Origin of the sequence: Francisella adeliensis, assembly GCF_003290445.1 — a bacterium.
In the GTDB taxonomy this organism is placed as follows: Bacteria; Pseudomonadota; Gammaproteobacteria; order Francisellales; family Francisellaceae; genus Francisella; species Francisella adeliensis.
On record NZ_CP021781.1, the window covers coordinates 576,715 to 634,385 of the forward strand.

A 57,671-nucleotide genomic window follows, 5' to 3' on the forward strand; every position below is an offset into this window, starting at 1 on the left:
GACAGATGATTAAAGAAGTTGTTTCTAGTATAGATGAGCAGAAATACCAGGAGCTTTTAGATGGAGTCTCACAGTTTTCTATAGATACTAAAGATAGTGAGCAGGTAAAGGCATACCTATGAAAATTCTTATAATACATAATAGATATCAGTCGAATAATGTTGGTGGTGAAGACATCGTCTACCAAAACGAATTAGAATCATTACAAAAAGCTCTTGGTAAAGATAGCGTACTATCTTATGAAGTTTCTAATGATGATATAAGTAAAGTAAAATTGCTATATGGAATATGGTTTTCATTAAAGCATTATAAAAATGTAAAGAAAATCGTTAGAGAAAATAATATTGATATTGTTCATGTGCATAATTTCTTTCCACTATTAACACCAAGTATTTTTAGAGCAGCAAAGAAAGCGGGTGCAAAGGTTGTGCATACTTTACATAACTACCGCCTATGGTGTATATCAGGGATACTTTATCGAGATGGCCATGGTGTGTGTGAGTTATGTGTTAAGAAAACACTCCCTTTAGCGGGTATTTCAAATAAATGTTATAGAAAGTCATTTATTCAGAGTTTATTAGCACAATTTGCGTTTTCTTTTTATAAGGTTGCAGGTTGCTTTAAAAATATTGACTACTTTTTTGTATTGACTAATTTTCAGAAACAAAAAATTAAATCTTTAGGGGTTGCTAATAATAAGATTAAGCTTAAACCTAATGGCATGAAAATTTCTCAAGATGTTATCGATAAGCAAAAGCATGGTTATATTTATGTAGGTAGGCTTGAGGAATCAAAAGGGATATATGCTTTATTAGATGCTTGGAGTAAGCTTGGCAAAGAGTATGTCTTAACTATAATTGGAGATGGCGATATTACATCTGATTTGAAAGCTAAGTATAATGCTGAAAATATAATCTTCAAAGGTAAGTGCTCAAGAGAAGATACTTTATCTTATATCTCAAAATCAAAATATCTTATTCAACCATCATTGCTGTATGAAGCATTTGGTTTGACTATTATAGAAGCAATGAGTTATGGGGTTCCAGTTATAGGGTTTGATGTGGGAACTAGAAAAGATTTCATTAAAGATCAAGAGAATGGTTTTTTAGCTACAGATAATAATCTTCAAGATACTATAAAAAAGTCGTATAATTACAGTGATTATGACAAACTATCAGTAAACGCTATGAAGACAGCCAAGCTTTATGAAAATGATTATATTACAGGTAAGCAAATTGAAATTTATAGAGATATTTTGGGGAGCGTAGGTTGAAAGTATCCATAATTACAGTTTGCTATAATTCACAAGCAACAATTGAAAATACTATTAGGTCTGTTGTTTCACAAACGCATAGTGATATTGAGTATATAATAGTTGATGGCAAAAGTAGTGATAACACTCTAGAGATAGTTAGTAAATACCAAGATAAAATTGCTAAGGTTATTAGCGAGACAGATCAGGGTATTTATGATGCTATGAATAAAGGTATAAAAGCTGCTACTGGTGACATAATCGGGATATTAAATAGTGATGATTATTATGTTGGTAGTGATGTTGTTAGTCAGATCGTTAAGGCATTTGATGAAAAATCCCCAGATATGGTTTTTGCTGATTTGGCTTATGTGGCAGGGGATAGCCAAGATAAGATATTACGATATTATGGTGCTAAAGATTTTATACCAAAAAAATTAAAAAATGGAATTATGCCACCTCATCCAACACTATATGTTAAAAAAGAAGTTTATCAAAAATATGGCAATTATAGATTAGATTTTAAGATTGCTGCAGATTATGAAATGTTTGTGAGGCTTTTGCTTGTTAAGCAACTGACATATTTTTATATAAACAAGTGCATAATTAAAATGACGGTTGGTGGTGTTAGCACAAGTAATTTTGATAGTAAAAAAATAATAAATACAGAAACTATAAAAGCACTTAGTGTAAATGGTATAAATGTAAGTTATATAAGTATATTTAGAAAATATCCAACAAAAATATTTGAAATAATGAAAGGACGATTTATGAGTCTTTTTCGTATAAAGCTTAAGTAATAAGTTTTATCTATTTAAGAAATTTAAGGTTAAAATCAGGAGAGTTACATGAGAAAAGCAACTGTTAATGATGTTATTATAGCTAGTGGCGTTAAGTTTGGTACTAGTGGTGTAAGAGGGTTAGTCGTGAAAATGACTGATGAAATATGTTGGTTATACACTAAGGCGTTTATTCAGTTTTTAGAGCAAAAGCATTCTATAAAAAAAGGTTCAAAAGTAGCTATAGCGAATGATTTGCGTAGCAGTAGTCCAAGAATCACAAAAGCTGTTATAAAAGCTGTATCAGATAGTGGTTATGAAGCAGTTTATTGTGGTGAAATATCTTCACCAGCAGTTATGCTTTATGGTATATCTAATGAGATTCCTTCTGTTATGGTTACAGGTAGCCATATCCCAGAAGATAGGAATGGAATCAAATTTAATACGCCGTTTGGTGAAGTTCTCAAAGAAGATGAAAAACTAATCGTTAGTCAAGAGGTAGCGATTGATGAGAGCGTTTTTGATGAAAACGGAATGTTTCTAGAAACTCAGAAATTACCAGAAATTGAAACAGCTGGTCACACTCAATATGTTGAAAGATTTATAAACTTTTTCGGAGCTAAATGCTTGAATGGAAAGACAATAGGTTTATACGAACACTCATCTGTTGCTAGAGGGTTGCTAAAAGAGATTTTAGAAGGGCTTGGTGCAAAGGTGATTTTGCTAGGTTTTTCACCTGAATTTGTTTCGGTGGATACAGAAGCTATACGAGCTGAAGATATCAAATTAGCAAAAGAATGGGCAGAAGAGTATAAAAATATTGATAGTATAGTTTCTACGGATGGTGATGGCGATAGGCCATTAGTCAGTGATGAGTTTGGTAATTGGCTTAAAGGTGATATAGTCGGCGTTTTAGTTGCTAAATATATGGGTATAGATTCTATTGTAACTCCAGTGAGTAGTAATACTGTGGCTGAGAAAATCAACCATTTTAAAAATATTGAAAGAACAAAAATTGGTTCTCCCTTTGTAATTGAGGCAATGAATTCACTGCTAAATGATAAAACTAATAAAGTTGCAGGTTATGAGGCTAATGGGGGCTTTTTAACTGCAAATGATATTGTTTCTGTAGATGGTAACAAAATAACAGCTTTGCCAACTAGAGATGCGGTTTTACCAATTTTAGCGGTTATTTTAATGTCGATTGAAAAGCAATGTACTATTTCTGAGCTTTTAGCTGACTTACCTGCAAGGTACACAGCTAGTAGTAAGATTGACGATTTTGCAACTGAAAAAAGTCAAGAAATATTGAAGTTGATATTAGTAGGTGAATCGGATTTACTAGATAAAATCATATCTGAATATTTTGACGGTCAAAATGCTCTAGAAAATATAGATACAACAGACGGTGTAAGAGTAACTTTAGCAAATGAAGATATTGTGCACTTAAGGCCTTCAGGTAATGCACCTGAGTTAAGATGCTATACAGAATCATCTTCAGAAGAGCATGCTCAAAAACTTAATCAATACTGTATTTCTTTAATTCAAGAGAAATAGACTTTTAAAAATCCTTTAGTATAGGTTGTCAAGCTATCAAATACTGTGTTTACTATGATATAATAATGCGATAATTTATAAACTTTTTTAATGAGCCATAATTTATAAGTTTTATGAGTAAATTGTAGTTCATTAGCTTAAATAATTTAAGAATAATGCTATATAAGGAAGTAAAATGGCGAGCTTAAAATACGAAGATGCTGGGGTAAATATCGAAGCTGGAAATGAAGCGGTTGATAGAATGAAAAATCATGTCAAAAAGACATTTACAAAAGATGTGCTTACAGGCTTAGGAAGTTTTGGTTCTCTTTACTCTTTAAAAGATATTATCAATAATTATGAAGAGCCAGTTCTAGTCCAATCTATAGATGGTGTAGGGACTAAAACAAAAGTCGCTGTGATGTGTGGTAAGTTTGAAAATCTTGGTTATGACCTTTTTTCTGCTGCTACGAATGACATTGTGGTTATGGGTGCTAAGCCGATTACATTTTTAGACTATGTTGCTCATGATAAGCTTGATGCTGATATTATGGAAGAGCTTGTAAAAGGTATGAGTAAGGCTTGTGCTGAATCGGGAGTATCACTTGTTGGCGGTGAAACTGCTGAAATGCCAGGTGTGTACCAAGCTGGCGAGATAGATATGGTTGGTGTAATCACTGGTGTAGTTGATAAAAATAAAGTTATCAATGGTGAGAATATTCAAGAAGGTGATGTGGTATTTGGACTTAGTTCATCTGGTCTGCATACAAATGGTTATTCATTTGCACGTAAGCTTTTCTTTGATGTGGCTGGTAAAAGTCACACTGACACTTATCCTGAGTTTAATGGTAAAACTATCGGTGATGTTTTGCTTGAGCCACATATTAACTATACTAATATTATCCATGACTTTTTAGATAATGGTGTTGATATTAAAGGTATTGCACATATCACAGGTGGTGGATTTATTGAAAATATTCCTAGAGTACTGCCAAAAGGATTAGGAGCTAAAATAGAAAAAAATAGCTTTGAGACTCCTGCGGTATTTAAAGTGATGCAACAGATAGGGGATATTAGCGAGTTTGAGATGTATCGCTCGTTTAATATGGGTATTGGTATGACAGTTATTGCAAGCCAAGAGCAGTACGCTAAGATGCAAGAGTTAGCTAAAAAACATACAAATACTAAGCTTTCTAAGATTGGAACTATTACAACTTCAGGTAAGGTGGAAATGCTCTAATGATTGACAAACAAATCATTCAAAATAACATCGAAAATGTATTAAAAACTACAAATCTTGACATCAAAGATAAATATATCGGCAAAGTTCGTGATATGTATTTTATTGGTGATAAAAGTATCTTGATCTCTACAGATAGACAGTCAGCTTTTGATAGATCGCTTGGTTTTATACCTTTCAAAGGCGAGGTTTTAGCTCAGTCTTCAGTATGGTGGTTTAAAAATACGACCCATATTGTTAAGAATCATTTTATAGCTTCACCTGATAAAAATGTTGTGATAGCTAGAAAAGCAAAAGTTCTACCGATAGAGTTTGTTGTGCGTGGATATATTACAGGATCAACAAGTACTTCACTTTGGACGCATTATGAAAAAGGTAGTCGCGATTATTGTGGTAACTTACTTGCAGAAGGATTAAAGAAGAATCAAAAATTGCCTGAAAACATTCTTACGCCAACAACAAAAGAGCTTGATCATGATAGACCTATATCTGTGGAAAATATTGTCAAAGAAGGTTGGTTAACTCAAGAGCAATGGGATTTTGCATCACAAAAAGCGCTAGAGCTTTTTGAGTTTGGTCAAGAAAAAGCCGCTGAAAATGGTTTGATACTAGCTGATACTAAGTATGAGTTTGGTATTGATGAACAAACTGGTGAGATTATTTTAATAGATGAGATACATACTCCAGATAGTTCAAGATTTTGGTTGGCAGATAGTTATGAAGAAAGATTTGCAAATGGTGAAGAGCCTGAAAATATCGACAAAGAATTTTTTAGACTATGGTTTGCGAAAAATTGTGACCCATATAATGATGAGGTACTTCCACAAGCTCCAGAAAAGTTAGTGATTGAGCTATCACAGAAATACATCACTCTTTATGAGATGATAACTGGTGAAAAATTTAACCCACCAGCTGAGGACAAAGATATAAATCAGCGTATAGTAAAAAATATTAGTCAGTATTTAAAAATGGAGCAAAATATGAATATTCTTTTAATTGGTTCGGGTAGTAGAGAACACGCTATTGCTAAAGCTGTTAAAAGGAGCTCGCTTGATAATAAACTTTATTGTCTGAGTGGGGCAACTAATCCTGGTATCGATAAGATTGCAGATGACTATCATATTGCCAATGTTTGTGATGCTAAAGCAATATGTGAATATGCTAAAGATAAAAATGTAACGCTTGCAATAGTCGGCCCTGAAGCACCTCTTGAAGTAGGTGTGGCTGATGCACTTAAAAAAATGGATATAGCTGTTGTAGGACCTACAAAAGACCATGCACAGCTTGAGACATCAAAAGGCTTTACAAGACAGTTAATCCATGATTATGATATTGATGCGAATCCATTTTTTAAAACTTTTACAACTATGGATGGTGTAGAAGAGACTCTTAAAAAATATGAAAAGCAATTTGTAATAAAAGCTGATGGACTTTGCGGTGGTAAAGGCGTGCTTGTATGGGGTGATCATTTACATTCTATGAGTGAAGCTATTAAGCATTGTCAATCTTTAGTTGATGCAGGTAAAGAGTTTGTTATCGAAGAAAAGCTAGTAGGGCAAGAGTTTTCGCTAATTTCATTAACAGATGGTGAAAATTTTATACACATGCCAGCAGTACAAGATCATAAGCGTGCACATGAGCAAGATATGGGACCGAATACTGGTGGAATGGGAACTTATTCTGATGCTAACCATAGTTTACCATTTTTGTCTGACAGCGATGTCGAAAGAGCAAAAGAAATAAATGAAAAAGTTGCTCATGCTTTGAAAGATAAGTTTGGAACACCTTATCAGGGTGTGCTTTATGGTGGCTTTATGGCTACAAAACTTGATACTAAAGTTATTGAGTACAATGCTAGGTTTGGTGATCCAGAAGCAATGAATTTGTTAAGCTTATTAGAAACTGATTTTATTGAGATTGCAAAAGCAGTAACGAATGGTTCACTTGATAAAATCAAAGCTAGATTTAAAAAACAAGCTACTGTTTGTAAGTACTTAGTACCACTTGGTTATCCAAATAATTCAGTTAAAAATTTTAAAATAGATATTTCGCAATGCCCTGAAAATATTGAGTTATTCTTAGGTGCAGTTGATTTTAAAGATGGCAGTTTGATAGGTACAGGATCAAGAGCAATTGCAGTACTTGGAATGGGTGATACTATTTTACAAGCAGAACAAAAGGCTGAAAATGGTGTAAAAAATATTTACGGAAAAATGTTTCATCGTAGAGATATTGGCACAAAAGAGCTAATAAATGAACGAGTTAAATACATGAACTTTTTACGTGGCAGTAAGTATCAGGAAATAAGTTAGTAATGTCAAAATTAAAACTTGTGGTATTAGGCTCAACTCGTGGTACTAATATGCAGGCTATTATTGATGCTATTGCAGATTCTCAGCTAGATGCTAGCATAGAGCTAGTTATGTCTAACCGAAAGAATGCTTATATTCTTGAGAGAGCAAATGAGCATAAGATCTTAAATAAATTCATCAGTGCTAAAGATAAAACTCGTGAGGAGTATGACTTAGAGCTTATTCAAGAAATAACGAGGCATAATCCAGATATTATATTGCTAATAGGATTTATGAGAATTTTAAGTAGTGAGTTTATAGATGCTTTTGATGGTAAAATTTTAAATATTCATCCGTCACTTTTACCAAAACATGCTGGGCTTATGGATTTAGCAGTACATCAATCTGTTATTGATGCTAAAGATAAAAAGTCTGGATGTACTATTCACCAAGTCAGTGAAAAGGTAGATGGTGGAGATATTGTTTTACAGCTTGAATGTGATGTTGTAAATAATGATACTGCTGGGAGCTTAAAGGAAAGAGTGCAGGTTTTAGAAAGTAAGGCCTGGGTTGAGGTTATAAGAGACTGGAGTAAAGTATGAGTATACAAGTTGGTGTAATAATGGGCTCTAAATCTGATTGGAGTACTATGAAAGAGTGCTGTGATATTTTAGAACAGTTAGGTATAAGTTATGAATGTGAAGTTGTATCTGCTCACCGTACCCCTGATAAAATGTTTGAGTATGCAGAAACGGCAAAAGCTCGAGGCATAAAAGTTATAATCGCTGGAGCAGGTGGTGCTGCTCATTTACCTGGTATGGTTGCTGCAAAGACTGATTTACCAGTACTAGGCGTACCAGTAAAATCGAGTGTTCTTAGTGGTAATGACAGCTTACTGTCTATAGTACAAATGCCGGCGGGTATACCAGTAGCTACATTTGCAATAGGTATTGCAGGAGCTAAAAACTCAGCACTTTTTGCCGGTAGTATACTTCAGCATACAGATAGTGAAGTGGCTAAAGCATTAGCTAAATTTAGAGTAAATCAAACTCAAACAGTATTAGATAATCCAAATCCCAGGGAGCAATAATAATATGAGAATAGGAATTGTTGGAGCTGGACAACTTGCTAGAATGTTAAGTATAGCTGGTACTCCATTAGGTTTAGAATTCCATTGTCTGGGTAAGCTTGATGAATGTGCTACAGAGGTTGTAAGAAGCGTAACAGATATATCTCTTGAAGATGTAAATGCAGTTGTAAATTGGGCTAAGCAATTTGATGTGATTACATTTGAGAATGAAAATATATCTCATGAGCTTATCAAAGCGATAAATCATGAGGTAAGTGTATATCCGTCAGCTAAAGCTATAGCTGTCTCTCAAGATCGTTTATTAGAAAAATCATTTATGCAAGACCACGATATTGCTACGGCGAAGTTTGTAAATGTTGTTAGTCTTGGAGCCTTGGAAAAAGCTGTTGAGCAACATGGTCTACCGGCTATTATCAAAACGCGTAGATTCGGCTATGATGGTAAAGGCCAGTTTGTAATTAAATCAAAAGAAGATGTTACTAAGGCATGGGATGCTCTTAAAGGTGCTCCAGATGGATTAATCTATGAGGCTTTTGTTGATTTTGATTATGAAGTTTCTCTAGTTTGTAGTGCAGATGTTAAGGGTAATGTGGTGTTTTATCCATTAGCAAGAAACATCCACAAGCAAGGAATATTAGTTGAATCAGTAGCTCCTTTTGAAAATAAAGCTCTTGAAGAGAGAGCTCAAAAAGTTGCAAAAACTTTAGTTGAAGAACTTGGTTATATTGGTACGCTTGCAATAGAATTTTTCGTAAAGGATGATGAGTTAGTTGTTAATGAGATAGCTCCTCGAGTACACAATAGTGGACATTGGAGTATTGATGGTGCAACAACTTCACAATTTGAAAACCATGTGCGAGCAATAGCTGGACTGATATTAGGTGCAACAGATAGTAGGAAAACTATTATGCTAAATTGCATTGGTAATATGCCACGTACAAAAGATCTAGCTGCTTTAGATTGCGTTAAAATACACAGTTACAATAAAGAAGGAAGAAAGGGGCGTAAAGTGGGGCACTTAAATCTAAACTTAAAAGATGAAACGGATGAGTACCAGCTACTTCAGGCTAAAAAGCTCATAGCATTATCGCAAGATATCTAAGACCAATCTCATTATATTTATTCGATCAATCTGGAATTGTTTCTTGACATTCATATAAACAAGAGTATTATATACACCACTGACGATAATAGCAGTTTGGCACCACCTGATCCCATTCCGAACTCAGAAGTGAAACGGACTTACGCCGATGATAGTTTAGCATTCGCTAGGTGAAAGTAGGTAATCGTCAGACCTTTTTCAATTTTTTCATTTATACTTTTCACTTATGATTTTCTGAAAATTGTATATATTGATCAATAAATTCCTTGTATTTATTTATATAATCACCATATTAAAATCTAGTTAGATAATGTTTAAGATAAATAATACCAACTATAATAAACCTTGGTATGAGATCAAATTGTTGTAAAGCTAGTATATTTTATAGCTCTAGGATGCTTTGATTATATTGATTAGGAGAAATTAATGGCAGATTATTATTCACTACTTGGAGTAAGTAGAGATGCTTCAGATGCAGATTTAAAAAAAGCATATAGGCGTTTAGCTAAAAAATATCACCCAGATGTAAATAAAGATGCTGGTGCAGAAGATAAGTTTAAAGAAATCCAAACAGCTTATGATGTATTAGGTGATAAAGAAAAAAGACCTTTATACGATAGCTATGGTGAGAATTGGGATAAAGTCCAACAAGGTGGCTTTGGCGGAGGTCAAGGAGGTGGTTTTGGTGGCTTCTCTCAAGGTGGAGGAGGTTCACAAAACTTCAATTTTGAGGACATCGGAGATATATTTGGAGATCTTTTTGGTGGTGGTGGAGCTTCTGCTGGCGGTAGAGGCTTCGGTCAGGGCCAGTCTAGAGCTCGTAAGGGTGAAGATATAACTATTTCACTAAAGTTGAATGTTGAAGAAGCTATTGCTGGAGGTAAAAGGTCAGTATCTTACAGTTTCCAAGAAGCAGGAGTAAATGGTATACCGAGCATGCAACATAAGAATGTTGATGTAAATATTCCACAAGCTATAGGTAATGGTAAAAAGTTACGATTGAAGGGTAAAGGTAGTGCCGGAGTTGGTCAAAATGCTCCAGCTGGTGATCTATATATAAAAATAGAAGTTGTAGGTCATAAAAACTATAAAGTTGATAATAATGATGTATATGAGCATATAGCTATAGCACCTTGGGAGGCAGCATTAGGAACTACTCTTGAAATTGAGACTCCATTTGGTAAAAAGAAAATGAAAGTGCCAGAAGGTAGTCAGTCTGGTCGTAAAATGCGTATAAAAGGTAAAGGCCTTGGTGGTGCTGATTTTTATGTTGTGTATGATGTAAAACTACCATTAGCAGATACTGATGAGAAAAAAGAGTTTTATCAAAAAATGAAAGAAATTATGGCTTTTGATCCTAGAGCCTAGAAAACTATTGCTATCAGCGACTTGGTACTTATCTTATAATCTATCTTTAAATATACTGAAGTATCATTGTAAACTTCAGTAAGTTCAGTAAGTTCAGTAAGTTCAGTAACACCTATCAAAATGTCTGTTACAACCCAGAGAAAACCGAGATTCCAATTCTATTATCTACTTTGTAAACTTAGATAATAAGATTAAAATAACAGTCTTAGTTAATTAGAATTGTGTTGTAGTATTACAAAAATATAGCTCTAAACTAAGTAGTGATGTTATGATTATTTTATATGTATATTATATAGAGTATAACTGATATGAGAATTTTAATCGTAGGAGCAGGGCCAACCGGTTTAACAGCAGCAATAGAATTAGCAAGAAAAGGGCATGATGTTGAAATAATTGAGAAGCATGCACAACCATCAAACTTATCAAAAGCTGTTGGAATAATGCCTAATAGTCTTCACCTATTTGAAGCTAGTGGAGTAACTAGTGAGCTCATCAAATATGGCGTAAAACTTTCAAATGTAAGTATAAATTTTGATGAACACGAATATGCAAAAATTGATTTATCAGCCGCTACATCTACTTATCCATTTGTACTTGCTTTGCCACAAAATGAAACCGAAGAGATATTGCGTGAAACATTAGAAAAAATTGGAGTAAGAGTTTCTTTTGATACCGAATTTGAAAGTTTATCTGAGAATTTAGATAAGGTTGTGGTTAAGTTTAAAGATGGAGCTATTAAGGATTATAACTATGTTATAGGAGCAGATGGTATAAAAAGTTCTGTAAGAGAACAGCTAGAGATTGACTATATTGGTTATGAGTTAGAAAAAACTTGGTCAATAGCTGATGTTGTTATCAAAAACTGGCAAGCGACTAATACTTTTAGTGTTTATAGAGTAAATAAAGGCACTTTGGCTGTAGTTGCTCCTATTGCAAAAAACCGTTACAGAGTTATATCGAATACAGAAAATGCACTAAAAGCATTACCATTTGAAGTTAGTGTTGATGAGACGTTTAGAGAAGGGCAGTTTTCTATCTCAGTAAGGCAGGCAACTACTTATCAGAAAGGTAGAGTTTTCTTAGCTGGAGATAGTGCTCATTGTCATTCACCTGTAGGTGGTAGAGGGATGAACTTAGGTATAGCAGACTCGGCTTGTCTTGCAGAAATGTTAACTAATAATACTCAAGATAAATACACATCAGTGAGACACCCAGAAGGTTCTGTAATAATTAAGCAGAGTGAAAAAGTTAGAAGGTTTATTGGTTCAGAAAATGTATTTAAATACCAGCTTGCAAAGATTGGTTTAACTGTGGCAAATAAAAACTCTATTATAAATCGTAAAATAGCAAACATGGCATTAGGTGTGTAATATTAACTATGAAAAGCATTAAGCTGAAAAATGGACATTTATATTATCAAGAATGTGGTAGTGGACCAGCTATGTTATGGATTCACGGTTTGCCATTAAACTCAGATAGCTGGTTTGCACAGTTTGAGTATTTCAAGAGTAATTACCATAATGTCGCAATTGATTTGAGAGGTTATGGTAATTCTAGTGCATTACCTGATAATTATGATTCTATTACAGATGTATATGTTGAAGATATTAAACAGTGCATTGAAGTATTAAAGCTTGATAAACCTATATTAGTTGGTTTTGCATCAGGAGGTCATGCTACCTTAAAATTTGCAGCTAAATATAGTGAGATGATAAGTAAGCTTGTAGTGATTAATGCCTCGCCATGCTTTAAAAAACAGAGTGATTGGCAGTGGGGATTTAGTGCTGAAACATTAAAGAGTTTTACTAAAAAGATAGAGGAAACAACTTCTAATGAAGAACTGTCTGCTGTGTTATATACACCAGCAATCAAAGAACAGCATAGCGATGAACTAGATAAAATGAAGAGTTGGTTTGATGAAATGTTAGCTAAGGCAAAAAAAGAAACTATCCTAGCATTCTTTAATAATATTGCTCTTGATGATGATAGAGCTTTACTTCCAAATATAACAACTCCAACTTTAATTATAAATAGTGTACTAGGTGAAGAGGTTCCGACAGATGTTGGTTTGTATTTAAGGCAAAATATAGCTAACTCACAATACTATGAGATTAATGGGGTAGGTCACTTTGTATTTGCTACACAATCTAAATTAGTAAATCAGACTATAGAGCAGTTTATAGATCCTTCAACCACTATAAACATACCAAAATTCACAAAGGAATATTAATGGCAGAATATACTACACCAAAAGCATTTTATGATTTGTATTATGATTTTACTGGTTATACAAAATCTGATTACCCGCAAGATAGAACAGCAATTGCTCAAGATTTAGCTAAAGTAGTAGCAGAAACTACAGCAACAGAATCTAGCTCTAGCCCATTGGTTGTAGCAGATTCAAAAGGTATATATGTATATAGTGAAGATAAAAATCATCAGTTAATAGCATCAGCTTCATATCGAGCTGCACCAAATTCTGGATTTTATGAGCTTACTAGCTTGTCGCATGTGGGACCTGCAATTGCATATTTAGGAGCTTTAAAATCAATGGGAGATGATTCATGGGAAAAGCATCTTGGCCCTATGATTGAGCATCTAACTGAGGTGCGTGAGCTAAATAAAATTAAAATACAAGGTGATAATCATTGGCTTAATCAGTTATCTATACCTGCACTAGAGGGTAAAGAAGAGTTAGTGAAAAATATGGTTGATTATGGCTGTTCTTTGGCTGCTAATTATCTGATATCTGTTAAAGAAAATAAGGATGATTTTTCTAGTGAGCATGTTATAGAGAACTTTTTGAATGTAGGTAGCGAAGAATATCCAGTTTCATTCGATACTGTGATGATAGGCACTTTTGCATGTGTTGGTTTAATGAGTGTATATGAATTGTATAAGGCATTATCTAATACAAATATAGATTGGCAGAATGCTAAAATTATTCTGCATAATTTAGCAGGGACAAATTATGGTTCAGGTTTAACAGCAGGCTCAAATTGGCTAGTTCCAGTAATTCAATCTATCGCTGGAGAAGTATTAGATTCAAAGCGTATATTGATACTTCCTTATGCAGAATTACCAGAGAGCTTAGGTAGTGATTATCTTCCAGAGAAAGATTTTGAAAATTTATCAAATAGAGTTTGGGGTGGTATTTATGCCAGACCATTTATATCGCAGGCTGCATTTTCTCATGTTGATGATATCAAGATACCTTATAGAGAACCTCTACCTGGAGATTATGGTTTTACTCAGGCTGACCAGATTGAGCATTTTGTGCAGAGGTTAAAGTTTTCTATAACAAGTCCAAAGCAGATGCTTTCAAATACTGTAGGTTTTTGGCTTGCTGGAGAGGCTGTAGCTAAGCAATGGCAGTTTGATAGGGTTGAGCTACCTGGATTAACAAAAGGCTTCCCAAGTGGTATGAGTGCTTACCCAGTAGATGCACCAGCAATAAGGATTAAAAAATGAAGTTAGTACCGTATCAAAATATCCCATCAAGTGGAGCAAGAGGTGTAGAACTTTTTGAGATAGATGGAGATTTATATTTATCGATTCCACAGTTATCTGAAGATATCGTAGGTGATAGCCCTAGTATGAATGGGGGTAATAGTGAAACTTTTGTTTTGGTATATAAGTGGCAAGATAGCAAATTTATCGAATATCAGAAAATACCATCCCCAGGAAATGAGCATACAGCTTTTTATAGTATAGGAAATAGGCATTTTTTAGCAGTAGCATCTATTAGAGGTGGTAAAAATCCTAACTTTACAATGGATGTCAGCTCTACAGTCTATGAGTGGGTTGATGATAGCTTTATAGAGTTTCAATCATTCAATACTTTTGCTGCAAAAAGTTGTGAATTTTTTGAGATAGGTTCTCAGCATTATCTGATATATTCTCAAGGGGTTAAAGAACCTAGTAATGACAACGACAAGCAAAACTATTCACAAATCTATCGTTGGGATGGTTCTTGTTTTGAGCTTTTTCAAAGTATTCCAGTTATATGGGGATATGAAACAAGCTTTTTCTCTATAGAAAATAAGTTTTTCTTGGCTCTAGCTGACAACTTAGGAGCCTCTAAAATACTTCAGTGGAATGGAACAAAGTTTGAATTATTTCAAGAAGTTGATGCACAAGGTGGTGGACGAGATTTTTGTCATTTTATCCATGAAGGATCTCATTATTTAGCATTTGCAAACTTACTACATGATAGCTCGTTATATAAATGGGATAATGGAACTTTTATTAAAATTCAGAATCTTGATGGAGTAGCGGCAAGAAGTTTCTATGTGTATCAAGATAATAATGCTACATACCTTTTTAGAACTAACTTCATAAGTGGTACAAGACAGGAGCCAGTTTCAGCTCTTGAATCTACAATTTACCAATTTGATGGGAGCTGTGTTCCTGTTGCAACATACAGCACCTTCGGGGGTACTGATACCAAAGTATTTATCAAGGATGATAAAAAATATGCTGTTGTCTCCAATAGTTTAAGTAAATCAATCCGGTTTGATACTCCAACTATTGTTTATGAGGTTTTATAGTTTATTTTTTTAACTTACTCTCCAACTCTTTTCTTGTTTCCAATCTCAATTATAAAGTAACTAGTTAGAATCAAGGCTCCACCAATTATGGTTGATGTATATATAGTTTCATTATTTAAAATTCTACCAAAAACTGTTGCAAATATAGGTTCAAATGAGAATATAACAGCAACTTGAGACATACTTAGATATTTTTGGTAAGTGCTTTGTAGCGAATAACAAATAATAGTTGAGATTGAGCAAAATAGCAAAGCTATAACAAGAGTATAGCTAAATGTAACATGTATTACTGAAATATCGGCCATTAAAGGTAGTGGTATTCCAAATGCTATTTGTAAAAATATTAATGGGCGTAAATCTTTAAATGTATCTGTTTTAGTGGTTTTTCTAGTTTCATAACTTAAATATACAACCGAGCAAGCATATGCTAATGCACACATAATTGCCCAAAAATAACCAATTGTAAAGTATTTAAAACTAGCTCCAGATAGAACATATATGCCGAATAAAGATATAACAGATGCAATTACGCCATAAATAGTAAGTCTATCAAGCTTAAAAATACTACCAATAAAGGGAATCATAACCACACTTAGTGCTGTTAGAAATGCTGATTCACTTGATGATATAGTATATAAACTATGTGTTTGAAAGAAAAAGCTCATTCCTTCTAAAGAGCCAAAAATTGCTGCAACTTTGATGATGTATAGTTTATCTATAAACTTTGATTTGAGAATAATAGGCAAAAATAGCAAGCAAGATAGTAGCAATCGTATAGTTACAAATAGCCCTGGTGAAATATACTCAAGAGATATTTTGATAAGAGGAAAAGTAACTCCCCAAAAAATTGTCATTATAAATAAAGCAATTATAGCTTTGCGCTGTATAGTCATTTTTATTTTATATTGTAGAAAGTTTAGAACATTATTAGTTTGCAAGTGTTTTGAGCTTAGGTCAATGGTTTTCTTTGCATAATATGCTATCCTATACTACAGTTTTACTAGCTGAAAAATTAAATGTTTAGAAGTCTTCCTTTATTTATAGGTCTTAGATATATTCGAGCAAAAAAGCGTAACAGATTTATATCTATTATCTCTGCAATATCATTTTTAGGTATTTCATTGGGTGTAGCTGTATTAATAACAGTCATGTCAGTGATGAATGGGTTTGATAATCAGATTAAAAGCCGTATTTTAATGATGGTTCCTCCTGTAAAAGTTTATCAGATGGGTGGTAAGTTAGAGCATTGGCAACATATCGCAAAAACTATAGAATCTAAAGTGCCTAAAGCAAAAAATGCAGCACCACTTATTGAGTCTCAAGGGTTATTAAGTGCTAATAGGGGAGCTAGTACAACTGCGTTTGTGCAAGTGCAGGGTATAGAGCCAAAGTACCAAACCAAAGTATTGCCAATAGCAGATCATATAGTCCAGGGGAATCTATCATCACTAGATGATGGAGATGGCTACAATATAGTACTTGGGAGTGCTTTAGCCGATAGCTTAGGAGTAACTATCGGTGACAAAGTGACTCTTATTGTGCCGAAGATTAATCTAACTCCAGCAGGTATGATCCCTAGAATTAAGCAATTTAAAGTCACAGGGATATTTTCTGTTAGTTATCAGTATGATGCTTATTATGCGATGATAAATATCAAGAAAGCTCAAAAAGTCTTTGAAATGGGCAATAGTATTTCTTCGCTACAGCTTAGTACACCAAATGTTTATGATGCTCCAATGATTAAAAATAAACTAAATGATGGAGCTATACCATCGTACTATTTTGCCAGAGACTGGACTGATGAAAATAAATCATTCTTTGATGCTCTGAAAATGGAAAAAACAATGATGTTCTTCATATTGCTTTTAATCATCACTGTAGCAGTGTTTAACCTTTTATCATCACTAGTGATGGTTGTAACAGATAAACGCAGTGATATAGCTATTTTACGCACTATGGGGATGTCATCAAGACAGATTATTACGGTATTTATTTATCAAGGATTTATAATAGGTCTTATAGGTACTATAATCGGTGTACTTCTTGGAATAGTGCTTTCTACCTATGCCACAGAGATTGTTAATTTCATACAGAATTTATCAGGTCATCAGATGATAAGTGCAAGTGTATATATGATTGATTATATCCCATCACAGTTAATGTGGAGTGATGTGGTTAAAGTAACAATTGTATCAATGATTTTAAGCTTTTTGGCAACACTTTATCCTGCTTGGAGTGCTTCAAAAGTACAACCTGTGGAGGCTTTAAGATATGAGTAATATAGTTCTAAGTTGTAAAAATGTCTCTAAAAAATATACCGAATTTAAAACAGATATTGAGATTCTAAAAGATATAAATATAGATATATTAAAAGGTGAAAAAGTTGCAATAATTGGTTTGTCAGGCTCAGGTAAAACTACGCTACTAAATGTACTTGGAGGGCTAGATAAATGTAGCTCAGGTGAGGTACATCTAGCTGGAGAGAGGTTTGATAATCAATCTGTAAATAAGCGTGCAAAAATGCGTAATAAGCACTTAGGGTTTATATATCAGTTACATCATTTATTACCTGAATTTACTGCTATTGAAAATATAATGATACCACTTGCTATTACTAAAAAGTACTCTAAGAAAGACTCTATAGAAATGGCAATAAAAATACTTGAAAAAGTTGGGCTTGAGCATAGAGCTAACCATAAGCCAGCAGAGCTTTCTGGTGGAGAAAGACAGCGAGTTGCTATAGCTAGAGCATTAGTTACTAACCCTGGTTGTATACTTGCAGATGAGCCTACTGGGAATCTTGATAGCAAACGCTCAAATAGCATATTTGAATTAATGCAACATCTAAGTGAAGATTTTGGTACTAGCTTTGTAATCGTAACACATGATGAAAATCTTGCCGCGAGAATGAATAAAATCTACAGGCTTGTAGATGGTGAGCTAATTAGAGAGCAATAAATCTTTAAGTTTAATTCTGAATCAATATTTTCCATTTTCATATATTATATATTTTATCATTTTAAAAGTTTATCACTCTTCAGATATAGCCAGATTTCCATGAAATAAAAGGCTACTGATTTAGTGGCAAAAGTTGGTTGAGCTTATTGAAATGTTTGTTACAAGCTCAAGAAAGCTGATGCTTCGATATGGGAAGTAAATTATATGTTTTCTTAGGAGGAGTATTTGTTTTATATGAATTATTAGAAACTAACACCAAATTTAGAAGCAAGATCTTTTACATCTTTCGTATTCATCTCTTTAAGAGACTTACCGTTTACTGTAGCGTTGTTAAGTAACTCTTTTGTGTGGTTATCTAAATTACTATTATCAACGAGTTGATTGACAGTATTTTTCACATCCTCAGAGTCTAATGATTTACCTTGAGTAGCTTTATTGAGTGCTTCTTTAGCTTGGCTATTGAGCCCAGATTGGTTAATCAATTGACTAGCTGTATTTTTTATATTATCAGTACTAAACAGTTGAGTTACAGATGAAGCATCAATTGCAAAACCAACATTATTTAAATCACCTGATAGTATCGCTTTTAGTGAAAGGGTAGATAGTTTTTGCTTAACTTTGCCAAAACTTATAGCAACATTATTTAGATTTAAATTCAGTGGAATATTGAACCCAACGTTATTTACACCTGCAAAATGCCATTTACCATTACCTGAAACATCTAAGCTATCAGCATTTATGCCAGCTCCTTTGACTGTAAGACCTTTAAGAGCATCACCTGCAAGATTTTTAAAATCAAACGATACTGTATTATCAACATTGGGTTGATTAGATATTACAACTTTTACATCTAAATCATTATTACTTACAGATTTTACATCTATACTTGTGGGTTTTGCTAAAATTTCAGGAGCTGTAGATAAGTTCATGACTTTAGCTTCATAAGTAACACCATCGTTCACGTAGTTTTTAATATCCATGTTATATATAGTGAATTCAGGGGCTTTATCACGTAAAGTATCATTTTTAACATCAGCATAGCCATAAACTTCAGCTTCTTGCTTAACTACAGCCTTTTGTTTTTCATCAGATGTATCTTCACTAGAAGCAGGTCTAAACTTAGCTAATACCTCAACAGTTTGCTTAATACTCTTAGCGGTATCAGCCGTTTTTGTTGCTTCTTTATTGATGTCATTAATATTTACTTGCTGGAATTTGTCTCCAGCATATTTCATAAACTCATCAGCTGTTTGAGTATTATCTTTTGAATCAACAATATTTGCTTGTTCAGGGTTAGAGTATAGCTCTCCTTTTGATGCTCTTTGCTTATCTAGGCTGACTCCATCAACAACTACATCTTTTAGAGCTATTTGTTTAACTAGTAAGCCAGAAATATCTAAACTAGCACTTATATTTGAGGCGTAGAATCTATCTTTATCTAGATTTTTTGGATCAGCTGCACCAAGACCATTTATTTGTAGTTTAGCATCTCCTAAATCAAGCTTTAAAGAATCATAGTCTACAGTAGCACCGTTAGCTTTGGTTAGTTGTTGCTTTATTATATTAGAGATCATAGCAGTTTCTAGTATACTTGGAGCAAAAGCTAAACCAACAACAGCTAGAATGACTAGTGCAAGCCCCCATATTCTTATTGGCTGGCGAAACTTTCTTGATTGAATTTTTTGCCAGTCAACTTTTGAGATATTTTTCCCAAAGATTATTTTAGATGCGATTTTAACACTAAGCTTGTTAGTCATTTTCTGATAAAGTTCACTACCTGCCTGTACATTAGCAAGTTTAGAAATAAACTTTTTATATATTTTGGCTATTATAAATCCAAATATTAACCCTAGAACTATAGCAACAAAAAGAGCACCTGTAACTAGGTAGTACTCAAACCCAGCATATGCTAATACTGGTGTATTTACTGCGGCTTTAAAAATAGGTTGGGTAAAGCCATCTACTAAAAATCTACCAGCATTGAAACTAACAACTTCTAAAGGGTATGAAAATAGTTTGGCAATAAAAGCGAGTATTACAAATAACCCAATGTTTACTCTTAATAGAAGTACTAGAAGTATCACACCTACAAATAAAAAGGGTGAGTATCCGAAACCAGGGATAAATCCAAATATGAAGCCTAATAATGACACAAGTATCAGTTGAGCTGGTGTTGAAGGACTAAAAATAATCCTCATAAACATGTTATATATTTTTTTCACGATAATCTCCTGCTAGTTAGTTCTACTAGTTATTTTATATTTATACTAATATCATTTTTGTATTGGGATTAGTATTACTTTTGTTATTATCAACAATATACTTAAAATATAAGATAAATTCTAGCATTTTCATACTCAAACCAAGATTCTACATAATAAAAGTTAAGATGTAAGCTTTATGAGTATGTAAAGAAAAGCATATAAAAATTAATATTTTAAAAATTATATGTTTTTAGATGGGTAATTTTTAGAAAAGGTAAGAGAAATTAGTTTTTAGCATCTGCTGTTTTAGCTTTCACTATAGCATCTTCGATAGTTTTATAGTCTGCGTATCCACCAATTACAGTAGTATTGCTAGCATTAGCATCTTTAGCAGGAGTTACTACCAAATAAGGAGTACCTTGAATGCCAAGATCTTTAAAGCCCATAGTTAAAGTTTCTTTTAGGTGCTCTGGTATTTTGTTATCTTTTATAGCAGCTTTGATTTTATCTAGGCTAGCACCTTTTACTTTAGATATAGATTTTAAAGCTACCTTATCAATAGTTTCATTTTTAAGCTTACCTTCATCTTCACCTGTATCAAATATACCATCATGGTACTGAATATAAGCATCTGAACCATAAAGCTTGTAAATAGCTGTACCAACTTCAGCAGCATATTCTGATGCAGGGGCTCTTTCACCAAATATTGGGAACTCTACAAATACAAACTGAGTTTTTAAGTGATCAGCCATAGCTTTATCAATTTCAGGAGCTACTTTTGAGCAATACATACACTGGTAATCAAAGAAGCCATAGACTATTACTTCAGGGTTTTTAGCTTCTGATTTAGGAGTTAAATCAGAGTTGTAAATTTTATCTTTTACCTTTAGGAAGCTAGATACTTTTTCTTCGTTCATTTTAGTAGTCATCTTTTCACGAAGTTGATCCATGTTTTTATCTATGTCTGCTTGGTCTATAGCAGGATCTTTAGAATTAATAGCATTTTCAAAACCAGTTACTATTTTATCGCTATTTAAACCAAATTCTTTTAGGTTGGGGTCTTGGGAGATACCTTTGCCCATACCGTAGCCGATAGTGTAGCTAGCATTAGCTTTTACATTTGAAGTGTCAGCAGAGTCGGCTGTTGTTGCATCAGCAACTTTAGCTGCAGCAGTGTCTACAACTGAAGAGCTAGGTGTTGCATTTGCAGTATCTGTAGTATCTTTAGAGTCAGAGCTGTTACCAGAACAAGCTACTAGAGTAGTAGCAACCCCAGCTATTGTTAGAGCTTTAAGTAATTTTTTCTTAGTCATTGTTACTCCTTAATTATGCTTGAGCTTTTTGTTGAGCAGCCATTGCTTGTTTTTGGAAATCCATCATAGCTGTTTGCATCTGTTTTTCATTAAGTTTAGCTTTCTTATCAGCTATACCATCTTTAAGGCCTGAAATTAATTCAGCATTATCAGTTTCAACATTACCTTGTGCCAATTGAGCTTTTAGATTACTACCCATTTCATAACCAACAGAGTAGCTAACATCATCATTGCTGTCTGCTGCTGCAAAAGAACTAGTAATTAAAGCGCCAGCTATTAATGGAGCTACAAGTAGAGTTTTAGTGAATTTCATTTTATTCTCCTTTTGATTTGAAAGTATTATCCTTTGTCATTCTACAAACTATATAGGTAAAGCACAATGTTTATTGGCTATTTTTTTGTTTGTTAACTGCCCAGTCGATGTGTTCTAATATGAGGTCGTTATCTTTAAATTCAAGTTTTTTGTTTTCTAGGGCTAAAATATTGTTTAGCGAATAGGATGAATTTCCTATGGCAATACTAATATTTCTAACCCAGGCATTATAGCCTATTCTTCTGATAGCCGAACCTTGGGTGTTTTTATCAAAATCATTAGAGTCCCAACTGTAAAGCTCTAGTAATGGTCGATTTACTAGAAATTCGCGGAGTTGGAAATCTTTTTCTTTCGTTTGAGGTGCAGAGTTATTGAATGGACAAACAAGCTGACAATCATCACAGCCATAAATTCTAGTGCCGATAGCATCTCTAAATTCTTGGGCTATAGCGCCTTTATTTTCTATAGTGAGATAAGAAATACATCTACGAGAATCTATCATTTTGCCAGGCGTTATTGCATTAGTTGGACATAGTTTAATGCAGGCTTGGCATTTCCCACAAGCATCAAGATGTTTGGGATTATTCGGTAAATGAGATAAGTCTAAGTTACTATATATGACGCCTATGAAGAAAAATGAGCCTTGAGATTTATTCATTAGCATTGAATTTTTACCCATCCAACCAAGCCCTGCTTTTTCAGCTAATGGTTTTTCTAAAACTGGGGCACTATCTGTAAATACTCTAAATTCATGAGTATCTATAATGTCGTTGATATATTCACCAAGCTTTTGAAGTTTTTTCTTCATGACTTTGTGGTAATCACGACCATGAGCATAAATTGAAATATCAGCAATATTTGACTCTGAGCGAAGTCTTTTAACTTCATTTTTTGTTGAGATAGGACGATTTGAATAGTTAAGTGTAGTTACAATAACGCTGTTTGTGCCTGGTACAAGCTTATCTGGTACAAACCTTTTGCTACCATGCTTTGTCATATAGCCTAGGTCGGCATGATAGTTGTTTTCTATCCATTTATCATAGTAAGGGATGTATTCGGAAAGGTCGCAATCAGCTTTAGATATTGATGATATACCTAGTTCATTAGTTGCGTAATCTTGGATTTTCTGCCATTGCTCTAATGAAAGCTTTATTTGCATAAAAGATTTGGGAGTTAGTTATTAGAGTCTTCACGTTTAATGTCCCAAAGCTTTTCAAGTGCATAAAGCTCTCTTGTTTCTTCAAGCATAATATGAGCTACAACATCGCCAATATCTACCAAAACCCAATCAGCTTTATTACCACCCTCGATACCTAAAATAGATATTTTATTTGCTTTAAGTTCCAGTTCAAGGTTTTTAGCTATAGCTTTTGCGTGAGTAGAAGATGAAGCTGTACATATTACAATTTTATCCATCATATTTGTCAGATGTTCAACATCTATTGTTTGTATGTCAATTGCTTTTAAGTCGTCTATTTTGTCAACAATAAACTCTAATCTTTGATCTGTAGTCATAACTTTTCTAACTTGTATTTTTTTAATAATAGTTTTGAATCTAAGATTATAGCATAACTTGTTATCAAATTATTTGGAAATACAGATTATATGGTTCTAGTGGCTTTATGAAAGATAAATATTTTACGGTATACCCATAACTTTCAGGTGGTATGGGTATAAAATAATGATATTATTATAGTTAGTGGTTTTTATATGGAAAGCAGTTATGAAAAAAAAGAATTTATTTTTATTTTTAGTGATTTTAATTGTTGGTATTTTGGGAGCATATTGGTTCTATAAGTTTGCATCATGGTATGAGCAAACGCTAGGAGCATTGTTTGCATATATAGTTATAATAAGTTTCTTAATGCTGATATTTGCGCCATTTAAGTTGATTAAGGATAAAAAAGGAACTATTAGTGTATTAGCTTATTTTAAGTTTATGGGACTTACTTTATTAAACATCGCTAACGTTATATACCTTATTGCTAAAGAATCAGTTTTGACTTTAGTGTTTATATTCTCGAGATTCTTTTCAAAAAAGACTAAAGATGTGATTAAAGAAACTATAGAGTGATATAAGTTTTAATTTCTAATGAAATATACCGCTGAGCAGAAAAAAATAATTGAGCATGACATTAAAGCTCATGCAATAGTGTCAGCTGTGGCTGGAAGTGGTAAAACACAAACTCTAATCGCTCGAATTGAGTATTTATTAAGTCAAAATATCTCGCCACATAAAATTTTAGTACTTATGTACAATAAATCTGCTCAGGTTGATTTTGCAGAAAGGCTTGCTAAAGTTATTTCACCTTTAAAAGCTAAAGCTATAAATGTCCGTACAATGCATTCTTTAGGTAATAGTTTTTTACAAGCATTTGCAAAAGCGGGCTTTGTTAAGTTTGATAAGATTCTGCGTGAATATGAGGTTGAAGCTATCGTTCAAAGGCTGCTTAAAAGCTATCAAAAAGAGCTGAAGATAATCAAAGATATTGATACTGAAAGAGTTGAAACTTTTAAAGAATATATCTCTCTTTTAAAATCTGACCTAAGCCTTTCAAATAAAAAAATTCTTGCTATAAATAGTAAAGATAAAAAATTACTGGATAAGGTTTTCGAAGCTTTTAATAAAGAGTGTGAGAATCAAAAGGCAATAACTTATGATGATATGATTTATCTTCCAGCTAAGTTTTTTGATAGAGATAGCTCTACAGTTGCTAAGGCTAATAATATTTACTCGCATATTATAGTTGATGAATACCAAGATATTAACCAGGTTCAGCAACATTTTTTGCGTTGTTTAGTTGGTGAAAATACTTATGCGATGGTTGTTGGAGATGTCGATCAAACTATATACCAGTGGCGTGGTTCAACTCCATACTATATGTTGGAAGGTTTTAAGAAGGATTTTAAAAATACAAAACAGTATCAGTTATCGTACACATTTCGTTATGGTGATTTAATCTCATTAATGGCAAATAACATTATTACAAACAATAAGAATCGTTACGATAATCTTTGTGTGACATACCCTAAAATCAAAAGAGCAACAGATGTAAGTATCTTAGATAGTACAAATAATGCTGTATTAAAGCTAAAAGCCCTTATTGATTCTGGAGTAAAAGCAAAAGATATAGTTATATTAGTTAGGAAATATAATTCAACAACAGTTTTCGAGCTTAGCTGTTTATACAATGATTTATCATATAGTGTGGTTGCTGATAAAAATATCTTTAGTGAAGGACTTTTTAAAGCGGTATATGGGTATTTAATGCTCATTAATAAGGGCTATGGCTTTACAAAACATTCCTTTGAGCAAAAAGTTGAGTTTATAAAGTCGATGTTGGATTACCCGTCTCTTTACCTTAAAAAAGATGTTAAACAAAAAGTTGCTACAGATATTGCTAATGATGTTTCTAATGCATATCAGATTTTAGCAGATTTGGCTGCCAAAGCAGATAAGCCTTTTAAAGAGAAAAATATTTTAGCTATTGCCCATCATTGGAGAGTTATTTTTAACAATACAAGGCTTAAAAAAGCGGATAAAGCTATAGAGCATATTATAGATATAGCAGGATTAGAAAAAGCAGTCGCGAAGTCTTCTGGTGATACATATTCAAGCAAATCTAAGTTGCAAATTATTGAAGGTATAAAAAGTTTTGCAAAAAGCAGAAAATCAAGTATCAATGAATTCATTGATCTGCTTTATGATTTGTATAGTAAGTCGTTAAAAGATTCTTATATAGATGAAGGTCAAATTCAGATAATGTCAATGCATAGAGCAAAAGGCCTTGAGTGGGATTATGTAGTTGTACATGATGCTACAGAGGGCGGTTTTTTTGGCGAAAAAAACACAAAAGTAGATGAAGAAACTATTGAAGAAGAAAGAAGACTTTTTTATGTGGCAATTACGCGAGTTAAAAAACATTTATTTATAGTCTCAGCTGATGATATAAGTAGAGTATCATCATGGTATAAGGTTAAGACAAATACTTACCCAAAAGATTTGAAATGTAAAAATAGTTTGAGGTTTTTATATGAGGGTAATCTAGTTGAATGTGAAGGTTATATCTCAAATATAAAGACATTGAAATTTTCAGATATAGAAAATAAAATGTTTAAAAATTATCACAGTAAGCTTGAAGTGAAATAGTGCTGTAGAAGCTATTTAGTCGTTGTTGGTTTGTCTGTATCTTTGGTGTTTTTAGGTTTCTTTTCTTTAGAGATTTGCTCAAAAGGCTTATCTGAAAATTTCATGGCTGGGTTTGCGAGGATTTTGTTTTTTATGTTTTTACTTTCCCATTTGCCATCTTTAGTAGCTTGAGTTGGAAAGTTTTTTAATTTGTTTATATACCGTTTCCAACATTCAGCCTTGCTTAAAGGTTTTATTCCTTTATTTAAAATCGCTTTGTGCCAGCTTTTACCATTATCAGTAGAAACTTGGTATGTTATATAGCAATAGTTGTTAGGCTCATTTATTTTTACTTTTTCAACTGGTTTTTTTTCAGTCTTAACTTCATTTTTACTTTTTGAAACCTGGTAATATGCAAATATAGTAAGAAAGATTATTGCAAAAATTACAATAAGAATCGTGATTTTTTTCTTCATAAACTAATGTGACTATATAATGATTGCCTCAATTATATACTAAATGAACTCAAATATAATTAGTAGGTTTATTTTATTTGTTAAAATGGTTTATAATAGAATGTTTTTTATTTGATGTTAATTTCATTAAACTTGATTTTTTATATTTAAGGTAAGTCATGATTACAACTAAAAAGTTGCGTAATAAATTTATTAATTATTTTACTTCACAAGGTCATAGCCATCAATTAAGCTCGCCTTTAATACCATTTGGTGATGATACCCTACTTTTCACAAATGCAGGAATGGTGCAGTTTAAAGATGTGTTTTTAGGTAATGAAAAGAGAGACTTTTCAAAAGCAGTTTCTGTACAGAAATGTTTACGAGCTGGTGGTAAACATAATGATTTAGACAATGTTGGTTATACTGCCAGGCACCATACTTTTTTTGAGATGTTAGGTAATTTTAGTTTTGGTGATTATTTTAAGAAAGAAGCGATAAGTTTTGCGTGGGAGTTTTTAACTAAAGAAATAAAGCTTCCAGAGGATAAGCTTTGGGTGACTATTTATGCTACAGATGATGAGGCTTTTGATGTTTGGCATAATCATATTGGCCTAGCTAAAGAAAGAATTATCCGTATTGATAGTGCAGATAACTTTTGGTCAATGGGAGATACTGGGCCATGTGGACCTTGTACTGAGATTTTTTATGATCATGGCAAAGAAATAGAGGGTGGTTTGCCTGGAACACCTGAAGAAGATGGTGATAGATATATTGAAATTTGGAATATAGTTTTTATGCAATATAATCGCCATGCAGATGGAACTACTACAAATTTACCAAAACCATCAGTAGATACGGGTATGGGTTTGGAAAGGATTGCTGCAATCTTACAAGAAGTACATACAAACTATGAGATTGATCTATTTCAAGCATTAATCAAAAAAGCCTATGAAGTGACTAACGCTAATGATAAAGATTCAGCATCTTTAAAAGTAGTTGCAGATCATATTAGATCATGCGCATTTTTGATTGCAGATGGCGTATTGCCATCAAATGAAGGTAGGGGTTATGTACTTCGTAGAATTATCCGTAGAGCAGTTAGGCACGGCAATAAGCTGGGAGCTAAAGAAGTGTTTTTCTATAAGCTTGTTGATGAATTAATCAATCAAATGGGTGAAGCATATCCAGAGCTAGTAGAAAAAAGAAATTTAATTGAGAAAACTTTAATAAAAGAAGAAGAACTATTTTCTAAAACAGTTGAGAATGGTATAAAGGTATTTGAAACTGAAATTAAAGATCTCAAAAGTAGTGTGATAAGTGGTGAAGTGGCATTTAAACTATATGACACATATGGTTTTCCTGTAGATTTGACTGCAGATATGGCAAGAGAAAGAAACCTTGAGATAGATCAAGTGGAATTTGACAAGCTTATGACTGAGCAAAAGCAACGTTCGAAAGATGCAGGTAAATTTGGTGTTGATTATAACGATAGCATTAACTCTAATGTAAAATCTACATTTAAAGGATATTCCTCTTTGATTGAGGATGCGAAGATTCTTGAAATATATCAAAATGGTAATTCTCTATTAAGGCTTGAGAATAATGAACAAGCAGTAATAGTTTTAAACCAATCACCATTTTATGCAGAATCTGGTGGGCAGGCTGGAGATAAAGGTGTATTTGAAGGAGTTGGCTTTGAATTTGTTGTTGAGGATGTGCAAAAATCTGGTGAGGCAATACTACATATAGGCAAACTTTCTAAAGGGTTGGTAAATATCAATGATGAGTTAACGGCTACAGTTAACACAGATACAAGACTAGCAACAGCTGCAAATCACAGTGCAACTCATTTGCTTCATAAGGCTTTAAAAGTGGTTTTAGGAGAGCATGTTGAGCAAAAAGGTTCGTTAGTGGATGCTAATAGATTAAGGTTTGACTTTACTCATGAAGGTAGTATTTCTTTGCAAGATTTGAGAAAAGTTGAAGAATTAGTAAATGCTCAAGTTAGAGCGAACTTTGATGTGATGACGATTGAAACCACTCAAGAAAAAGCAAAAACGATGGGAGCGGAAGCTCTTTTTGGTGAGAAGTATGGTGATATAGTTCGTGTAATATCTATGGGTGATTTTTCAGTAGAGTTTTGTGGTGGTACACATGTGTATCGTACAGGCGATATAGGCCTTTTTAAAATTGTATCTGAGAGTGGTGTAGCATCGGGTATTAGACGAATAGAGGCAGTGACAGCTGCAAAAGCAATTACAAGTATTCAAAATACTGAAAAAACAATTTCTACTGTTAAAGATAAGCTAAAAGCTAGTGATAACAATTTATTTGATAAGCTTGCATCATTGCAAGAACAATTAAAGTCTCAAGAAAAACAAATTACTAAGCTTAAAAAAGATTTATTATCTGGTTCAAGTACTGCAATAAAAGAAGTTGAAAGTAATGGCGTAACTGTTGTTATAGCTAACATAGAGGGCGTTGATGTTAAGACGCTACGCGATAAGGTAGATGACTATAAATCTAAGAAAGAAAAAGTGGTCGTAGTACTAAGTACTATAGTTGCAGGTAAAGTACAGTTTGTAATTGGCGTAAGTAAGTCTATAATAGCTACAATTAAAGCTGGTGATATAGCTAAAGAGTTAAGTTCTCACATAGATGGTAAAGGCGGAGGCCGACCAGATATGGCTCAAGGTGGTGGTAATAATTCTACTGATATTGAGAATGCTTTAGGTATAACAGAGCAATTTGTTATCAGTAAAATAAGCTAAGAGTAGAGTTTTGAATTTTTTAAGTCGTAAGCTATTTTTGATTGTTGGTGTTATTAGCTCTTTTAGTTGCTATGGATCTACTGCTATAGCTGACTTCGATCAAACTATAGCTAAGGCAACAAGTAATTCACCACAGTATAAATATATCGGTTTCCAGCTTGAATCTAGGCAGATGGATCCTGCGGTACAGTTAGGTCGATTATTACCTAGAGTTGATGTTGGTGCAGAAATTTCGCATGTAGATATTATTGATGGTGTAGATGGTGCTGGTGGGGATATAGCCGGTGGATCTTTTGGTTCAGGTAATGGTTTAGTATCATTAACACAACCTCTATATGATTATGGTGCATATAAAGACCTTCAATCTGCCCAAGAAACAGCTCAGTTTGGACAACAAGATTATCGTACAAATTACCAGCAGTTTTTATATGATGTAAGTTTTGCATATTTTAATCTAGTTAAAGCGATTAAAAATGTTGAGTATAATTCATACAACCTAAAAGCTAACAGAAGAAGTGATAATGAGTTAGAAAATAAATTTAACGCAGGAGTTGCTGATACAGCTGACTATGAAACAGCTCGAGCTAACTACTATATTGCGCAAGCTGACTATGCTGCAGCTAAAAGAGAAGAAAAAGTAGCAAGAGCAGAATTAAAAAAATTCACAAACAATAATGATGATGTGATTTTATATGACAATAACTTTGAATTAAAAGATCCATCTCCTAATGATGAAGAAGGTTGGGAACAGCTTACGTTAAGAAGTAATCCTTCGTATTTGGGTTCTGCACATTTTAAAGAGAGTAAGTACTATGATTATCAATCAGCTACAAGTCCATTTATGCCAACGATCAACTTTGAGTTGAAATATTCACCAGGTATAAATCAGGTGAGTACACTAGGAAACCCTGTTTTTGATCAGTTTTTACCAGCTAAAGGTACTGTAAATGCATTTTACTTTGGTCTTAATATTGAGTGGAATTTCCTATCTGGTGGAACTGACTATGCAGAGCTTAAAAAAGCTGCTTATGATTATCAGTCTTCTGAGTTTGATATGATTCAAACAGGAAGGGTAGCACAAAATGATGCAATGTATGCATACAGGTTTGTGGAGCTTAAGAAGAAGCAGATTACAGAGCTAAGAAAGTCAGTGGCAGCAGCTAAAATTGCATATGAAAAATATGAAGAAAAATATCTTCAAGGTACTACTACAATTACACAGTACTTTATACTACTGAATCAATACTATCAATTTCTTATAAACTTAAACAATGCTGAATTTGATTATATTTTAGGGTTTTTAAGTCTTTATAAAACAGCTGGAATACTGACTACTAAGACTGTTAAAGATGTTAATAACTGGGTATTATTTAATCAAAAAGTTGATCTATAAAAGATTTTCATTAAACACTATCATCTTTATACCTGGCACTAGTCTTTGTAATATTTTATAGGTTATCTCTTTTGCAAAAGTGACTAAAAGTATTAAGTTAAATAGTCATAGAGGTGTTTTTTATGTGTGTTCTGCATTACCAAATATTTGAGAACTACAGCTTAGAAATTTGTTATAATTTATACACTACTTAATAAAATTATTAATTAAAATGTATTTTCTTGAAACTGAATTAAAGTGCTTTTCTAATGATAAACATACTGACTCTATAGCTATAGAGTTAGTTTTGAATGAAAATTGCTCTCAATGGCTAAAAAAACAGAATGATTTTGTACAAAACCTTGCGAAGACTATAGATTTTGGCGAAAATAATAAAATTTTTAAAATCCCTAGTGAAAAGACAGGTGAGCTTGAAAATGTGGTTTATCTCATTGATAATGATATGTACAGTATTGCTGATCTAGCAAATACTCTTGAAGCTGGAAATTACCATATACAAAAATCTGAAATTGAAGATTTAAAGTTATACTACATAGCTTTTGCTTTAGGTAGCTATAGTTTTGATAAGTATCGTTCAAAACCTAAATCTAAGCAGGTAAAACTTTATTTACCTGAAGAATATAAATTGATCTTACCAGAGGTTGAAGCGACATTTTTAGTTAGAGATATGATAACTACTACAGCTGAAGATATGGGACCTGAAGATATTGCTAAAGTTGTAAAAGATATTGCTAAGAAGTTTGATGGGCAATGTAGTGAGCTTGTGGGCCAAGAGCTTGTGGAAAATGATTATATGGGTGTATACACTGTTGGTAAAGGTAGTCACCGTCCACCGAGACTAGTTCATCTAAATTGGGGAGATAAAAAACACCCTAAGATATCTGTAGTTGGTAAAGGTGTTGCATTTGATACAGGTGGATTAAACATCAAGCCTGGTGCTGGTATGATGCTGATGCTTAAAGATATGGGCGGAGCAGCAAATGCTATAGGCTTAGCATATATGATTATGAAACATAAATTGCCTGTAAATTTAAGTTTAGTTATCCCAACTGTAGAAAATGCAATAGATGCAAAATCATATAGACCTAGTGATATTATTACAATGAAAAATGGTACAACTGTACAGGTAACAAACACAGATGCTGAAGGTAGGTTGATACTTGCTGAACCATTATATGAAGAAGCAAAAACAAACCCAGATTATCTGATAGATTTTACTACGCTAACAGGTGCTGCTAGAGTAGCCGTTGGCCCTGAAATATCAGCATTATTCTGTAACGATGATGAAACTGCTAATGAGCTATATAAATATAGTAAATGTACACAAGATAAGGTTTGGAGGTTACCATTATCTGATTGTTATAGAAAAGCGCTAAAAACTGATTTTGCAGATATTTCACACTGTGATTTATCTCCATTTGCGGGAGCGACTAAAGCAGCGCTATTTTTAGAGTATTTTGTAGGGCTTAAAAAAGCACCCAAATGGGTGCATTTCGACCTTATGGGTTGGAATGTTTCTTCAACTGCTGGTAAGCCTAAAGGTGGTGAGATGATGGCGGTTAGAACAACTTTTGCGATGTTAAGTGATAAATATAAGTAATTACTTCAAAAAAATAACTATTTAAATCAAATAAGTTTCTATATTTAAGCTAGAGTTTGTATACTTATTCTATGTAAAATAACTATTTCTAAATAATGAATAAAACAATTTTAGAGCAACTAAAACAAGTTTCTATGGTCGTTGCTGATACTGGTGATTTTGAACTTATAAAACAGTATAAGCCAGTAGATGCAACAACGAACCCTAGCCTTATATTAAAAGCTGTCAAAGACGAGAGATATACACAATTAGTTAAAGATGTAATTGAGAGTGTAAAACTATCGAACCCTGAGCTAACTAATGAAGAATTAGTAACTAAATGTGTAATAGAGATATTGGTCACATTTGGTCAGAAAATCCTTGAAGTAATTGATGGTAAAGTTTCAAGTGAAGTTGATGCTAGGATGTCTTTTAGTACATCTGAGACGATTAACTATGCAAAGGAAATAGTGTCTTCTTACGCGAGCAAAGGCATATCTAAAGATAGAGTCTTAATTAAGGTTGCGGCTACTTGGGAAGGTATCAAAGCTGCTGAAGTCTTACAAAAAGAAGGTATAAACTGTAATTTGACTTTAATTTTTGATAAGTCCCAAGCTCAGGCATGTGCTGAAGTTGGTGTTTTTTTAATATCACCATTTGTTGGTAGAATTACAGATTGGCAGATGCAACAGCAAAAGCTTGTAAGTTTCCCTGCTGTAGAAGATGATGAGGGGGTTAAATCTGTTAAAGAAATTTATAGTTTTTATAAAAGTCATAGCTTTAAAACTATAGTTATGGGAGCAAGCTTTAGAAATGTTGGGCAAGTATTAGCATTAGCAGGTTGTGATGCTCTTACAATCTCTCCTGCGTTATTGGAAGAAATGGCAAATATGGATGGCTCATTAGAAACTAATCTTTGTGATGACTATGATGTTCATTTTAAAGAAGACTCTCTTACTGAAGAGAGATTTAGACTAAGCATGAATCAAAATATTATGGCAAATCATAAACTAGCAGAAGGCATAAATTCTTTCACCAAAGATACAGTTGAATTAGAACAGATTATAAAGGGCTATTTATAGGAGAGGAAAATGAAGAAATTAATATTAGCGCCAGCGATTACTTTATCTTTTGCAGTGGGTGGCTTTGCTTTAGATGAAAGAGAATATGAAGTTGATGATAAAGCTCGAGTTTCAAACTCATCAGAAAGTAGAATAGACATTGGTGAGCAAGAAAAAAAATTAAACTCATTTAAAGAACAAAAAGCTCCTGCAAATGATAATATCTTTAATAAAAATAGAGATAAAGATAACTCTAAAGATTCAGATGATGATGAAGATGAGAATCCAAATTTAGCTAATCTTTCTCAGCCTGCACCAAATATCCAAAGAAATCTTAGTATGCCAACAGACGAAGAACAAAGAATGAGTCGTCAAATGCAACTTGATGGAGCTCAAGGAGGTATTCAAAATACAGGACCTCGAGGGATTGGTAACCCATCGCAGTATTAATAACTTTGCAAGATACTCATAAATATACTAAAATCTACTATTTAAAAAATATCCATCTATAAACACTTTATAAGGTTTCTCTATGACTAATTATCAATATAAAAATATTCAAATATTACAAGTAAGTGGTATAGATACTAAAAAATTTCTACAAGGCTTAACTACCGCTGATTTAAACCTTTTAACTGAAAATAAAGATATTCTTTTTACAGCGTTTGCTAATTTAAAAGGCCGTATAATATCATTATGTTTTGTGAAGTTTATTGATGATAATACTTTGCTTTTATCTGTTGATGAGGGTGTAGTTGAAGGTCTGATCTCTTGGCTTAAAAAGTATGGTATGTTTTCAAAAGTTAGTTTTGAGATAAATGCTGGCTATAGTTTGGTGTATCGTGAGGGATGTTTTTTAAACCATGATGTAGTTAAAGGTAGTGAACAATCAAACATAAGTTTTGAAGAGGTTCAAAAGAGAAATATAGCTAACAAACTAGCATTTATAAATTCTGGCAATTTTGAGAAATTTCTACCAGCAGAACTTGAATTAGATAATCTTGAAAATGTAATTTGCTATACAAAGGGTTGCTATATGGGGCAGGAAGTTATAGCTAGAATGCATTACAAGGCAAAGCTTAAAAAAGAGTTAGCAGTGATGAGCTCTAGTAATGATATTCAGATTCAAGATTTAAAAAACTCTGATGGTAAGCCTTTAGCTGTAGTTGTAAATAAAGTATTTGTTGATAGTGAATGTTATATGCTTGTGGTTTTTCATAAAGAAGCAGTAGATAGCCAATACAAGCTAGAGTCTGGTGAGATTATCACTAAATGCTAGATAGATTAAATCCTGAGCAACAAAATGCTGTAAGATACATTGGTTCACCATTGCTTGTGCTAGCAGGGGCTGGAAGTGGTAAAACTAGTGTGATTATTGAGAAAATATCCTATCTTATTGAAGAATTGCTATACCCTGCAAAAAGCATCTTAGCTGTTACATTTACAAATAAAGCAGCTAAAGAGATGCAGGAGCGAGTCAAGTCTAGGTTAGATAAAGATAGATCAAAAGGTTTGACTATATCGACATTTCATTCGCTTGGTTTAACTATTTTAAAAAAGCATTTTCTTGAGCTTGGTTATAAGAAAAACTTTACACTTTTTGATGGAAATGACTCGCTTACTTTGATCGCAGATATTGCTTATGAAGGGTTTCAGATGCCGAAGCAAGATACTAAATTTATCCAGTCAAAAATATCTTATTGGAAATCATCTTTACTAACCCCTGATCAAGTGGATATAAAAAATGATTTAGATACTAAAGCACAGTTTGTATATGAGGAATACCAAAAGTATTTGAAGTCATATAATGCATTTGATTTTGATGATTTGATATTTCAACCGATGCAACTTTTTAAAAAGAATGAAAATATCCAAAAATTTTGGTCAGATAAGTTTAGATATATATTGATAGATGAGTATCAAGATACAAATGAATCACAATACCAGCTCTTAAAGTACCTAACAAAAGGTAAAAATAAATTTACAGTAGTGGGTGATGATGATCAGTCAATCTATGCTTGGCGAGGTTCTAAACCTGAGAACTTACGCCATTTACAAGAAGATTTTCCGAGTTTGAAGGTTATTAAACTTGAGCAAAATTATCGTTCAACTGGTAGGATTTTGAATGTTGCAAACAAGCTTATAGAGAATAACAGCCACATATTTGAAAAAAAACTATGGTCAGCAAAAGGCTATGGAGATCAGGTAAAGATTATAAGCTTGCTAAATGATGAGGATGAAGCACAGTTTATAGCTAGTGATATATTTTTTGATAAGATAAAAACTAATACTAAAAATAATGATTATGCGATTTTAATTCGTAGTAATTATCAAGCATTTTTACTAGAAAGATATATGCAAATGCATAAGATACCTTATGTAATAAATGGTGGGACTTCATTTTTCTCAAAGACTGAAATAAAAGATATGATCTCATATATGAGGTTAATCGTAAATCCAGATGATGACAGAGCATTTTTGCGAGTTGTAAATATACCTAAGAGAGAGATAGGTAGTGCAACCATTCATAAATTAGGTGAATACACTAGCAAACATCACTGTAGTTTTTTTAACTCGTTATATCATCTTGATGAGATAGATTTGCGTGACTCAACAAAGTCTAGATTGACTAGTTTTAAAGAGCTGATAATAGCTACACAACAAGAGATAGTTACAAGCATATCTATAACAGAACTAAAGAAGATATTAGGTGATTTTATTGAGCAAATATCTTATAAACTTTGGCTTATAGATTCTAGCTCATCTGAAAAGCAGGCTGAGTTTAAGTATGCCAATGTGATTGAGCTAGTTAAATGGATAACAAATCAACTTGAAGATGAGTCTTATAATGCTTTAGATTCATTATCTAGTGTGTTAAATAAAATGCTACTTATAGACATACTTGATCGTGATAGCGAAGATAAAAATGATAACCAAGTGCAAATAATCACAATGCACGCATCGAAAGGGTTGGAGTATAAAAAAGTTTATATAATGGGTATGGAAGAGGGCATCTTACCACATCAGCAAAGTATAGAAGAAGACTCTATCGAAGATGAGCGAAGGCTTGCCTATGTAGCCATTACAAGAGCAAAAGAAAACCTCACAATTACACTTACCAAGTATCGCAATAGATTTGGTGAAAAGATCAGAACTCAATCAAGTAGATTTATCGAAGAGTTACCAGATACTGATCTGCATTGGGTTGGTGGTGCAAAAGAAAACCCTGAAGCTCGTAAAGAGAGCTCAAAGCAAAGTTTATCTGCGTTGAAGGATATGTTTGGGTGAGTTGATCCAATCTCAATCCTTATTAATGTGGGAACTTATATAAAAAGTAAATATTGAGAATAAATGTGCTTAGTATTAAAACTATCAAATAAATTTCTAAAAATATTCCTTGTAGTACATAACTATACCAACTTAATAACTTAAATCTTACATAGTTCAAATTATTTATTGTATTTGTGGCTTCCAAATTTTAAGATAAATCTAGGTATCTTATTTTTCACTCAATTTAGGTTCAGAAAATGAAAAAAACATTATTAAGCATAATCGCATTTATGATATTGCTACAAAGTGGCTATAGCTTTGTATGGAGTTATACTGGTCAATTTCAAGATATGGCAAAGAACTATGCAGATAAAAAGTATGGCGAAGATTTTAAAGTAGAAGAAAGTTATGATAATGGCTTGACAGTTGTTTTAGGGGATTACAAAAGTACAAGTTGGTTTACTAGTAAAAAACTATATGAATGTAGAGTGTTTTTAAGTAGAGTCGTAGGTACACAAGGTATAAATGCAAACCCTACAGTACCTAATATAGCAGATGAATTTAATGTAAATAGTGATACTTGCGGTGAAAATATCTTAATGCCTAAAGTAAAGAAGTATATAGAAACAAATTTTATATCTGATTATTACGATTTATCTAAAATAGATTTTAGTATAAAAATCAAATACAACAATCCTAAATACCCCTATGGTAATGAAAGGTTATTTTATGATACAGATACTTATGAAATATTTAATCAAGATAATAACTGGAAACTTAGTGCAAAAGATTGGTTAGCTAAGTATAAAAATAAAATACAAATTGATAGAGTGTCTATAAATATCTATGAACAACCTGAAAATGCTGAGAATATAGCTAAAGCAATGAAGTTTGGTTATGAGCTTGATAACTACTTAAGAAGCTTAACAACTAGTCATAAAATAAATGGTATATATATATACATGACCGACTTAACTAGTCAAGAAATGCAAAAAAAAGGTGGGTTAGTAGGTAAAATCAATTTTTCAAAAGAGCATTTAAATGATAGTAGATTCAATTTCTATTTTTCATTAAACGATTCATTTAACATAAACATTTCTCCGCAAAAATATTACAAATACATATCTATAACAAATTCAAATAGAAGCAATATGTCTTTTATAAAGGAAACAAAATACTATCAGCCAGTTAAAAAAATATTAGAATCAAAATTAAGTAAATAAAAAGAGGGTTATACAAATGAGTAGATTTAAACTAACAGATAAAGATGCAGCGATATTGAGTGAGGTTTACACAAACCTTAAAGTCTCAATTAACCATCACTCTTAGAAACCACAATAACCCCACGAGGTTTATGCGATTCTGAATCTTTTGCCTGTATTGCTTTATATAAATCAGAAGTTTTAACCCAAGCAGGTGGATACTTATATCTAGCTACATCCATTAACAGCCACATATCAGCTTTAGGATTATACGCGGCAAGTGGTGAGAAATGTCCTCCTCCAGAGGCACCCATATCAGCTCGATTATAGTTAATAATTATATATTTACCTTCTTTCATACTATTTAACAGAGTATTTTTGAATTGAGCTTCATCTTTAAACTTGTTTGCATGATAAACTTTAGCCACTGGTTTTGCGTCTATTGTTTCTTGTTTGTTGATAATTTCAGCTGTTTCATCTAATGGTAACCCATGCATATAAATTCTAGCTGGAGTAATACTATCTTTAATTAGGTCTTTGTTATAAAAAATATTGGTTTGGTCAAAAATAGTAAACTCTCTATGAGCAGGAGCGAGTGCTGGCTCGAGACCTAGAGCATTAAGGACCATAACATCTGCAGCTGGCCCACAAAAGCTTATTCCATTTTCTGTTGTAAAGTACTCAGCAAGCTTCCAGTATTGTTGTGAATATTTCTCTGGTGCAGTTCTTAGAAGTTCTTGTCCTTGAGGTGTTGAGAAGCCAACTACATTTTTGGGTAGGGTTAAACGAGTTGTGTTTGTATCTGTAGGTAAAGTAGTATTAGGACTAGCATTTGCATTTATCACTGTAATAGCCAAGCTACAAAAGATTAAAGTTTTAATTACTTTTTTCATGAAATTATTAAATTACTGATTAGGTTATTAAAATAGTACACTACTAAAAAGCTGTATGTAAATATTTCCTTACAGATTTATTTCGACTTGGTTTATAAAAGCTATGGCTTGATTACATGATTGAAGTCAACTGTGGTAAAATTATGGGGTATTAAATTTTATAAGAAAGGTTAATTATTTTGATTACATTAGGAAGTTATTATAACTTGCAAGTAGTAGACGTAAGTGAGTTTGTAATTCATTTGGATGCAAAGAATCTAGGCATAGCAACTTTAGTTAAAAAAGAGCTATCAGAAGAAGATAAAACTAGTTTAAAAATTGGTGATGAAATAAGCGTACTTTTGTATGAAAATTCTAAGTCTGAGCTTATGGCTACTACAAAGAAAGTACCAGCAGTTGGCGAGATAGCTTTCTTGCCTGTTAAATCTATGATTGGTATCGGAGCATTTCTAGATTGGGGTTTAGATAAAGATTTACTAGTACCATTAGCAGAGCAACATAGACCTTTTGAAAATGGTAAGTCGTATTTGGTAAAAATATACCTTGATAAGCTAAATGGCAGGCTAACAGCATCTTCTAAGATAAATAAATTTATATCAGATTTTGATGATGGTGACTTTAAGGTTGGTCAAGAGGTTGATTTGATAATTGGTGGAACTACAGATATAGGCTATAAAGCCATTGTGAATAATACTCATTGGGGTGTACTTTACAATAATGAAGTATTTCAAAGACTAAGCTTTGGTCAGTCTATAACAGGATACATAAAAGCTATTCGTAATGATGGTAAGATAGACTTAACCTTACAGTTAGAAGCATATAAGAGTTTAGATAAAAATGCTCAAAAGGTAGAAGATTATCTACGAAAGAATGATGGTTTTGCACCGTTTCATGATAAGTCTGATCCTAGTGAGATAAAAAGAGTTTTTGGCTTGAGTAAAGCAAACTTTAAAAAAGCTATTGGTGGGCTATTCAGACAAAAGAAAATAGTCATCAAATCTGATGGAATATATCTAAATAGTTAACTGTTAGTTTTCAGATGTGACAGCTATAATTATAGTAACTAAAGTGATTATTATTTCCATGTAAGTTTTTGGGAGCATGCTATGATTGATATGATTATTACATTTTTTTTATCAGATGTGTCTTTGTGGACATTTGTTTTAGCGTTAGTACTTGCTTTTATACACATTCGAACATTAACTCATAAAAATCCTTTGCGTGCAATAAATCTATATCTTAGCTATATATTTTTCTTAGCTGTAGGCATGTTTGGTATATGGGGATTTATTATGCACTGTTGGTTCCCTAATATTGCTGCTGGATTTATTGGTTGGAAAAATAGTCCATTTCAGTGGGAGGTTGGTGTTGCAAATTTAGCATTTGGACTGGCTGGATTGTTTGCTTGTAAAGCAAGTATTGGTTTTCAAAAATCTACAGTATTATTCTTTGCAGTCTTTTTATGGGGAGCTGCTCTAGGGCATATAAAGCAGATGATTAACCTACATAATTTTAACTCTGGAAATGCAGGAGCAATCTTTTGGACAGACTTAATCGTGCCAATGATTTTGATTATACTGGTTTATAGAAAGCAGAGGTTATTGGATCAAACTATTTAATCTATTTATTTTAATTTCAACAGTTTCGCCGCAGGCTTTGTCAGCTAATGCGCCTTACTTTTTACTTGGCATAAAAAGTAAGCAAAAATGCCAGCACTTAGCTCACGCTTAGTTGTACACCAATGACGACTTTAAAAACTTGCTTTGCTCAAATAGTTAAAGTCGTTTAATCATTGTTTTAACAACAGCTTGCCGCAATGTGCGACCTTTATAAAGATCAATCTTGAAGAATAAATGTATGCTATGATAAATGAAAAGTTTTGTGATTTATTTAAACTATTTTGTTAGCGCTTTTTCTCTAGCTTGCTCTTTTGCTTTTTGTTTTTGTAGTTTGTTTAATTCTGCAAGTTGTTTTGCTTCATCACCAACATGAGAGAAACCTCTTTCAGCTGCTAGTTGAGATTGCTTTTCTCTTTCAGCAAATCTAGCTCTTTGCTCATCAGTTAGCTTACCGTAACAGTGATGACAACTCATACCTTTGACATATTCAGGATGCTTCTTGTCTTCTTCTGTAATTGGCATACGACAAGCAAAACATTGGTCATAGTTACCTTTTTCAAGGTCATGATTTACTGCTACACGGGAGTCAAACACAAAGCATTCACCTTCCCACATAGTTTCTTCTTTTGGTACTTCTTCTAAGTATTTTAAAATTCCACCTTCGAGGTGATAAACTTCTTCAAAGCCTTTTTCTAGCATTAATGCTGTAGATTTCTCACATCTAATGCCACCAGTACAAAACATCGCTACTTTCTTTTGTTTTTTAGGATCTAGGTTTTCATCAACATATTCTGGGAATTCACGAAAATTATCCGTATGAGGGTTTACCGCATTTTTAAATGTACCAATTTCGATTTCATACTCATTACGAGTATCAACTAAAAGTACATCTGGATCAGATATTAGTTCATTCCAATCTTTAGGTTTTACATGTTTACCACATACTTTATTTGGATCGATGTCTTCCACACCTAAAGTTACTATTTCTTTTTTTAACTTCACTTTTGAGCGGTAAAATGGCATATCATCATGATAGGACTCTTTATAGTCGATATCAGCTAGTCTTGGGTCAGATTTTAGATAGTTAAGTAAAGCAGTTATACCTTCTTGAGTACCAGCAACAGTACCGTTAATTCCTTCATTAGCTATAAGCAAAGTACCTTTGACTTTGTTTTGAATCATAGTGTTTAATATAGGCTGACGCATATCTTCAAAATCTTCTAGCGTAACGAATTTATACATAGCACAGACAACTATTTGAGACATATAAGTATCCTTGAAATATTTAGATTAATAATTAACATAAACATTATACTATTTCCAATTGTGTAAAAAAATAGAAGTTTTTTTCTGTATTTACAGTATTACTTTTTACTTTTATGCTTTATTATTTTACTACTTTAATTACTTTAGAAGAGTTTTATAAATGTTTTTTAAAAATCTAACAGCTTTCAAAATCACAGATATAGACATAGATATTTTTGAAGAGTCTATGAATAAACTTGCATTTATACCGTGTAGTAAGTCACAAAAATCAACACGTGGCTTTGTAAACCCTTTTGTCAAAGATAGCGAAAACTGTCTCTTTAGATTTAACCATTTAGCAGCATTTTGCCTACTTAGTGAAGAAAAGATTTTGCCTGCTCAAGTTATAAAACAACAGGCAGAAGAGCATATCGAAGAGCTAGAATTAACTAGGTATGTCAGCAAAAAAGAAAAAGCTGAGATAAAGGAAGATATGGAGCAAAGACTACTTCCTATGGCTTTTAGTAAGTTTAAGAAAACTTATGGATACTTAGACTTGGTAAATAATTATCTAGTGGTGGATAGCGTATCTGAAAAGCAAATTTTAGAGATTGTTGATCTTCTACAAAGATGTGAAGCAAGATTTGATCCTGTAATCAAAGAAGAAACAGATATTCTTACAGAATGGCTAGTTGATGGTACAAATCCGCTAGAAGTTGAAATAGCTGAAAGGTGCAAGCTTACTAGTGCGATAGGTGATAGTGTGGCAAATATTTCATGCCAAGGTAGTACTATGCTTACGGATAATATCAAATCATTCATTGAAAGTGGTGGCTATATCACAGAGCTTGCTATTATATGGAATGAACAAGTAGCAATGACGGCAAATACAAAGCTACAGTTTAAGTCTGTAAAGTTTTTGGAAGGTATAAACGATCTTAATAAAGATGATAATGGCGGACATGAAACTGACTTGTTGCTGATGGCAGATCTTTTCGCCGAGCTTATAAATACAATGCAAAGTTGGGTTAAAGTTAAAGAAGATTAAATTTCATTAGCTATAATTACTCTTTATATCTTCACTTGTGGTAGAATGTTTAATAGTGTTAATAGCACTTTAGGATTGCAAGTTATGGTATTAAAAAGAATAAAAGGTATCTCAATAATAGAATCGCTGATAGCTATTAGTATATTATTATTTTTATTTTTTGCTGCATTTTATACGCTAGGTAATATACTTGGTGGTACTGTGCTTACTGAAAAAAAAACACAATTGATAAATGCTCTTGATTTTCATGTAAATGACTACATGCTTACAGGTAATTTTGATGAAAGTGCTAGTGGTGATATAACATTTTCAAGAGAAACTATTGGTTCTACAGAAGTTTTTAAGGCATATAATGTTTCATCAGGTCTTAGTGTACTTAAAAGGACTCTTTCACCATTAGGACCAACAGCTTTGGCTATGACTACCGAGCTTGGCCCATATATGAAAGCAGTTAATAAATTGTATATAGATGCTGGAGCAACAGTGATAGATCAGGCTGAAATACTTGATAACATTAATGCAGCTAGAGATCAGTATTTATCTAATAGCACTATGAAGCATTCATCGAATACAATGGTAATGTTAAACCTTGGTAATACTCAATTAAATGTAACAATGCCAATGGACGATCCACCGTTTGATTTTTATGGTCCGTATGTGATTGTTGGCCCTATGACAAATGCAGATATTGATCCTAATACAGGTGTTACATGGAAGTGTACACCATATAATTTTGATAGTGATTTATTGCCTAGTTGGTGTAATTTTTAGATTAACTAAATTTAACTACTAATCTTAATGCTTATCAGTGGTCTATGATATAATAAACTACTGTGTTTATAAGGGTGTTTAGGAAAAATCACTAAATGTATTGTTTTAATAAAAATAAAAACAATGGATTTTCTCTTGTGGAGTTGATGGTTGCGTCACTGATAGCGATACTTGCATTTTCTATAGCTATAAATATATACAGCACTATAAAAAGACAATTTGAAGATAATAGAAATAAGTTAGATCAGGAAGTTAGTCAACTAATAGTTAAGAACATAATATCTAACTCAATTAGAAACTCAGGCTTTGCATGTAATTTTGGTACTTCTTTTCAAACACAAAGTGATGCTACAGGTGAAGGGTTAGAGAATTTCTTTCTAGACTCAACAGATATTCAAATTGGGAATTTACCATTAAGTTCGGGCTCTACGCTTCCAATTTCACTTGAATCAAACTGTGATTCTGAGTGCTTTCAGGCTGGTAGTGATTATATACTCATAAAACATGATGTAGCACACCATCATTTAATTAACGATACAAGTAATACGACACTAGAACTAGATTCAGTTGATAATATTAGTACTAACGATCACTTATTATTATGTAATGCTGAGGCTATTAATCTAGTTAAAGCTTTAACGATAAATTCCGGGTCTAGTACAGTTACTCTTGATTCTTCTTATGGAGGATCTCCTTATTATACAGGTGATTATGTAGGTGATTATAGTTTAGATATATTTTACATAAAGGACACCGGCGAAGTAGATTTACAAGGCAATGCGATCTTTGGACTATATGTTTATATCAAAGGTGATGATGCATCTGGAGATGGTGTAAATGATGACTTGTACGAGCTTGTAAGAGGTGTTGAAAATTTGAAGGTTTTATATTCATTAGATGGAGATACTTGGACTCAAGTTGTAGGAAACTTAAATATCGATAAAAATACATATAGGGCTTTAGAAATTTCATTTGAAATAGATGGAGTAAGTTACAACAAAATAATAATACTCTAAAGCGAGGTGTTTAAATGAAGCAATTATCAGTTAAAAATAGAGGCTCAGCTTTATTGACTTCGCTGATATTTGCATTTGTTATCATGATAGTTATCTCAAGTCTAGCATATAACTTCAGAACAGGAACATTATCTATAAATAGTCTTGCTAATCAAAATATAAATACTCAAATTGATGAGGGTTATATTCATGACAATCTATTTGAGCAGGATTATACTCAAACTATAGATGAAAATATCGATGATGCTAGGTTTGTAACCACCCCCACTCGAGTAGAGTTTCCTTTTTTATCTAACTCTAGTGCTAAGCTATATGAGGGCGAGCCATTTTTTACAAGCTATGAGCTAGAGCATAACTTTTTTTATGAAACTGTGTTACAACGAACAGTTAATATGATTATAAACGGAATTGAGTACAATAATTTTTATACTCAGTATGAAGAAGATATTTACCCTATAAATGTTCCTTACTTAAATAGATCGGCATTATCTTCACAAGATGCAACTCATAAGCTAGATAATGGTGAAATAAATGAGTCACAGATAGGATATATTGGCTATCTTATGAAAGATAGTACTAATCTCGACTATAATGTATCTGGTAATACAGGAAGTCTCGCTGTACCTAATGATATTAATACAGATTATAAGTTTTCAGTTGGTTGGGATATTGTAGATGGATTGAGAAGCTTTTTTTTGGCAGTTTACAATACCGACAAAGTATATACTTCATCAACCACATTAGATAATCTTTTGAATCATGGCGGTCAAGCAACTACTGACCTTGGTAATTTTGAATTGATAACAGGTATACCTAGTGGTAGCTCAGCTTCAAGTGGTAGTATAATCCTTATGAAATGGTATCATGATAATTCTCAAGCAGTACCTAAGCCATTAGTCTTGAGAAAGATAGATAGGTCTGGTCAACATGAGTTAGATGCATATAGCCCAGGCTATAATAGTGGAAATAATAGCTATGAAGCAAGTTTATTTGACACTTTTACTTCAGACACTGATTTTAGCTCAGGCTCTGTTTTTATAGTGTCTCCTGACTGGGATGCAAACCTCGGCTCAGCACCTCCATTAGTTATTGAAAATAAAAATTTACTAGATTTTAATCGAGATGGTAACTATCGTTTTGGAGATGGTACAGGGTCGACAAATACTCAACTACAGTATGCAGGTGAATTTGAGCCACTTCTGGTTAGAAGAAATGAATCAGAATTGTTTTTGATTCTGTATGATACAGATTATCTATATAGGTATATATATAGTTCTGCGAACAATCCGGTACTTGCTATAACTCCATTGACAAGTTATGCTGCTGGTGGGGCTATTCATAAGGTCATAGTTAGGTTTGGTGCTTTATTTATCTTTAATAATGCTTTTTGCTATGTGGTTAATTTTGATGATAATGCTCAAATTTTAAGTAGGTTAAATATTGCTAGTGATCAAAACTACCAGGTATTAAGAGATGGTTCGGGTGAGATTTATATAATGCCAAATGGACTAGAGTGTATGATTGATGGCAATTGCAATAGTGCTAATCGTATTTACATAAGTAGTGGTTGTACAGGGTTTGACTGTGATGCCGTAGCAAAACTTAATAGCCTTTCAAATATATTAGGGTTAATTTATGAAGGGACTGATTAATATAAGTGCCTAAATAAGTTGTATCTTATGCAGGGTTAATGCTATTAGGAACTAGCTCATCAAAAGGAGTTTTGATGACAAAAAAGTAGATTTAGTAGATTCATTAGATGATAAGGTAAGTGAATACATTATTTCACATAGTTTTGATGATAGTGGCTCTAGTGGTAGAACCTATATTCAAACAGATATTACAAAAGAAGGCAATAATGGCAATGGCAACTCTTCAACAGAAGGTAACCAGTCTGGGGGCGAAACTGGTAATGCTACAGGTGTTGACTATAACTTATATAAGTTTACAGCGACTGATTCTAATTATGATATAACAACCAATAAGAAGGTTTTTGAGAGGGATTGATAGCTATGAAAAAAAATAAAGGTTTTACTCTAATTGAAACAATTATAGCAGTTACAATTACTATATTTTTGTTGTTTGCTGTGTTCTATGCGATCGGCAGTGTTTTATCAGGTTCTGTTTTAACGGAAAAGAATGTTGACTTAACTGATGAACTAGGTCGTCGTATTAATGAATATATTATATCAGGTGAGTTTGATGCTTCAGATGATAATGGTATGGAGTTTAGTAAGGAAGAGAAAGTAAATAATATTATTGCGTTTCATGCAACAAATAGTGATTTTGGCTTAAACATAACTAAAAAAGTTTATGAAAATGATATTTCTAATGATAATGGAAATGGAACCGATTCAGAGAATGGAAATGGCTCATCGGAAGTGACTATTTGTCATAAACCTGGTACACCTGCAGAAAAAACAATGACTTTACCTGCTTCAGCTCTTAACGGACATCTTGGGCATGGTGATAGTATAGGAGCTTGTAGTGAAACTGAAGCCGAAGTTGAAGCATCAACAGTAGTACTTTGCCATAAGCCTGGAACACCTGCAGAAAAGACAAAAACTTTACCAGCTGCTGCAGTTAAAGGGCATCTTGGGCATGGTGATTATCTCGGTGCTTGTGGAGAGGGTGTTAGTGATGACGATAATGAAGATAATGAAGAAATTCTTATATGCTATCCGCACAATAAGAACAAATGGAAAGAAAAAACTATTAATAGCTCTGAATTAAGTGCTTATAAAGCTAATGGTGCTTATGAAGGTAGTTGCACATGATGGTTAATAGTGTAGAGATAATTTGAAGTTAATAGAGTGAAAAATAACAAAAACTTAAATAGTATAAAAGGTCTAACATTGGTTGAACTTTTGATATCAGCAGTAATTGCTATAATTGTACTTTCAATGGCTTTATCTGTATATATTAGCGCTAAAGAAGAATATAATTTATTGAAAGAAAGAACCGATATAGAGGTTAAACAGTTAGCTACAAAAAGATTGTTGCAAGATTTTATTACCAGTGCAGGTTTTGCATCTAAATTTGGCTCCGCTAGCCAACAATACCTAGATCGTACAGGAGATTCTTTAGATAGCTTCTTCTTACCAAGTGGTTCAGCGATAAGAGTTGGAACTTTACCTATCGCAACATCAAGTCATATATCGGGAGCTTTAGAAGATGGTTGTACTGGTGAATGCTTTCAATCAGATACAGATTATATAATGGTTAGAAAAGAAGATAGTCACACAAAGCTTATTGCTAATAATAGCTTAGCAACTTCTCTAGAGCTAGAATCAATTGCAGACTTAGAAGTAGATGATTATCTTTTACTATCAAATAAAGATGATGCTAATCTTGTTAAAATAGCTTCTATAAATTCTGGTAGTAGTGTTATTACGCTAGATACTAGCCCACAAAACACTATATATTATAAGGGTGATTATGCAGGTAAGTATAATTTCCAAATAATGTATGTTAGAAACACAGGTGAGCAAGATGATGATGGTAATGATATTTTTGCTTTATATGTGTTTATAAAATCATCTTCCGCTCGAGGAATTTCTTATGAGTTGGTTAGAGGAGTAAATAACCTGCAAGTTGAACCAGCAAGTGTAGTTGATGAGGTTATAACATGGAATGCTATAACTTCAAATGTAGATGTAAATAGTCAAGATATGCCAGCAATTAAGGTATCTTTTGATATTGATGATCAATCATTTAGTAGGATATTAGTTTTGTAATATGATAAAAATTTCAAAACAAAAAGGCTCAGCTTTACTTACAGCATTATTATTTTCATTTGTTTTAATGGTTGTAATGGCAGCCTTAGCATATAACTATAGAGCTAGCATGCTCACAATCGAGTCACTTGTTGATGATGAGTTAAATCTCGATGTCGATGGAGGCTATATAAATGATTTATTTGTCTCGAACAATATTAACAATAGCATTAGTGATACTATCGGTGACTTTACATTTAGTACAACTGTTGATTCTATTTCACCAGGTTTTCAAGTCGAGCATACTAATAGTGCTTTATATCAAGCAGAACCTTACCTAATGAGCCATAGATTTACTCATAACTTTATCAATAATGGAGTTACGGAATATACTAAAGAGCTTATATTTAATAGTTTACCTGCAGATACATATACTAGTTATGATAATATTATAAATCCTTTAAATGTACCTTATGTAAATGTCGATGGGATGACAGGTAATTTTGCTACATACAAGCTAAGTAGTGGTAGTAGTATGATCCTTGATAATGAAAGAGGATATATCGGTAATATAATTCAAAATGGAACGAGTTTAAATATAAGTGCTGCAGGTACAAACACAGTAGTTGGCATACAAGGTGGCTTATCAGAAGATGATTATAAACTAAGCATAGGCTGGAATCTTAAAGATGGATTATGGAACTTATTGTTAGCAACTTATGATACAGGTAAAGTATATACATCATCGACTACTCTTAGAAATTTAGTAGACAATTCTGCTCAGGCTCAAACAGATCTTAATACCTGGAATCAGGTAGTTGGACTACCTAGCGGTAGTAGCATTCCTAGTGGTAGTGTGATTTTGACAAAGTGGATTCATGATGCTGATAATGAAGTACCAAAACCTGTGATATTGCGTAAGCAAGAAAGGACAGATGGTTCTGATACTTATGATTTGGTTATATATCGAACTACTTATAATAGTGGTGTTTATACTGTAAAAACTCCAGCAAAAGTAGAGGCAACAGATGATTTTGATGTGACTAAAGTGTTTATGGTCGTACCGGATGAAGCTTTTACTTTAGAAGCATTAAATGCTAGAAGGCCTTTAGTCTTTTTTCAAGATGATGGTGTTACAAAAGTTATCCAGTTTAATACACATAATGCTGATGGTGTTGTAAATTTAGGTAATTTGGGTGGTAGCATATTTGGTGGTGATTTGGTTCAAGCAGAACCTATTCTAGTTAGAAGAAATGAGTTGCAAAATTACCTTATATATCATGATGATAATTATTATTATACTCATGTATATCGAGCTGGTTCCTTAAATACTACCGCAATCATAGCTCAAGGTGTTTCAGGAACTATACAAAAGCTTATTCCAAAGTTTGGAGCACTATTTATAGTTACAGATACAAATATTTATGTTGATGACTTTGATTATAGTACCTTTACTTTAGTTAATAAAATATCGATAAATAATTCTGATGCTCAGATTTTACGTGATGACAATGGATTGATATATGCCATGCCTGATGGTTTAGACTGTATTGCTGCAGGTGACTGTGACACTGATGATAGACTCTATATAAGAGATGAAGGTAGTTGTGCTAGCTATACAGGTGGCTGTGATAAGATAGATGAGCTTAACAATATTGCCCCATATTTAGGTTTGATTTATAAAAAATCAGAACATTAGATTTTATATGAAAGTTTTAATTATTTTCTTTCAGTATTTTCAATTTTCATTTTATATATGATTATTAAGACAATTATCGTAATTATAGTAAAAATTGTTTGTACTATAGGAGATGCGATAATCAAGTTTCTACCATGATAAAAACTCACAATAAAACTACCAAGAGCTGCTACCATATTTTTAGAAAAGTTTGAAATAGCATTTGCAGTTCCAAAATTATCATTGACTTGATTCAAAGAAAAAGAATAAACAATAGTCGAACTAAAGGCTACAGAACCACACAGTACAAACATTGCAGCAGTATATATAAGAGCATTATCAATATGAAAGAAGTTAAATATTACTAAAACAATACTGCTTATAGCTACAGCTGAAACCGTATAATATATATTATGCAGTTTTTGAATACTTTCAGAATATTTCTTGATATATAGATTTGCAAAAATCGCTGCCATACAAGTTATAGCATAGTACACACAATACAGAGTTATACTGGTTTTATACTCATCAAGGTATATCAAGGCTGATGATGATATATATATAAATAGTGGTGTAAATAGTGTACATGATGCAACTGTACCTAGCATAAACCCAGGATTTTTGAAGTGGTGAAAGTAGCTGGGGATCACCTTAGATAAATCCTTTTGGCGATCTTTTTGCTCAAGTGTCTCTTCAATAAGAAGTGCCGCTACGACCATTAGCACACCATAGGCAGTCAGAAAATGGAAGGTACTTTGCCAAGTGTGTGTCAATGAAACTAAAACAGAACCAATTATAGGAGCTACCATTGGTGCGATAAGTAGTATGATGATAATAGTAGCGAGCATACTTGTTAGCTTAGCGCCCTTATAGCAATCTCTAGCTATTGAAAAAGATATTACAGCTCCAACAGAATCAGCTAAGCCTTGGACTAACCTTAGAGCCTCTAACATTTGAAAATTAAAACTCATAGAGCAAAGTATAGTACTTGCTATGTATATTAAGCTACCTGCAATAATTACTTTTTTACGACCATACTTATCTGAGATAGCTCCCCAAAAGAGCATACCGAATGAAAAGCCAACAAAGTAAGTAGCAAATGTTGTTAAAACTGCGCTATTAGGTACGCCAAAGTCTTTAGCTATTAGTGAGATAGCTGGTGCGTAAGTATTTATTGCAAGAGGAGGTAAGGCTGCAAATAGAGCTAAAATAATTGGAAAAAATTTAGATTCTCGAGTTATGTAATTCATGTTGTAGAAGCATATTAAGAATAGAGTTATTTTATAGTATCTAGTATATACTCTTTTAACTTTTTACCAACTACTTCATAACGCCAACCTTTAAGTAGTTTGTTATTTATATTTGAGTTTTCAAGCTTTAGGTTGTAAGTAAGTGAGCGAATATCTTTCTTAGATGCTACTGAAGAGTTATCAAACTTATAACTATCAAGAATAGTATTGAAGCATTCAATAATTTTATCAATAGTTTCATTATCAACTTTTGAAGTATATTTTTTATCTAAAGTAAGATGTTTATATGAAGTTTTCGTCTTTAGAGCACTAATAACACCAGTCTTTAACCAAGCCTTAAGTTTTTGATAATTACTAGTTTCAAAGTCATCAAGAGTACGAGGATTTAGGTGTGCTAAATCGTATAAGACTTTATTGTCAAATAAAAATCTGACCGGAAGATCTTTTTGCTGAGCTAAATTTTCACGCCATACAGCAATCTTTAAGATATTTTCTTGAGTTGAGGTGCTAAACTTTTGTAAGTTACCAACTTTTGTGTGGATAACTTCGAGATTATTAAAGCCTATTTGTGAAATTTCTATAAGCTCTTCTTCAAAAAAATATTTATAGCCAATCTCATTTAGTTTTTGCTCAAGTGTTTTTTGTAATGTAATAAGGAACTCAACATCTTTTTTAGCGTAGTTTATTTGCTTAGTAGATAATGGTCTTTTACGCCAATCAGAAAACTGTGATTCTTTTTCCATCTCAATATCGAGCATTTCTTGAAGTAGGTTTTTAAGAGATAATTGGTTTTGAAAGCCTAAGAAAGTTGCTGCAAGCTGTGTATCAAAGATATTGCTTATTTCACAATTTAAAAACCTTTTTATGATAGGAACATCATTAGGTGCTGAGTGGATTATTTTTTGGATATTATTATTTTCAAAAATGGCATTTAAGCCACTAAAATCTAGATTATCGGTAAGAGTATCTATTAGGTAAATATCATTTACAGTAGCTATTTGTATAAGACAAAGCTCTGGGTAGTAAGTACGCATCCAGTAGAACTCTGTATCTACTGCAATATGAGTATTTTGAGAAATATCTGCGATAGCATCATCTAAAGCAGATTGTGTTGAAATTAGCATTTTGTGATATTTGATGTGTATTTACTCTATACTAACATTTTTATTGGTATTTTGTATGGATGGTTTTATTTTATTGTATAGAAACTGACTTTTGACTGCTTTTAGGTTTGTTAAGAATATTTTAAAGGTTTATACCAAGCCTTTGTAGCTATTTCTTTTGCATTTGATGTTATTAAGTCACCATGAGCTAGAATAATTTTATCAAAATCCCAATTTAAAATTGCGTGTAAACTTTTTGCTGCTAAGGGCTTATCCTTCCAACCAAATTGATACTCTGGAGCAGGTTTTGGTTTATTCCACATTCTTAGGATTATCCACCATATTTTTATACCAATCCCTGCTCCTTCGGTATGTTTTCCAATATTCTCGATTAAATCAACAAGAATTAAAGTTCTAGTTTCTTTATGGAAAAAAGCTACTTCATTCATGATTCTAGACCCTAAAACAGGCTGTTGCTCAAATTCGGATAATATGGGAGCATCAGTTAGAATTCCATCGTATTTTATATTGAGATTTTTCTTGATTATTCCTTCAGTAATATATGTCTTTGCATTTGTAAAAGCTACTTGGGCAGATTCAACATATAGATGATGAAAATTACCTGGTGCAATTATATAACTTACGCTACCAAGTTTTAAAATTTCTGTCTTGAGTTTGTCATCTATCTTACATGGAGAATGAATAGCTAAACTATCATTATTTAATCTAATAATTGTAGTTCTAGAATAAAAATTTATTCCTGAGTATTTAACAGGATATTCAATAATCCATATTTTATCTTTAATAAATGTCTTAATTTCATACATAGAGTAAGTATCCTAGATAGATCAACCTATATCTATGTTATCATTTTCACATATGTATTAGTTAGTGTTAATATCGAATGATTTCTCATAGTGATGATAGCTTTGACTTAAAAAGTTTCTTAAAAAACCTTACAACGCATTCTGGTGTTTATCGAATGATTGATGCTAATGGTGAGATAATCTATGTTGGTAAAGCAAAAAATCTCAAAAACCGGGTAAATAGCTATTTCTCAAAAGGTGCGAAAGATAATAAAACTTTACTAATGGCATCACAAGTTGAGAAAATAGAGATAACTATTACACCAAGTGATTATGAAGCATATCTTTTAGAAAATAACCTAATTAAGCAACATCGCCCAAAGTATAATATTTTATTTAAAGATGATAAAAGTTACCCATACTTAGTTATTTCTCGTGATAAATTTCCACGCATTGCTTTTTATAGAGGAAAGTCGGCATATAAAAAAGGACAATGTTTTGGGCCTTTTGTATCTATATCATCAGTAAAGTTTACATTAAATATTATTCAGAAAATTTTCCCGATTAGACAGTGTGAAAATTCTTACTATAACTCAAGAATACGCCCTTGCTTACAGTATCAGATTAAGAGATGTTTAGCTCCATGTGTTGGGCTTGTTTCCGAAGAGCAATATAATGAACAGCTAGCTATATTAAAGAAATTTTTAGCCGGTAAATTTAGTAGTGTACTTGAAGATATATCTCAAAAAATGCATGATGCTTCAGAGAATATGGAATATGAAAAAGCTCAAGTTTATCGTGACCAACTAGTAGTTTTGCGTAAGCTTCAGCAACAACAAATTGTAGATATACAAGCTGACAAAACATTTGATGTGATAGCTATTCATTTACAAGATAATTATGCAAGTATAGCTTTGTTACAGATTCAAAATGGTGATGTTGTTGCAGATAGACATTGGAGTATAGATGCGAAAGGGCAAGATAAAACTAGTGTGATGCATGCATTTCTATCGCATTTTTATCTTGGTGATGAGGCTCGAAATATTTGGCCTAAAAATATTATACTTTCTAAAGTTGATTTTGCTGAGATTACAGAATTAATGAAGAGTATTTCAAAACGAATTGGGCATGCTGTGAATTGGATACTTACTCCAGCAGTGGATAATCTTAAATGGTTAAAACTTGCAGAAGTAAATGCTCGCCAAAAACTAAACATATATACTAGCTCAAAATCTCAATATCAAAAACGCTTAGATTCTTTAAGAGAATTTTTGCACTTAGATAAAGACATTAAACGAATTGAGTGTTTTGATATATCACACTTTCAAGGTGAAGCCACTATAGCTTCATGTGTAGTGTATACAGATGAAGGGGAAGATAGAAAATCTCATCGAAGATACAATATAAAAGATGTAAAAGCTGGTGATGATTATGCAGCTATTGCTCAAGCTGTATCACGCAGGGTTAGTTCAGGAATCGAGGCCGATAATCTACCAGATATAATGATAATAGATGGCGGAAAGGGGCAAATTCATCAGGCGGAAGCTGTACTTGAGCAACTTGGAGTTAAAGATAAGATTCAGCTAGTGAGCCTAGGTAAAGGTGTAGAACGAATATCTGGTAAAGAAAAAATCTATAAAGGTTTTGATGATACAGAATACACTTTAGATGAGCATGATGCAGGATTTTTGCTTCTAAGACAAGTGCGAGACTCAGCCCATGACCATGCGATAAAGGGGCAACGCAAAAAAGTAAGCTCAAATAGACAATCATCTATTATCGAAGAGATTGAAGGTGTGGGACCTAAACGCCGTAAGGCATTGATTATGCACTTTGGTGGATGGCAAGAGCTAAGTAGCGCCGGTGTTGATGAAATAGCTAAAGTAAAAGGTATAAGCAAAAAATTAGCTCAAGAGATTTGGGAATGTTTTCATTAGGAGTGTTATGAAAAACAAAAATTTAGTATTACTTAGTTTGACTAGCATATTTTTTATAGTGATATGTTATTTCTTCGTTGATAGGCAGGTGGTGTGGTTTGCTCATAATCATGATTTTAGGCAGTATACAGTACTATATTTCTTGTCTGATCACTTAGTTAATATTATAAATTTCATGGTATTCTTTTTTTACATATATTATTTCATTAAGCTTGTTTGTAAAAGAGTTTCAGGTATTGATTCCAAGTTTATATTCGTTGCTAATGCTATTTTGATAGGGCAGTTTATAAAAGAGATTTTAAAGGGTGTTTTTGGTAGATATTGGGCAGCCACATTCAGAAATAATAACCCTTCACTTATTCATGATAATGCTTATGGTTTTAATTGGTTCAAGTTTAGTAGTGATTATGCTTCTTTCCCTTCAGGACATGCAACATTTATATTTTCATTTGCTGTTAGTATGTGGATATTATTTCCAAAATTTAGATGGTTTTATGGTTTATTGGCATTTTTAGTAACTATGGCTCAGCTTTTACAGTATTTTCATTATGCTAGTGACCTTATCGCAGGTGCGACACTTGGAAGTATAGTAGCGGTGTATACTTGTGGGCATTATAAAAATAAATAGAAAAAAGGATAAGAAATGATAATAATAGTAGGTTTGATTTTTGTAGTAGTTGTATTAGCTACTGTATTTTTGATGATGTTATCAAAGAAAACAAAAGAAGTACAAAATATAACAAAGTCTTTTGAAGAGTATAAAAATACTACACAAAATGAACTGATGCAACTGCGTTCTAAAGAGGTAACTTTTGATACTTTACTAGAGCAAGAAAAACAAAAAAATATTGAGCTAAAAGAAGACAAAGCTCAACGAATAGAAGAGTTAAAGCAAGAGTTGTCTTTAGCAAGAAGTAAGGTTGATAATTTTATTGAAGAGATAAAAAATTACAAGTCTGAAAATTCAAAGTTAGAAACTCAGCTTAAAGAGCAAAATATTGCAATGCAAGATAAACTAGAATTACTACAAAACAGTGAAGCTAAGCTAAAAACAGAATTTGAAAATCTTGCTAATAAAATCTTTGAGAGTAATAGCCAAAAGCTAAATCAAAAAAACCAAGAAAGTTTAAGTAATGTGCTAAATCCTGTGCGTGAACAGCTAAAAGATTTTAGAAGTAGGGTTGATACTATCTATGAAAAGGATACTGCTGGTAGGGTTGAGCTAAAACATGAGCTACAAACTTTAAAAGAGCTAAATCAAAAAATGTCTGAAGAAGCTCACAACCTTACAACAGCTCTTAAAGGAGATAAAAAACAGCAAGGTAATTGGGGGGAAATGGTACTTGAGAAGGTGCTAGAAAGCTCAGGGCTTAGAAAGGGTGAAGAGTACCTTAGAGAATTTACACTAAAAGCTGATGAAAATACTAAGTTTAGACCCGATGTAATTATCAAATTACCAGAAAATAGAGACATAATCATAGATGCTAAGACTTCTTTAGTAGCTTATGATAATTTTATAGGTGCTGAAACTGAGCTTGAGAAAACTAAGTATACAAATGAGCATATCAATGCTTTAAAAAATCATATCGATGGATTATCTCTTAAAGAATACGAAAAACTAGAGGGTGTGAACTCGTTAGATTTTATATTTATTTTTGTACCAATTGAGAATGCTTTAACTTTAGCATTGAGTAAAAATATTCCAAACTATGATAAAAATCTTTATGAGTACGCTTTTCAAAAGAAGATTATTTTAGTTAGCCCAACAACGCTATTGCTTGCATTAAAAGTAATAGAAAATACTTGGAAGTACGAAAAGCAAGCTAAAAGCATAACAGCTATATATAGCAGGGCAGAAGAGCTTTATAAAAAGTTTGTTGGTTTTGTAGAGGATTTAGAGAAAGTAGGTAAATCAATTAATGATGCTACTAAGTCTTATGATAACGCCTTTAGCAAACTAAAATCTGGTAATGGTAATCTTATAGGTCAAGCTGAAAAACTAAAAATAGTTTCTAATATAAAGCCCAAGAAAGAGATAAAGAGTGACTTGGTAGAGATTGGTTTGGAGGATGATAAATAAAAATAGGGAATGATTTTATGAGTATAAAAATTCGAGAAGAAATTTATTCAGATAGAGACTATACATATGGGCTTTTAAGAGAATGCTTTGAAGGTGATACTGAAGAAAAATTGGTCAAACTTTTTCATCAAGATAACCAGGAGTTAATATCTTTAGTTGCTGAAGTAGATAGCGAGATAATTGGTCAAATAATTCTTTCAAAAATGACTGCTGAAGATGATAGTTCTTTGAGTATCTATGGATTAGCTCCGATGTGTGTATCACCAAAGTATCAAAAGCAAGGTGTTGGCACCAAGTTGATTGAGAAAGCAATCCAAGAAGCAAAGGCTAGTAACATCGATGCAATATTTGTTTTAGGACACCCTAGTTATTATCCCAGATTTGGTTTTAAGCTGACAAATTTATATCAGATAAAGTGTGAGTATGATGTGCCAGCTGATGTTTTTATGGTTTTAGACATTTCAAACAAACTAGTAAAGCTTGAAAATCAAACTGTTTATTATGCGGAAGAGTTTGGGAAGGTTTTTTAGTTTTCTTATAAGGTTTTTTTTCATACTTTTAATTATATTGTTGATTTCTAAATTAGATTTTGCTAATATAAATCTATTGAACAATTAAATGCCTCTAAATATGGATCTGATGCAAATGAA

At 32.7% G+C, this 57,671-nt stretch carries 52 protein-coding genes and 1 rRNA gene (2 of these 53 only partly in view); 41 read left to right on the top strand and 12 right to left on the bottom strand.

All coding sequences use genetic code 11. The annotated features are described in order from the left end of the window. From CDH04_RS02795 to CDH04_RS02865, 15 genes are all read left to right on the top strand, one after another. Positions 1-122: the 3' portion of a glycosyltransferase gene (locus tag CDH04_RS02795; RefSeq protein ID WP_112869578.1), read on the top strand. The gene continues 904 nt to the left of window position 1, outside the view; the window shows 122 of its 1,026 coding nt (coding positions 905-1,026); its start codon lies beyond the left edge, outside the window; the stop codon is at positions 120-122. Then, positions 119-1,273 carry a glycosyltransferase family 4 protein gene (locus tag CDH04_RS02800; protein ID WP_112869579.1) on the top strand — a complete coding sequence of 385 codons (1,155 nt, stop codon included), beginning with the start codon at positions 119-121 and terminating at the stop codon, positions 1,271-1,273. Before CDH04_RS02795 ends, CDH04_RS02800 begins: the two co-directional genes overlap by 4 nt. Next, complete coding sequence (locus tag CDH04_RS02805; protein WP_112869580.1) at positions 1,270-2,052, top strand: glycosyltransferase family 2 protein; 783 nt, start codon at positions 1,270-1,272, stop codon at positions 2,050-2,052. The genes CDH04_RS02800 and CDH04_RS02805 overlap by 4 nt, the downstream gene beginning before the upstream one ends. 48 nt (positions 2,053-2,100) lie before the next feature. Further along, on the top strand, positions 2,101-3,588 hold the full coding sequence (locus tag CDH04_RS02810) for a phosphomannomutase (protein WP_112869581.1): 1,488 nt from the start codon (positions 2,101-2,103) through the stop codon (positions 3,586-3,588). Positions 3,589-3,763: 175 nt separating this feature from the next. Beyond that, positions 3,764-4,807 (top strand): phosphoribosylformylglycinamidine cyclo-ligase, encoded by a 1,044-nt coding sequence (purM, locus tag CDH04_RS02815; protein ID WP_112869582.1) that lies wholly within the window; start codon positions 3,764-3,766, stop codon positions 4,805-4,807. Continuing rightward, positions 4,807-7,119 (top strand): phosphoribosylaminoimidazolesuccinocarboxamide synthase, encoded by a 2,313-nt coding sequence (locus tag CDH04_RS02820; protein WP_112869583.1) that lies wholly within the window; start codon positions 4,807-4,809, stop codon positions 7,117-7,119. The genes purM and CDH04_RS02820 overlap by 1 nt, the downstream gene beginning before the upstream one ends. A 2-nt stretch (positions 7,120-7,121) precedes the next feature. Then, the gene (gene purN, locus CDH04_RS02825; RefSeq protein ID WP_112869584.1) at positions 7,122-7,700 is read left to right on the top strand and encodes a phosphoribosylglycinamide formyltransferase; all 579 of its coding nucleotides are present in this window, start codon (positions 7,122-7,124) and stop codon (positions 7,698-7,700) included. Further along, a complete protein-coding gene (purE, locus tag CDH04_RS02830) occupies positions 7,697-8,188 on the top strand; it encodes a 5-(carboxyamino)imidazole ribonucleotide mutase (protein ID WP_112869585.1) in 492 nt (163 codons plus the stop codon). Before purN ends, purE begins: the two co-directional genes overlap by 4 nt. 4 nt (positions 8,189-8,192) lie before the next feature. Next, positions 8,193-9,290, top strand: a complete 1,098-nt coding sequence (locus CDH04_RS02835) for a 5-(carboxyamino)imidazole ribonucleotide synthase (RefSeq protein WP_112869586.1) — start codon at positions 8,193-8,195, stop codon at positions 9,288-9,290. Between the two features lie 78 nt (positions 9,291-9,368). Continuing rightward, positions 9,369-9,483, top strand: a 5S ribosomal RNA gene (rrf, locus tag CDH04_RS02840). Positions 9,484-9,716: 233 nt separating this feature from the next. Next, positions 9,717-10,658: a DnaJ C-terminal domain-containing protein gene (locus CDH04_RS02845; protein ID WP_112869587.1), complete on the top strand. Its 942-nt coding sequence runs from the start codon at positions 9,717-9,719 to the stop codon at positions 10,656-10,658. A gap of 308 nt (positions 10,659-10,966) precedes the next feature. Then, positions 10,967-12,028: an FAD-dependent oxidoreductase gene (locus CDH04_RS02850; RefSeq protein ID WP_112869588.1), complete on the top strand. Its 1,062-nt coding sequence runs from the start codon at positions 10,967-10,969 to the stop codon at positions 12,026-12,028. An 8-nt stretch (positions 12,029-12,036) separates the two neighbouring features. After that, on the top strand, positions 12,037-12,888 hold the full coding sequence (locus CDH04_RS02855; RefSeq protein WP_112869589.1) for an alpha/beta fold hydrolase: 852 nt from the start codon (positions 12,037-12,039) through the stop codon (positions 12,886-12,888). After that, the gene (locus CDH04_RS02860; RefSeq protein ID WP_112869590.1) at positions 12,888-14,129 is read left to right on the top strand and encodes a DUF5624 domain-containing protein; all 1,242 of its coding nucleotides are present in this window, start codon (positions 12,888-12,890) and stop codon (positions 14,127-14,129) included. Before CDH04_RS02855 ends, CDH04_RS02860 begins: the two co-directional genes overlap by 1 nt. After that, positions 14,126-15,208: a hypothetical protein gene (locus CDH04_RS02865; protein ID WP_112869591.1), complete on the top strand. Its 1,083-nt coding sequence runs from the start codon at positions 14,126-14,128 to the stop codon at positions 15,206-15,208. The genes CDH04_RS02860 and CDH04_RS02865 overlap by 4 nt, the downstream gene beginning before the upstream one ends. 14 nt (positions 15,209-15,222) lie before the next feature. Here the strand turns inward: CDH04_RS02865 and CDH04_RS02870 are convergent, their stop codons facing one another. Continuing rightward, positions 15,223-16,101, bottom strand: coding sequence for a DMT family transporter (locus tag CDH04_RS02870; protein ID WP_112869592.1), 879 nt, complete (start codon positions 16,099-16,101; stop codon positions 15,223-15,225). A gap of 123 nt (positions 16,102-16,224) precedes the next feature. On the opposite strand from CDH04_RS02870, the gene CDH04_RS02875 reads away from it, so the two are divergent. Both CDH04_RS02875 and lolD read left to right on the top strand, forming a co-directional pair. Next, a complete protein-coding gene (locus CDH04_RS02875; protein ID WP_112869593.1) occupies positions 16,225-17,487 on the top strand; it encodes a lipoprotein-releasing ABC transporter permease subunit in 1,263 nt (420 codons plus the stop codon). Beyond that, the gene (lolD, locus tag CDH04_RS02880) at positions 17,480-18,166 is read left to right on the top strand and encodes a lipoprotein-releasing ABC transporter ATP-binding protein LolD (protein ID WP_112869594.1); all 687 of its coding nucleotides are present in this window, start codon (positions 17,480-17,482) and stop codon (positions 18,164-18,166) included. The genes CDH04_RS02875 and lolD overlap by 8 nt, the downstream gene beginning before the upstream one ends. 242 nt (positions 18,167-18,408) lie before the next feature. Here lolD and CDH04_RS02885 read toward each other — a convergent pair whose 3' ends face one another. The 5 genes from CDH04_RS02885 to rsfS all read right to left on the bottom strand — a co-directional run bounded on the left by CDH04_RS02885 (position 18,409) and on the right by rsfS (position 23,511). Next, positions 18,409-20,391, bottom strand: coding sequence for a TIGR03546 family protein (locus CDH04_RS02885; protein ID WP_409254760.1), 1,983 nt, complete (start codon positions 20,389-20,391; stop codon positions 18,409-18,411). A gap of 263 nt (positions 20,392-20,654) precedes the next feature. Then, on the bottom strand, positions 20,655-21,683 hold the full coding sequence (locus CDH04_RS02890; RefSeq protein WP_112869596.1) for a DsbA family protein: 1,029 nt from the start codon (positions 21,681-21,683) through the stop codon (positions 20,655-20,657). Between the two features lie 13 nt (positions 21,684-21,696). After that, positions 21,697-21,996 (bottom strand): FKBP-type peptidyl-prolyl cis-trans isomerase N-terminal domain-containing protein, encoded by a 300-nt coding sequence (locus tag CDH04_RS02895; protein ID WP_112869597.1) that lies wholly within the window; start codon positions 21,994-21,996, stop codon positions 21,697-21,699. 70 nt (positions 21,997-22,066) lie between these two features. After that, positions 22,067-23,155 (bottom strand): tRNA epoxyqueuosine(34) reductase QueG, encoded by a 1,089-nt coding sequence (gene queG, locus CDH04_RS02900; protein ID WP_112869598.1) that lies wholly within the window; start codon positions 23,153-23,155, stop codon positions 22,067-22,069. Positions 23,156-23,169: 14 nt separating this feature from the next. Then, the gene (gene rsfS / locus CDH04_RS02905; RefSeq protein WP_112869599.1) at positions 23,170-23,511 is read right to left on the bottom strand and encodes a ribosome silencing factor; all 342 of its coding nucleotides are present in this window, start codon (positions 23,509-23,511) and stop codon (positions 23,170-23,172) included. A 208-nt stretch (positions 23,512-23,719) separates the two neighbouring features. Between rsfS and CDH04_RS02910 the strand changes: the two genes are divergently transcribed. Both CDH04_RS02910 and CDH04_RS02915 read left to right on the top strand, forming a co-directional pair. Beyond that, positions 23,720-24,070 carry a hypothetical protein gene (locus CDH04_RS02910; protein ID WP_112870874.1) on the top strand — a complete coding sequence of 117 codons (351 nt, stop codon included), beginning with the start codon at positions 23,720-23,722 and terminating at the stop codon, positions 24,068-24,070. An 18-nt stretch (positions 24,071-24,088) separates the two neighbouring features. Continuing rightward, complete coding sequence (locus tag CDH04_RS02915) at positions 24,089-26,146, top strand: ATP-dependent helicase (protein WP_112869600.1); 2,058 nt, start codon at positions 24,089-24,091, stop codon at positions 26,144-26,146. Between the two features lie 11 nt (positions 26,147-26,157). On the opposite strand, the gene CDH04_RS02920 is transcribed toward CDH04_RS02915, so the two are convergent. Then, positions 26,158-26,601, bottom strand: a complete 444-nt coding sequence (locus CDH04_RS02920; RefSeq protein ID WP_234393401.1) for a hypothetical protein — start codon at positions 26,599-26,601, stop codon at positions 26,158-26,160. Between the two features lie 158 nt (positions 26,602-26,759). Here CDH04_RS02920 and alaS point away from each other — a divergent pair, with 158 nt between their 5' ends. The 8 genes from alaS (at position 26,760) to CDH04_RS02960 (ending at position 37,880) form a co-directional block, all read left to right on the top strand. Continuing rightward, a complete protein-coding gene (gene alaS, locus CDH04_RS02925) occupies positions 26,760-29,354 on the top strand; it encodes an alanine--tRNA ligase (protein WP_112869601.1) in 2,595 nt (864 codons plus the stop codon). Between the two features lie 10 nt (positions 29,355-29,364). Then, complete coding sequence (locus CDH04_RS02930; RefSeq protein ID WP_112869602.1) at positions 29,365-30,747, top strand: TolC family protein; 1,383 nt, start codon at positions 29,365-29,367, stop codon at positions 30,745-30,747. A gap of 211 nt (positions 30,748-30,958) precedes the next feature. Then, positions 30,959-32,347, top strand: a complete 1,389-nt coding sequence (locus CDH04_RS02935) for a M17 family metallopeptidase (RefSeq protein WP_112869603.1) — start codon at positions 30,959-30,961, stop codon at positions 32,345-32,347. Positions 32,348-32,442: 95 nt separating this feature from the next. After that, positions 32,443-33,408 (top strand): transaldolase, encoded by a 966-nt coding sequence (locus CDH04_RS02940; RefSeq protein WP_112869604.1) that lies wholly within the window; start codon positions 32,443-32,445, stop codon positions 33,406-33,408. 9 nt (positions 33,409-33,417) lie between these two features. Beyond that, complete coding sequence (locus tag CDH04_RS02945; RefSeq protein WP_112869605.1) at positions 33,418-33,837, top strand: hypothetical protein; 420 nt, start codon at positions 33,418-33,420, stop codon at positions 33,835-33,837. A gap of 82 nt (positions 33,838-33,919) precedes the next feature. Further along, positions 33,920-34,666: a CAF17-like 4Fe-4S cluster assembly/insertion protein YgfZ gene (gene ygfZ, locus CDH04_RS02950; RefSeq protein ID WP_112869606.1), complete on the top strand. Its 747-nt coding sequence runs from the start codon at positions 33,920-33,922 to the stop codon at positions 34,664-34,666. Beyond that, entirely contained in the window at positions 34,660-36,675 is a 2,016-nt protein-coding gene (locus CDH04_RS02955; protein WP_112869607.1) for a UvrD-helicase domain-containing protein, read from the top strand. Before ygfZ ends, CDH04_RS02955 begins: the two co-directional genes overlap by 7 nt. 239 nt (positions 36,676-36,914) lie before the next feature. Beyond that, complete coding sequence (locus CDH04_RS02960; protein WP_112869608.1) at positions 36,915-37,880, top strand: hypothetical protein; 966 nt, start codon at positions 36,915-36,917, stop codon at positions 37,878-37,880. An 89-nt stretch (positions 37,881-37,969) separates the two neighbouring features. Here CDH04_RS02960 and CDH04_RS02965 read toward each other — a convergent pair whose 3' ends face one another. Continuing rightward, positions 37,970-38,752 carry a phytochelatin synthase family protein gene (locus CDH04_RS02965; RefSeq protein ID WP_112869609.1) on the bottom strand — a complete coding sequence of 261 codons (783 nt, stop codon included), beginning with the start codon at positions 38,750-38,752 and terminating at the stop codon, positions 37,970-37,972. A 179-nt stretch (positions 38,753-38,931) separates the two neighbouring features. Between CDH04_RS02965 and CDH04_RS02970 the strand changes: the two genes are divergently transcribed. Continuing rightward, positions 38,932-39,777 carry a CvfB family protein gene (locus CDH04_RS02970; protein ID WP_112869610.1) on the top strand — a complete coding sequence of 282 codons (846 nt, stop codon included), beginning with the start codon at positions 38,932-38,934 and terminating at the stop codon, positions 39,775-39,777. Between the two features lie 81 nt (positions 39,778-39,858). Further along, a complete protein-coding gene (locus CDH04_RS02975; protein ID WP_112869611.1) occupies positions 39,859-40,371 on the top strand; it encodes a DUF6790 family protein in 513 nt (170 codons plus the stop codon). A 276-nt stretch (positions 40,372-40,647) separates the two neighbouring features. On the opposite strand, the gene trhO is transcribed toward CDH04_RS02975, so the two are convergent. Further along, on the bottom strand, positions 40,648-41,637 hold the full coding sequence (trhO, locus tag CDH04_RS02980; RefSeq protein ID WP_112869612.1) for an oxygen-dependent tRNA uridine(34) hydroxylase TrhO: 990 nt from the start codon (positions 41,635-41,637) through the stop codon (positions 40,648-40,650). 160 nt (positions 41,638-41,797) lie between these two features. Between trhO and rdgC the strand changes: the two genes are divergently transcribed. The 7 genes from rdgC to CDH04_RS03015 all read left to right on the top strand — a co-directional run bounded on the left by rdgC (position 41,798) and on the right by CDH04_RS03015 (position 49,866). Next, the gene (gene rdgC, locus CDH04_RS02985; RefSeq protein ID WP_112869613.1) at positions 41,798-42,664 is read left to right on the top strand and encodes a recombination-associated protein RdgC; all 867 of its coding nucleotides are present in this window, start codon (positions 41,798-41,800) and stop codon (positions 42,662-42,664) included. Positions 42,665-42,748: 84 nt separating this feature from the next. Further along, on the top strand, positions 42,749-43,435 hold the full coding sequence (locus CDH04_RS09925; RefSeq protein ID WP_234393403.1) for a type II secretion system protein: 687 nt from the start codon (positions 42,749-42,751) through the stop codon (positions 43,433-43,435). 95 nt (positions 43,436-43,530) lie between these two features. Then, positions 43,531-44,451, top strand: a complete 921-nt coding sequence (locus CDH04_RS02995) for a PilW family protein (RefSeq protein ID WP_112869614.1) — start codon at positions 43,531-43,533, stop codon at positions 44,449-44,451. Positions 44,452-44,465: 14 nt separating this feature from the next. Then, positions 44,466-46,103 (top strand): hypothetical protein, encoded by a 1,638-nt coding sequence (locus CDH04_RS03000; RefSeq protein WP_112869615.1) that lies wholly within the window; start codon positions 44,466-44,468, stop codon positions 46,101-46,103. 360 nt (positions 46,104-46,463) lie between these two features. Next, positions 46,464-47,228, top strand: a complete 765-nt coding sequence (locus CDH04_RS03005; protein ID WP_112869616.1) for a prepilin-type N-terminal cleavage/methylation domain-containing protein — start codon at positions 46,464-46,466, stop codon at positions 47,226-47,228. A 36-nt stretch (positions 47,229-47,264) separates the two neighbouring features. After that, entirely contained in the window at positions 47,265-48,188 is a 924-nt protein-coding gene (locus tag CDH04_RS03010; RefSeq protein ID WP_112869617.1) for a PilW family protein, read from the top strand. A 1-nt stretch (position 48,189) separates the two neighbouring features. Continuing rightward, positions 48,190-49,866, top strand: a complete 1,677-nt coding sequence (locus tag CDH04_RS03015; RefSeq protein WP_112869618.1) for a hypothetical protein — start codon at positions 48,190-48,192, stop codon at positions 49,864-49,866. A gap of 20 nt (positions 49,867-49,886) precedes the next feature. On the opposite strand, the gene CDH04_RS03020 is transcribed toward CDH04_RS03015, so the two are convergent. From CDH04_RS03020 to CDH04_RS03030, 3 genes are all read right to left on the bottom strand, one after another. Beyond that, positions 49,887-51,095 carry a multidrug effflux MFS transporter gene (locus CDH04_RS03020; protein WP_112869619.1) on the bottom strand — a complete coding sequence of 403 codons (1,209 nt, stop codon included), beginning with the start codon at positions 51,093-51,095 and terminating at the stop codon, positions 49,887-49,889. A 26-nt stretch (positions 51,096-51,121) separates the two neighbouring features. Further along, positions 51,122-52,219, bottom strand: coding sequence for a ribonuclease D (locus CDH04_RS03025; protein WP_112869620.1), 1,098 nt, complete (start codon positions 52,217-52,219; stop codon positions 51,122-51,124). A 110-nt stretch (positions 52,220-52,329) separates the two neighbouring features. Further along, the gene (locus CDH04_RS03030; protein WP_112869621.1) at positions 52,330-53,025 is read right to left on the bottom strand and encodes a DUF4336 domain-containing protein; all 696 of its coding nucleotides are present in this window, start codon (positions 53,023-53,025) and stop codon (positions 52,330-52,332) included. A 77-nt stretch (positions 53,026-53,102) separates the two neighbouring features. Here CDH04_RS03030 and uvrC point away from each other — a divergent pair, with 77 nt between their 5' ends. From uvrC to CDH04_RS03055, 5 genes are all read left to right on the top strand, one after another. Then, positions 53,103-54,941, top strand: coding sequence for an excinuclease ABC subunit UvrC (gene uvrC, locus CDH04_RS03035; protein WP_112869622.1), 1,839 nt, complete (start codon positions 53,103-53,105; stop codon positions 54,939-54,941). A 7-nt stretch (positions 54,942-54,948) separates the two neighbouring features. Next, complete coding sequence (locus CDH04_RS03040; protein WP_112869623.1) at positions 54,949-55,569, top strand: phosphatase PAP2 family protein; 621 nt, start codon at positions 54,949-54,951, stop codon at positions 55,567-55,569. 15 nt (positions 55,570-55,584) lie between these two features. Continuing rightward, positions 55,585-57,021 carry a DNA recombination protein RmuC gene (locus CDH04_RS03045; protein WP_112869624.1) on the top strand — a complete coding sequence of 479 codons (1,437 nt, stop codon included), beginning with the start codon at positions 55,585-55,587 and terminating at the stop codon, positions 57,019-57,021. Between the two features lie 17 nt (positions 57,022-57,038). Continuing rightward, positions 57,039-57,551, top strand: coding sequence for a GNAT family N-acetyltransferase (locus CDH04_RS03050; RefSeq protein WP_112869625.1), 513 nt, complete (start codon positions 57,039-57,041; stop codon positions 57,549-57,551). A 100-nt stretch (positions 57,552-57,651) separates the two neighbouring features. Beyond that, on the top strand, positions 57,652-57,671 hold the beginning of the coding sequence (locus CDH04_RS03055; protein WP_112870877.1) for an ArsR/SmtB family transcription factor. Its footprint extends 274 nt past the window's final position; the window shows 20 of its 294 coding nt (coding positions 1-20); its start codon is at positions 57,652-57,654; its stop codon lies beyond the right edge, outside the window.

What these genes read in the sequence shown, in the direction of transcription:
- CDH04_RS02960 (WP_112869608.1), top strand. Translation starts at nt 36,915, where the DNA reads ATGAAAAAAACATTATTAAGCATAATCGCATTTATGATATTGCTACAA.
- CDH04_RS02995 (WP_112869614.1), top strand. Translation starts at nt 43,531, where the DNA reads ATGTATTGTTTTAATAAAAATAAAAACAATGGATTTTCTCTTGTGGAG.
- CDH04_RS03040 (WP_112869623.1), top strand. Translation starts at nt 54,949, where the DNA reads ATGAAAAACAAAAATTTAGTATTACTTAGTTTGACTAGCATATTTTTT.
- CDH04_RS02845 (WP_112869587.1), top strand. Translation starts at nt 9,717, where the DNA reads ATGGCAGATTATTATTCACTACTTGGAGTAAGTAGAGATGCTTCAGAT.
- ygfZ (WP_112869606.1), top strand. Translation starts at nt 33,920, where the DNA reads ATGACTAATTATCAATATAAAAATATTCAAATATTACAAGTAAGTGGT.
- CDH04_RS03000 (WP_112869615.1), top strand. Translation starts at nt 44,466, where the DNA reads ATGAAGCAATTATCAGTTAAAAATAGAGGCTCAGCTTTATTGACTTCG.
- CDH04_RS02915 (WP_112869600.1), top strand. Translation starts at nt 24,089, where the DNA reads ATGAAATATACCGCTGAGCAGAAAAAAATAATTGAGCATGACATTAAA.
- CDH04_RS09925 (WP_234393403.1), top strand. Translation starts at nt 42,749, where the DNA reads ATGGTATTAAAAAGAATAAAAGGTATCTCAATAATAGAATCGCTGATA.
- CDH04_RS03020 (WP_112869619.1), bottom strand. Translation starts at nt 51,095, where the DNA reads ATGAATTACATAACTCGAGAATCTAAATTTTTTCCAATTATTTTAGCT.
- purE (WP_112869585.1), top strand. Translation starts at nt 7,697, where the DNA reads ATGAGTATACAAGTTGGTGTAATAATGGGCTCTAAATCTGATTGGAGT.
- CDH04_RS03015 (WP_112869618.1), top strand. Translation starts at nt 48,190, where the DNA reads ATGATAAAAATTTCAAAACAAAAAGGCTCAGCTTTACTTACAGCATTA.
- CDH04_RS02850 (WP_112869588.1), top strand. Translation starts at nt 10,967, where the DNA reads ATGAGAATTTTAATCGTAGGAGCAGGGCCAACCGGTTTAACAGCAGCA.
- CDH04_RS02940 (WP_112869604.1), top strand. Translation starts at nt 32,443, where the DNA reads ATGAATAAAACAATTTTAGAGCAACTAAAACAAGTTTCTATGGTCGTT.
- CDH04_RS02965 (WP_112869609.1), bottom strand. Translation starts at nt 38,752, where the DNA reads ATGAAAAAAGTAATTAAAACTTTAATCTTTTGTAGCTTGGCTATTACA.
- CDH04_RS02870 (WP_112869592.1), bottom strand. Translation starts at nt 16,101, where the DNA reads ATGACTATACAGCGCAAAGCTATAATTGCTTTATTTATAATGACAATT.
- CDH04_RS02875 (WP_112869593.1), top strand. Translation starts at nt 16,225, where the DNA reads ATGTTTAGAAGTCTTCCTTTATTTATAGGTCTTAGATATATTCGAGCA.
- lolD (WP_112869594.1), top strand. Translation starts at nt 17,480, where the DNA reads ATGAGTAATATAGTTCTAAGTTGTAAAAATGTCTCTAAAAAATATACC.
- rdgC (WP_112869613.1), top strand. Translation starts at nt 41,798, where the DNA reads ATGTTTTTTAAAAATCTAACAGCTTTCAAAATCACAGATATAGACATA.
- CDH04_RS02945 (WP_112869605.1), top strand. Translation starts at nt 33,418, where the DNA reads ATGAAGAAATTAATATTAGCGCCAGCGATTACTTTATCTTTTGCAGTG.
- CDH04_RS03025 (WP_112869620.1), bottom strand. Translation starts at nt 52,219, where the DNA reads ATGCTAATTTCAACACAATCTGCTTTAGATGATGCTATCGCAGATATT.
- purM (WP_112869582.1), top strand. Translation starts at nt 3,764, where the DNA reads ATGGCGAGCTTAAAATACGAAGATGCTGGGGTAAATATCGAAGCTGGA.
- CDH04_RS02895 (WP_112869597.1), bottom strand. Translation starts at nt 21,996, where the DNA reads ATGAAATTCACTAAAACTCTACTTGTAGCTCCATTAATAGCTGGCGCT.
- CDH04_RS03045 (WP_112869624.1), top strand. Translation starts at nt 55,585, where the DNA reads ATGATAATAATAGTAGGTTTGATTTTTGTAGTAGTTGTATTAGCTACT.
- CDH04_RS02820 (WP_112869583.1), top strand. Translation starts at nt 4,807, where the DNA reads ATGATTGACAAACAAATCATTCAAAATAACATCGAAAATGTATTAAAA.
- CDH04_RS02910 (WP_112870874.1), top strand. Translation starts at nt 23,720, where the DNA reads ATGAAAAAAAAGAATTTATTTTTATTTTTAGTGATTTTAATTGTTGGT.
- queG (WP_112869598.1), bottom strand. Translation starts at nt 23,155, where the DNA reads ATGCAAATAAAGCTTTCATTAGAGCAATGGCAGAAAATCCAAGATTAC.
- CDH04_RS03030 (WP_112869621.1), bottom strand. Translation starts at nt 53,025, where the DNA reads ATGTATGAAATTAAGACATTTATTAAAGATAAAATATGGATTATTGAA.
- CDH04_RS02865 (WP_112869591.1), top strand. Translation starts at nt 14,126, where the DNA reads ATGAAGTTAGTACCGTATCAAAATATCCCATCAAGTGGAGCAAGAGGT.
- trhO (WP_112869612.1), bottom strand. Translation starts at nt 41,637, where the DNA reads ATGTCTCAAATAGTTGTCTGTGCTATGTATAAATTCGTTACGCTAGAA.
- CDH04_RS02800 (WP_112869579.1), top strand. Translation starts at nt 119, where the DNA reads ATGAAAATTCTTATAATACATAATAGATATCAGTCGAATAATGTTGGT.
- CDH04_RS02890 (WP_112869596.1), bottom strand. Translation starts at nt 21,683, where the DNA reads ATGACTAAGAAAAAATTACTTAAAGCTCTAACAATAGCTGGGGTTGCT.
- CDH04_RS02975 (WP_112869611.1), top strand. Translation starts at nt 39,859, where the DNA reads ATGATTGATATGATTATTACATTTTTTTTATCAGATGTGTCTTTGTGG.
- CDH04_RS02835 (WP_112869586.1), top strand. Translation starts at nt 8,193, where the DNA reads ATGAGAATAGGAATTGTTGGAGCTGGACAACTTGCTAGAATGTTAAGT.
- CDH04_RS02810 (WP_112869581.1), top strand. Translation starts at nt 2,101, where the DNA reads ATGAGAAAAGCAACTGTTAATGATGTTATTATAGCTAGTGGCGTTAAG.
- CDH04_RS02855 (WP_112869589.1), top strand. Translation starts at nt 12,037, where the DNA reads ATGAAAAGCATTAAGCTGAAAAATGGACATTTATATTATCAAGAATGT.
- rsfS (WP_112869599.1), bottom strand. Translation starts at nt 23,511, where the DNA reads ATGACTACAGATCAAAGATTAGAGTTTATTGTTGACAAAATAGACGAC.
- alaS (WP_112869601.1), top strand. Translation starts at nt 26,760, where the DNA reads ATGATTACAACTAAAAAGTTGCGTAATAAATTTATTAATTATTTTACT.
- purN (WP_112869584.1), top strand. Translation starts at nt 7,122, where the DNA reads ATGTCAAAATTAAAACTTGTGGTATTAGGCTCAACTCGTGGTACTAAT.
- CDH04_RS03005 (WP_112869616.1), top strand. Translation starts at nt 46,464, where the DNA reads ATGAAAAAAAATAAAGGTTTTACTCTAATTGAAACAATTATAGCAGTT.
- CDH04_RS02920 (WP_234393401.1), bottom strand. Translation starts at nt 26,601, where the DNA reads ATGAAGAAAAAAATCACGATTCTTATTGTAATTTTTGCAATAATCTTT.
- CDH04_RS02860 (WP_112869590.1), top strand. Translation starts at nt 12,888, where the DNA reads ATGGCAGAATATACTACACCAAAAGCATTTTATGATTTGTATTATGAT.
- CDH04_RS02955 (WP_112869607.1), top strand. Translation starts at nt 34,660, where the DNA reads ATGCTAGATAGATTAAATCCTGAGCAACAAAATGCTGTAAGATACATT.
- CDH04_RS03050 (WP_112869625.1), top strand. Translation starts at nt 57,039, where the DNA reads ATGAGTATAAAAATTCGAGAAGAAATTTATTCAGATAGAGACTATACA.
- CDH04_RS02935 (WP_112869603.1), top strand. Translation starts at nt 30,959, where the DNA reads ATGTATTTTCTTGAAACTGAATTAAAGTGCTTTTCTAATGATAAACAT.
- uvrC (WP_112869622.1), top strand. Translation starts at nt 53,103, where the DNA reads ATGATTTCTCATAGTGATGATAGCTTTGACTTAAAAAGTTTCTTAAAA.